This is a genomic window from Streptomyces sp. NBC_00576, from assembly GCF_036345175.1.
GTDB lineage: Bacteria > Actinomycetota > Actinomycetes > Streptomycetales > Streptomycetaceae > Streptomyces.
The window spans coordinates 9,884,217-9,940,660 of record NZ_CP107780.1 but is presented as its reverse complement, the minus strand read 5'-3'; the positions used below and the strand labels follow the sequence as shown (position 1 = coordinate 9,940,660).

The 56,444-nt window shown below is 70.1% G+C and carries 53 protein-coding genes and 2 pseudogenes (2 of these 55 cut by a window edge); 33 read left to right on the top strand and 22 right to left on the bottom strand.

Annotation, left to right across the window (positions count from 1 at the left end; genetic code table 11):
* On the bottom strand, positions 1 to 178 hold the start of the coding sequence (locus tag OG734_RS43220) for an ABC transporter ATP-binding protein (RefSeq protein ID WP_330292837.1). Its footprint begins 935 nt before the window's first position; only the first 178 of its 1,113 coding nucleotides appear in the window; its start codon is at positions 176 to 178; the stop codon falls past the left edge of the window.
* Positions 179 to 314: 136 nt separating this feature from the next.
* Between OG734_RS43220 and OG734_RS43215 the strand changes: the two genes are divergently transcribed.
* From OG734_RS43215 to OG734_RS43205, 3 genes are read left to right on the top strand one after another with little or no spacing between them, the layout of a single operon-like run.
* Positions 315 to 449 (top strand): hypothetical protein, encoded by a 135-nt coding sequence (locus OG734_RS43215; protein WP_330292836.1) that lies wholly within the window; start codon positions 315 to 317, stop codon positions 447 to 449.
* Entirely contained in the window at positions 446 to 2,008 is a 1,563-nt protein-coding gene (locus tag OG734_RS43210) for an HAL/PAL/TAL family ammonia-lyase (protein ID WP_330292835.1), read from the top strand. The genes OG734_RS43215 and OG734_RS43210 overlap by 4 nt, the downstream gene beginning before the upstream one ends.
* Positions 2,005 to 2,925: an amidohydrolase gene (locus OG734_RS43205; protein ID WP_330292834.1), complete on the top strand. Its 921-nt coding sequence runs from the start codon at positions 2,005 to 2,007 to the stop codon at positions 2,923 to 2,925. Before OG734_RS43210 ends, OG734_RS43205 begins: the two co-directional genes overlap by 4 nt.
* A gap of 14 nt (positions 2,926 to 2,939) precedes the next feature.
* Here the strand turns inward: OG734_RS43205 and OG734_RS43200 are convergent, their stop codons facing one another.
* Complete coding sequence (locus OG734_RS43200; RefSeq protein ID WP_330292833.1) at positions 2,940 to 3,704, bottom strand: CoA-transferase subunit beta; 765 nt, start codon at positions 3,702 to 3,704, stop codon at positions 2,940 to 2,942.
* Positions 3,701 to 4,579, bottom strand: a complete 879-nt coding sequence (locus OG734_RS43195; protein WP_330292832.1) for a CoA transferase subunit A — start codon at positions 4,577 to 4,579, stop codon at positions 3,701 to 3,703. The genes OG734_RS43200 and OG734_RS43195 overlap by 4 nt, the downstream gene beginning before the upstream one ends.
* A 147-nt stretch (positions 4,580 to 4,726) precedes the next feature.
* On the opposite strand from OG734_RS43195, the gene OG734_RS43190 reads away from it, so the two are divergent.
* The 6 genes from OG734_RS43190 to OG734_RS43165 are packed head-to-tail and all read left to right on the top strand — an operon-like array spanning position 4,727 to position 9,913.
* A complete protein-coding gene (locus OG734_RS43190; protein WP_330292831.1) occupies positions 4,727 to 5,818 on the top strand; it encodes an NAD(P)H-dependent flavin oxidoreductase in 1,092 nt (363 codons plus the stop codon).
* Between the two features lie 47 nt (positions 5,819 to 5,865).
* Positions 5,866 to 6,630 carry an enoyl-CoA hydratase family protein gene (locus OG734_RS43185; protein ID WP_330292830.1) on the top strand — a complete coding sequence of 255 codons (765 nt, stop codon included), beginning with the start codon at positions 5,866 to 5,868 and terminating at the stop codon, positions 6,628 to 6,630.
* Between the two features lie 3 nt (positions 6,631 to 6,633).
* On the top strand, positions 6,634 to 7,770 hold the full coding sequence (locus OG734_RS43180; RefSeq protein ID WP_330292829.1) for an acyl-CoA dehydrogenase family protein: 1,137 nt from the start codon (positions 6,634 to 6,636) through the stop codon (positions 7,768 to 7,770).
* A gap of 9 nt (positions 7,771 to 7,779) precedes the next feature.
* Positions 7,780 to 8,826 (top strand): acyl-CoA dehydrogenase, encoded by a 1,047-nt coding sequence (locus OG734_RS43175; RefSeq protein WP_330292828.1) that lies wholly within the window; start codon positions 7,780 to 7,782, stop codon positions 8,824 to 8,826.
* Entirely contained in the window at positions 8,823 to 9,035 is a 213-nt protein-coding gene (locus tag OG734_RS43170) for a hypothetical protein (protein ID WP_330292827.1), read from the top strand. The genes OG734_RS43175 and OG734_RS43170 overlap by 4 nt, the downstream gene beginning before the upstream one ends.
* The gene (locus OG734_RS43165) at positions 9,032 to 9,913 is read left to right on the top strand and encodes an SDR family oxidoreductase (protein ID WP_330292826.1); all 882 of its coding nucleotides are present in this window, start codon (positions 9,032 to 9,034) and stop codon (positions 9,911 to 9,913) included. The genes OG734_RS43170 and OG734_RS43165 overlap by 4 nt, the downstream gene beginning before the upstream one ends.
* Positions 9,914 to 10,416: 503 nt before the next feature.
* On the opposite strand, the gene OG734_RS43160 is transcribed toward OG734_RS43165, so the two are convergent.
* Together OG734_RS43160 and OG734_RS43155 are read right to left on the bottom strand one after the other, a co-directional pair.
* A complete protein-coding gene (locus OG734_RS43160) occupies positions 10,417 to 11,817 on the bottom strand; it encodes a cytochrome P450 (RefSeq protein WP_330292825.1) in 1,401 nt (466 codons plus the stop codon).
* Between the two features lie 189 nt (positions 11,818 to 12,006).
* Positions 12,007 to 13,113: an NAD(P)/FAD-dependent oxidoreductase gene (locus tag OG734_RS43155; protein ID WP_330292824.1), complete on the bottom strand. Its 1,107-nt coding sequence runs from the start codon at positions 13,111 to 13,113 to the stop codon at positions 12,007 to 12,009.
* A 312-nt stretch (positions 13,114 to 13,425) separates the two neighbouring features.
* On the opposite strand from OG734_RS43155, the gene OG734_RS43150 reads away from it, so the two are divergent.
* From OG734_RS43150 to OG734_RS43100, 11 genes are all read left to right on the top strand, one after another.
* Positions 13,426 to 14,025: an acyltransferase gene (locus tag OG734_RS43150; protein ID WP_330292823.1), complete on the top strand. Its 600-nt coding sequence runs from the start codon at positions 13,426 to 13,428 to the stop codon at positions 14,023 to 14,025.
* A gap of 278 nt (positions 14,026 to 14,303) precedes the next feature.
* The gene (locus OG734_RS43145; protein WP_330292822.1) at positions 14,304 to 15,464 is read left to right on the top strand and encodes a hypothetical protein; all 1,161 of its coding nucleotides are present in this window, start codon (positions 14,304 to 14,306) and stop codon (positions 15,462 to 15,464) included.
* Positions 15,461 to 16,231, top strand: coding sequence for a WecB/TagA/CpsF family glycosyltransferase (locus OG734_RS43140; RefSeq protein WP_330292821.1), 771 nt, complete (start codon positions 15,461 to 15,463; stop codon positions 16,229 to 16,231). The genes OG734_RS43145 and OG734_RS43140 overlap by 4 nt, the downstream gene beginning before the upstream one ends.
* Complete coding sequence (locus OG734_RS43135; RefSeq protein ID WP_330292820.1) at positions 16,231 to 17,490, top strand: nucleotide sugar dehydrogenase; 1,260 nt, start codon at positions 16,231 to 16,233, stop codon at positions 17,488 to 17,490. Before OG734_RS43140 ends, OG734_RS43135 begins: the two co-directional genes overlap by 1 nt.
* A 3-nt stretch (positions 17,491 to 17,493) precedes the next feature.
* Positions 17,494 to 18,627, top strand: coding sequence for a non-hydrolyzing UDP-N-acetylglucosamine 2-epimerase (gene wecB, locus OG734_RS43130; RefSeq protein ID WP_330292819.1), 1,134 nt, complete (start codon positions 17,494 to 17,496; stop codon positions 18,625 to 18,627).
* A gap of 60 nt (positions 18,628 to 18,687) precedes the next feature.
* Positions 18,688 to 19,572 (top strand): chain length determinant protein, encoded by an 885-nt coding sequence (locus OG734_RS43125; RefSeq protein ID WP_330292818.1) that lies wholly within the window; start codon positions 18,688 to 18,690, stop codon positions 19,570 to 19,572.
* Positions 19,535 to 21,088: a lipopolysaccharide biosynthesis protein gene (locus tag OG734_RS43120; RefSeq protein ID WP_330292817.1), complete on the top strand. Its 1,554-nt coding sequence runs from the start codon at positions 19,535 to 19,537 to the stop codon at positions 21,086 to 21,088. The genes OG734_RS43125 and OG734_RS43120 overlap by 38 nt, the downstream gene beginning before the upstream one ends.
* Positions 21,089 to 21,093: 5 nt before the next feature.
* Positions 21,094 to 22,236: a hypothetical protein gene (locus OG734_RS43115; protein ID WP_330292816.1), complete on the top strand. Its 1,143-nt coding sequence runs from the start codon at positions 21,094 to 21,096 to the stop codon at positions 22,234 to 22,236.
* Positions 22,233 to 23,030 (top strand): glycosyltransferase family 2 protein, encoded by a 798-nt coding sequence (locus tag OG734_RS43110; protein WP_330292815.1) that lies wholly within the window; start codon positions 22,233 to 22,235, stop codon positions 23,028 to 23,030. The genes OG734_RS43115 and OG734_RS43110 overlap by 4 nt, the downstream gene beginning before the upstream one ends.
* Positions 23,031 to 23,101: 71 nt before the next feature.
* On the top strand, positions 23,102 to 23,779 hold the full coding sequence (locus OG734_RS43105) for a class I SAM-dependent methyltransferase (protein WP_330292814.1): 678 nt from the start codon (positions 23,102 to 23,104) through the stop codon (positions 23,777 to 23,779).
* Complete coding sequence (locus tag OG734_RS43100; protein WP_330292813.1) at positions 23,773 to 24,756, top strand: class I SAM-dependent methyltransferase; 984 nt, start codon at positions 23,773 to 23,775, stop codon at positions 24,754 to 24,756. Before OG734_RS43105 ends, OG734_RS43100 begins: the two co-directional genes overlap by 7 nt.
* Positions 24,757 to 24,876: 120 nt before the next feature.
* Here the strand turns inward: OG734_RS43100 and OG734_RS43095 are convergent, their stop codons facing one another.
* Both OG734_RS43095 and OG734_RS43090 read right to left on the bottom strand, forming a co-directional pair.
* Positions 24,877 to 25,776, bottom strand: coding sequence for a glycosyltransferase family 2 protein (locus OG734_RS43095; protein ID WP_330292812.1), 900 nt, complete (start codon positions 25,774 to 25,776; stop codon positions 24,877 to 24,879).
* Positions 25,773 to 27,824: an O-antigen ligase family protein gene (locus tag OG734_RS43090; RefSeq protein ID WP_330292811.1), complete on the bottom strand. Its 2,052-nt coding sequence runs from the start codon at positions 27,822 to 27,824 to the stop codon at positions 25,773 to 25,775. The genes OG734_RS43095 and OG734_RS43090 overlap by 4 nt, the downstream gene beginning before the upstream one ends.
* Positions 27,825 to 27,949: 125 nt before the next feature.
* On the opposite strand from OG734_RS43090, the gene OG734_RS43085 reads away from it, so the two are divergent.
* Positions 27,950 to 28,621 carry a hypothetical protein gene (locus tag OG734_RS43085; protein WP_330292810.1) on the top strand — a complete coding sequence of 224 codons (672 nt, stop codon included), beginning with the start codon at positions 27,950 to 27,952 and terminating at the stop codon, positions 28,619 to 28,621.
* An 89-nt stretch (positions 28,622 to 28,710) separates the two neighbouring features.
* Here OG734_RS43085 and OG734_RS43080 read toward each other — a convergent pair whose 3' ends face one another.
* The 8 genes from OG734_RS43080 to OG734_RS43045 all read right to left on the bottom strand — a co-directional run bounded on the left by OG734_RS43080 (position 28,711) and on the right by OG734_RS43045 (position 40,000).
* Positions 28,711 to 29,757: a glycosyltransferase family 2 protein gene (locus OG734_RS43080; protein ID WP_330292809.1), complete on the bottom strand. Its 1,047-nt coding sequence runs from the start codon at positions 29,755 to 29,757 to the stop codon at positions 28,711 to 28,713.
* Positions 29,758 to 29,831: 74 nt separating this feature from the next.
* On the bottom strand, positions 29,832 to 33,443 hold the full coding sequence (locus OG734_RS43075) for a DUF4082 domain-containing protein (RefSeq protein WP_330292808.1): 3,612 nt from the start codon (positions 33,441 to 33,443) through the stop codon (positions 29,832 to 29,834).
* A 76-nt stretch (positions 33,444 to 33,519) separates the two neighbouring features.
* Complete coding sequence (locus OG734_RS43070; protein WP_330292807.1) at positions 33,520 to 34,638, bottom strand: DegT/DnrJ/EryC1/StrS family aminotransferase; 1,119 nt, start codon at positions 34,636 to 34,638, stop codon at positions 33,520 to 33,522.
* Entirely contained in the window at positions 34,635 to 35,324 is a 690-nt protein-coding gene (locus tag OG734_RS43065) for an acetyltransferase (RefSeq protein WP_330292806.1), read from the bottom strand. Before OG734_RS43065 ends, OG734_RS43070 begins: the two co-directional genes overlap by 4 nt.
* Positions 35,321 to 36,460: a DegT/DnrJ/EryC1/StrS family aminotransferase gene (locus OG734_RS43060; protein ID WP_330292805.1), complete on the bottom strand. Its 1,140-nt coding sequence runs from the start codon at positions 36,458 to 36,460 to the stop codon at positions 35,321 to 35,323. The genes OG734_RS43065 and OG734_RS43060 overlap by 4 nt, the downstream gene beginning before the upstream one ends.
* On the bottom strand, positions 36,457 to 37,452 hold the full coding sequence (locus OG734_RS43055) for an NAD-dependent epimerase/dehydratase family protein (protein WP_330292804.1): 996 nt from the start codon (positions 37,450 to 37,452) through the stop codon (positions 36,457 to 36,459). The genes OG734_RS43060 and OG734_RS43055 overlap by 4 nt, the downstream gene beginning before the upstream one ends.
* A 29-nt stretch (positions 37,453 to 37,481) precedes the next feature.
* Positions 37,482 to 38,537 carry a Gfo/Idh/MocA family protein gene (locus OG734_RS43050; protein WP_330292803.1) on the bottom strand — a complete coding sequence of 352 codons (1,056 nt, stop codon included), beginning with the start codon at positions 38,535 to 38,537 and terminating at the stop codon, positions 37,482 to 37,484.
* Positions 38,538 to 38,560: 23 nt separating this feature from the next.
* A complete protein-coding gene (locus OG734_RS43045) occupies positions 38,561 to 40,000 on the bottom strand; it encodes a sugar transferase (protein WP_330292802.1) in 1,440 nt (479 codons plus the stop codon).
* A gap of 287 nt (positions 40,001 to 40,287) precedes the next feature.
* Between OG734_RS43045 and OG734_RS43040 the strand changes: the two genes are divergently transcribed.
* From OG734_RS43040 to OG734_RS43020, 4 genes and pseudogenes are all read left to right on the top strand, one after another.
* Complete coding sequence (locus OG734_RS43040; protein ID WP_330292801.1) at positions 40,288 to 41,136, top strand: glycosyltransferase; 849 nt, start codon at positions 40,288 to 40,290, stop codon at positions 41,134 to 41,136.
* A gap of 29 nt (positions 41,137 to 41,165) precedes the next feature.
* Complete coding sequence (locus OG734_RS43035; protein ID WP_330292800.1) at positions 41,166 to 42,473, top strand: MFS transporter; 1,308 nt, start codon at positions 41,166 to 41,168, stop codon at positions 42,471 to 42,473.
* On the top strand, positions 42,470 to 43,492 hold the full coding sequence (locus OG734_RS43030) for a TolB-like translocation protein (RefSeq protein WP_330292799.1): 1,023 nt from the start codon (positions 42,470 to 42,472) through the stop codon (positions 43,490 to 43,492). The genes OG734_RS43035 and OG734_RS43030 overlap by 4 nt, the downstream gene beginning before the upstream one ends.
* Before the next feature lie 193 nt (positions 43,493 to 43,685).
* Positions 43,686 to 43,921 (top strand): annotated as a pseudogene (locus tag OG734_RS43020) (DUF5713 family protein); the annotation flags it as partial.
* Positions 43,922 to 43,954: 33 nt separating this feature from the next.
* Here the strand turns inward: OG734_RS43020 and OG734_RS43015 are convergent.
* Positions 43,955 to 44,332, bottom strand: a complete 378-nt coding sequence (locus OG734_RS43015; protein WP_330292798.1) for a VOC family protein — start codon at positions 44,330 to 44,332, stop codon at positions 43,955 to 43,957.
* Positions 44,329 to 45,111 carry an arsenate reductase/protein-tyrosine-phosphatase family protein gene (locus OG734_RS43010; protein WP_330292797.1) on the bottom strand — a complete coding sequence of 261 codons (783 nt, stop codon included), beginning with the start codon at positions 45,109 to 45,111 and terminating at the stop codon, positions 44,329 to 44,331. Before OG734_RS43010 ends, OG734_RS43015 begins: the two co-directional genes overlap by 4 nt.
* A 56-nt stretch (positions 45,112 to 45,167) precedes the next feature.
* On the opposite strand from OG734_RS43010, the gene OG734_RS48190 reads away from it, so the two are divergent.
* Together OG734_RS48190 and OG734_RS43000 are read left to right on the top strand one after the other, a co-directional pair.
* Entirely contained in the window at positions 45,168 to 45,536 is a 369-nt protein-coding gene (locus tag OG734_RS48190) for a hypothetical protein (RefSeq protein WP_443065026.1), read from the top strand.
* A gap of 28 nt (positions 45,537 to 45,564) precedes the next feature.
* Positions 45,565 to 45,795 (top strand): annotated as a pseudogene (locus tag OG734_RS43000) (TetR-like C-terminal domain-containing protein); the annotation flags it as partial.
* 66 nt (positions 45,796 to 45,861) lie between these two features.
* Here the strand turns inward: OG734_RS43000 and OG734_RS42995 are convergent.
* Positions 45,862 to 46,284, bottom strand: coding sequence for a secondary thiamine-phosphate synthase enzyme YjbQ (locus tag OG734_RS42995; protein WP_330292796.1), 423 nt, complete (start codon positions 46,282 to 46,284; stop codon positions 45,862 to 45,864).
* Between the two features lie 122 nt (positions 46,285 to 46,406).
* Between OG734_RS42995 and OG734_RS48185 the strand changes: the two genes are divergently transcribed.
* From OG734_RS48185 to OG734_RS42975, 5 genes are all read left to right on the top strand, one after another.
* Positions 46,407 to 46,490, top strand: a complete 84-nt coding sequence (locus tag OG734_RS48185) for a putative leader peptide (protein WP_351276907.1) — start codon at positions 46,407 to 46,409, stop codon at positions 46,488 to 46,490.
* 136 nt (positions 46,491 to 46,626) lie between these two features.
* A complete protein-coding gene (locus OG734_RS42990; RefSeq protein ID WP_330292795.1) occupies positions 46,627 to 47,517 on the top strand; it encodes an ABC transporter permease in 891 nt (296 codons plus the stop codon).
* The gene (locus tag OG734_RS42985) at positions 47,490 to 48,227 is read left to right on the top strand and encodes an ABC transporter ATP-binding protein (RefSeq protein ID WP_330292794.1); all 738 of its coding nucleotides are present in this window, start codon (positions 47,490 to 47,492) and stop codon (positions 48,225 to 48,227) included. Before OG734_RS42990 ends, OG734_RS42985 begins: the two co-directional genes overlap by 28 nt.
* 81 nt (positions 48,228 to 48,308) lie before the next feature.
* The gene (locus OG734_RS42980) at positions 48,309 to 49,343 is read left to right on the top strand and encodes an ABC transporter substrate-binding protein (RefSeq protein ID WP_330292793.1); all 1,035 of its coding nucleotides are present in this window, start codon (positions 48,309 to 48,311) and stop codon (positions 49,341 to 49,343) included.
* A gap of 143 nt (positions 49,344 to 49,486) precedes the next feature.
* The gene (locus OG734_RS42975) at positions 49,487 to 50,584 is read left to right on the top strand and encodes an NAD(P)-binding domain-containing protein (protein WP_330292792.1); all 1,098 of its coding nucleotides are present in this window, start codon (positions 49,487 to 49,489) and stop codon (positions 50,582 to 50,584) included.
* A gap of 29 nt (positions 50,585 to 50,613) precedes the next feature.
* Here the strand turns inward: OG734_RS42975 and mltG are convergent, their stop codons facing one another.
* Positions 50,614 to 51,492 (bottom strand): endolytic transglycosylase MltG, encoded by an 879-nt coding sequence (mltG, locus tag OG734_RS42970; RefSeq protein ID WP_330292791.1) that lies wholly within the window; start codon positions 51,490 to 51,492, stop codon positions 50,614 to 50,616.
* Positions 51,493 to 51,557: 65 nt separating this feature from the next.
* Positions 51,558 to 53,357, bottom strand: coding sequence for an ABC transporter ATP-binding protein (locus OG734_RS42965; protein WP_330292790.1), 1,800 nt, complete (start codon positions 53,355 to 53,357; stop codon positions 51,558 to 51,560).
* A gap of 97 nt (positions 53,358 to 53,454) precedes the next feature.
* Between OG734_RS42965 and OG734_RS42960 the strand changes: the two genes are divergently transcribed.
* Positions 53,455 to 53,925, top strand: a complete 471-nt coding sequence (locus OG734_RS42960) for a MarR family winged helix-turn-helix transcriptional regulator (RefSeq protein WP_330292789.1) — start codon at positions 53,455 to 53,457, stop codon at positions 53,923 to 53,925.
* A 101-nt stretch (positions 53,926 to 54,026) separates the two neighbouring features.
* Here the strand turns inward: OG734_RS42960 and OG734_RS42955 are convergent, their stop codons facing one another.
* Both OG734_RS42955 and OG734_RS42950 read right to left on the bottom strand, forming a co-directional pair.
* On the bottom strand, positions 54,027 to 55,430 hold the full coding sequence (locus OG734_RS42955) for a cation:dicarboxylate symporter family transporter (RefSeq protein ID WP_330292788.1): 1,404 nt from the start codon (positions 55,428 to 55,430) through the stop codon (positions 54,027 to 54,029).
* A 143-nt stretch (positions 55,431 to 55,573) separates the two neighbouring features.
* Positions 55,574 to 56,444, bottom strand: partial view of a peptide-N4-asparagine amidase gene (locus tag OG734_RS42950; RefSeq protein ID WP_330292787.1) — the 3' portion only. The gene runs 758 nt beyond the window's last position; 871 of the gene's 1,629 nt are visible here — the last part of the coding sequence; its start codon lies off the right edge, out of view; the stop codon is at positions 55,574 to 55,576.

Sequence of the window (56,444 nt, the reverse complement as noted above, 5' to 3'; positions counted from 1 at the left end):
TCACCGTGCCGGCCGTGGGCTCCACCATGCGGTTGACCATGCGCAGGGTCGTGGTCTTGCCGCAGCCGGAGGGCCCGACCAGGACCGTGAGGCCACCCTCGGCCAACTCCAGCGACAGTTCGTCCACCGCTGTCGTCCCGTTTGGATAATTTTTGCTCACCGCATCGAATCTGATCAAAGCTGCCCCTTACCCGACTGCATATCTTCATGCAGAGTTGCCCGTGACTGAATGACAGTCAATGGCCCCCTGTAAACGGCACGTTACAGTCACGCGAAATCAAGCCAAGACGTCCGAAATGTAGGGAGAAACGTTCGTGAAACCGGTCTGGTTCACCATTCTGAAAGGCTCGGACGTCGAAGAGCTGGAGCTGACCGACATCGGGCTGGGCGTCGCTAGGCCGAGGAAGGCCGAAGCACGCGGCCTCGGCCGGAAACTCCGCTTCTCATGACAGACACCGGCAGCGCGAAGGTCGTCGTCGACGGGCGGAGTCTGTCGTACGACGACGTCGTCGCCGTCGCCCACCACGGCGCCCAAGTCGCCCTGGCGGACGAGGTGTTGCCCCGGCTGATGCGTGAACGGGCCATAGTCGAGGACATCATCGACCGCCAGGTACCGACGTACGGCCTGACGACAGGACTCGGCACCCGCTCCTCCTACGCCCTGCCGCGCGCCGAGTTGGAGGCGTTCAGCGTCCGTACGGTACGCGGACGGGCGAACGCGGTCGGCGATCCGCTGCCGGTCCCCGTCGTACGTGCCGCCGTCCTCGCCCGGGTGAACGGCATCGCGGGCGGGGGCAGCGGCGTGCGGCCTCAGGTCCCGCGGTTGCTCGTGGCGATGCTCAACGCGCGGGTGCATCCTGTGATCCCCGAGGTGGGGTCGATCGGCGCCTCCGACCTGTGCCAGCTGGCGCATGTCGGCCTGGTCGTCATCGGTGAGGGCAGCGCCGAGCTCGACGGGGAGGTGCTCGACGGCGCGACGGCACTGCGGCGGGCCGGTCTCGCGCCGGCCGGGCTCGGCCCCAAGGACGGGCATGTGCTGTGCAGTGCGAGCCCGTTGGCGGCCGGACAGGGCGCGCTCGTCCTGCATGAGGCCGCCGCACTTGTCAGGCTGGCCCAGGCGGTCACGGCACTGACCTACGAGGGTTTCCGGGCAAACACGAGCCCGCTCGACCCCCGGGTACTGGGCCTGCGCGCCGCCCCCGGTCAGTCCCGCGCCGCGCGGGAGCTGCTCGCCCTGCTGGACGGCGGTGAGCTGGGCGATCCCCGCAACGCGCGGCGGGTCCAGGACCCCGTCAGTCTGCGCTGCGCCGCCCAGGTGCACGGCGCCGCCTACGCGGCCCTGGACTTCGCCGGCGCCGCCCTGGATCCGGAACTGAACGGCTGCGGCGACAACCCGGTGGTGCTGCCCGACACCGGCGAGATCCTCTCCTCCGGCAACTTCCACACCCCGGCCCTGGCCCTCGCCCTCGACACCCTCGCGCTGGCCCTGACCCAGACCGCGGCGGTGTCCGCCGAGCGCATGCGCCGGCTGCTCGACCCCGCCGTCAGCGGACTGCCCGCGAACCTCTCGACGTACGGACCGGAGCGCTCGGGCTTCGCGCCCCTGACCAAGACCGCGCAGGCGCTCGTCGCCGAGATCCGCATGCTGTCCACACCGGTGTCCACCGATCCCCGCCACGGCGCGGACGCCGTCGAGGACGACTCCACCAACGCGTCGCTCGGAGCACGCCGGCTGGCCATGCTTCTCACAAGACTGCGGCACCTGCTCGCCGTGGAGGCCGTGGTCGCCGCGCAGGCGGTGGACCTGGCGGCGCCGCCCGCCCTGGGCCGGGGACCCCTGCTTCTGCACCGGGCGATCCGGGCGGCCGTACCCCGCCTCGACGACGACCGGCCCTGCGGGGTGGACGTGGAGGCGGTGAGTCACGGCATCCTGGGGTCCGACGACATCCGGGGCGCACTGCGCGCGTTGCTGGGAGAATCGTCACCCCCGGCGGGAGGAACGTCATGACCAGCGTCGACGTACACCAGCATCTGTGGACCCCCGCGCTGGTGGCGGCCCTGCGCGCCCGCCGTGAACCACCGTTCCTGGACGGCTGGACCCTGTACCTGCACGGTGAGCCGCCCTACGAGATACCGCCTGCGGACCACGACATCGCCCGCCGCGCGGAACTCGCCGCCGCCGACGGCCTCGGCCGGGTGCTCGTCTCGCTGTCCGCCCCGATCGGCGTGGAGTGGCTGCCCGCCGCCGAGGCCCGGCCCCTGCTGGACGCGTATCACGAAGGATCGGCCGCTCTTCCGGAACCGTTTCACGCCTGGGCCGCCGCCTGTGTACGGGACATCGACGCGATCGCGACGGCGAAGGACCTCGACCGGGGGTTCGCCGGCCTCCAGCTCCCGGCGAACGCTCTTGCCGACGCCGCCGGTTACGCGCGGTGCGCCCCGCTGCTCGACCTGCTCGAAGAACGCGACCTGCCGCTGTTCGTCCACCCGGGACCGGCGCCCGGCGAGCCGGAGGGTCCGGGCTGGTGGCCGGCGATGGTCCCCTACGTCCAGCAGATGCACGCCGCCTGGTTCGCCTTCCGCGCCTTCGGCCGGCCCCGCCATCCCCAACTGCGCGTGTGCTTCGCCCTGCTGGCCGGGCTCGCCCCGCTGCACGGGGAGCGCTTCGCCGCCCGGGGCGGTGGCTCGGAGATCGACGTGGACCCGGGTGTCTTTGTCGACACGTCGTCCTACGGTCCTCGTGCCGTCGACGCCATGGCCCGGGCCCTCGGCACCGGCGCCGTCGTCCAGGGCTCGGACCGGCCCTACGCGGAGCCGCCGCTGCACCCCGGTTTCGGCCTGGGCGGAGCGGCGGCGTACGCCTTCCGTATCGCCAATCCGCGGCGGCTGCTCACCGGAAGGAATGAGCCGAACACTTCGAAGTGAAAGCCGACCGGGTCCTACGATCGGGTGCCCCGGCTCACCTCGCGGTCGCGCAGGCCGCGCGGGTCGACGACCTCGCGGATGAGCCGCAGTTCGGTCGCGTCGGGCAGCCGGGTCTCGGGGGCGCCGCTCGCGTCGAGCGCGAAGCCGGTGTTCGCGTGGACCTCGTCCGCGGTCACGCCGGGATGCAACGAGCGCACGCGCAGCCGCCCGTCGTCCCCGTAGTCGAGGACGGCGAGGTTGGTGATCACCACGCCCAGGTCGTGGAACCTCAGCCCCTTGGTGCCGCGCGCACGGTCGTTGCCCACGCCGCAGACCACGTCGACCTTCTCGACGAAGACCTTGGGGGTGTGTCGGGCCACCCAGTAGTCGGTGCGGTGGTTGGCCGTGTTGCCCGGGGCGCCCCGTACGCCGATGAGTTGCCGCGTGGGACGACGCCAGTCGCCGATGAGGGAGATGTTCTGGTTGCCGTACCGGTCGATCTGGCTGGCCCCCATCATGCTCTGCCGCCGACCGCCGGCGACGATGTCGAAGACCCGCCGGTACGGCACCCAGCCCTCGACGACGCCCCCCTCGGCCGCTGTCCGGCCGAGCGGCGGCGGGTCGCTCATGAAGTAGGCCTCACCGTCGGTCAGCACCAGGTCCGGGCTGGTCGTCAGACGGGCGAGACGCGCTCCGATCGAGGGCAGCACACCGGCCGTGTGCGCGAGCACCTCCCCGGCACCGCGCCACGCGTCGGCACAGGCGGCAGCGCACACCTCGGCCCGGGTGATCTCCGTCATCGCCCCTCCTCCTGTCCCTCGCGGTTCACGTGGAACTCCGCCACGGCCTGGTGGTACGCCTGCTCGTCGCCGTCAAGGAACGTCTTGCGGAACAGCCGCCAGGCGTCGGCGTCCCGCGCCGCCGACGCATAGTGCGCCTGGAAGGCCTCGTCCCGCCCGTAGTCGGGATCGCAGGAGGTGAAGTGGGCGCCACGAGGTGTCTCGATGACCCCGTTGACGAAGAGACGGCTGATCAGCAGTGACTGCGCGGGCCCGGCGGCGAGCAGGTCCTCCGGGGCGACGATCCGCTCGGTGCTGACATAGCAGCGGTCGGCCGCCATCGCGAACAGATCGTCGAAGTACGGGTCCGGGCCGAGGTATTGGGCGTTGCCCGCCCGGTCGGCGCGGTTGACGTGCACCAGGGCAACGTCGAGACGCAGGGCCTTCATCGCGACGTACTCCTCGTCGGCGTACGGGGAGGCGATCGTCACCAGGTCGGGATTCATCGTGAGGACGTCGGAGCCCAGGCCCGCGCGGGTGGGCAGGAAGGACAGCCGGCTCGCGGCGGCCCGCAGGCCGGTGACGAACATGCCCTCGTCGTACTCGGCGGTCTCCACACCGCCCTGCTCCCGTACCGAGCGGAAGTGCGGGTCGAGGGCGATGCTGTCCAGCGAGACGAAGCCGTAGACGAGCTTGCGCACCCGGCCCGCCGCGCACAGCAGCCCCACGTCCGGGCCGCCGAACGTGACGACGGTCAGGTCACGCACGCCGGCGCGCAGGAGTTGGCGCACGAGGGCCATCGGTTTGCGTCGCGATCCCCACCCGCCGATGCCGATCGTCATCCCCGACTCGACGGTGCCGGCGAAGTCCTCCAGGGACATCGACTTGTCACCCATGGGTTGTTCCTCCCGTGCTCCCACCCGTATGGAGTCTTACCTATCAAACAATTGTTAGGTTACGTTGAGTCGACCGACAACCCCTCGGCAGCCGGGCCCTGAGGATTCGTCCTCGCCCCGGCGAGCGGCGCGAGAAGGAGATTCGGCATGAGCGCCCCCATCGCCCCCGTCCATCCCGCCCTGCACACCGCGCTGTGCGATCTGGTCGGCGTCCGCTACCCGATCGTGCAGACCGGCATGGGGTATGTGTCGGGCGCCGAACTGACGGCTGCCACCGCGGCGGCCGGTGGGCTCGGCATCCTCGCCAGTGCGACGCTCTCCCTCGACGAGACGCGCGACGCCATCCGTGCCGTCCGGGAACGTACCGACGCGCCGTTCGGCGTGAACATGCGCGGCGACTCACCCGACGTCCTGGAGCGCGGCGCCCTCCTCGTGCGCGAGGGCGTGCAGATCGCGTCCTTCGCACTCGCGCCCCACGAGCGCGTCATCCGCCAACTGAAGGACTCCGGACTGGTCGTCATCCCGTCCATCGGCGCCCGTCGCCACGCCGAGAAGGTCCAGGCGTGGGGAGTGGACGCGGTCGTCGTGCAGGGCAGTGAGGGCGGCGGCCACACCGGGGGTGTACCCATATCGATCCTGCTCCCGCAGGTCGTGGACGCCGTCGACATCCCGGTCATCGCGGCCGGCGGGTTCCGCGACGGGCGGGGGCTGGTCGCCGCGCTCGCCCAGGGCGCCGTGGGCATCGCGATGGGCACGCGGTTCCTGCTGACCAGCGACAGCACCGTGCCCGACTCGGTCAAGGCCGAGTACCTCAAGCGGGGCGTCGCCGACACCGTCGTCACCCCGGTCCTCGACGGCATCCCCCAGCGCGTACTGCGCACCGAAGCGGTGGAACGGCTGCTGAGGGAACGGGCGCCCGCGCGCCTGGTCCGTTCGCTGCGCCACGCCGTCGCGTTCCGGAAGGTCTCCGGCACCTCGTGGTCCGACCTGGTCCGCGAGGGCCTCGCCATGCGCCGCAGCCATGAACTGGGCTGGTCCCAGGTCGTGATGGCGGCGAACACCCCGATGATGCTGCGCGCCGCCATGGTCGACGGCCGGACGGACCTGGGCACCCTCGCCTCCGGCCAGGTCGCGGGCGTCCTCGACGACCTGCCCAGCTGCGCCGAACTCGTCGAACGCATCGTCGCGGAGGCCGACACCGTCCTCACCCGTCTGACCACCGCCGGAGCGAAACGGTGACCACGATCGGCGGCCCCTCGACCCGGCCACCCGACACAGGAGAGCCCATGGGCACTGACATCATCAAGGCCACCGTCGACGAGCGCGGCATCGCCGAGGTCGTCGTCGACTGTCCGCCGGTCAACGCCCTGCCGGTGGCGGGCTGGTACCAGCTGGCGGAGACGGTCGAACAGCTCGGCCGCGACCCGGACGTACGGGTGGTGCTGCTGCGTGCCGAGGGCCGCGGTTTCAACGCCGGCGTGGACGTCAAGGAGTTGCAGGCCGACACCGGCCACGCCGCGGTCATCGGCGTGAACCGGGGCTGCTTCGCCGCGTTCGCCGCGGTCTACGACTGTGCGGTGCCGGTCGTCACCGCGGTCCACGGCTTCTGTCTGGGCGGCGGGATCGGTCTGGTCGGCAACTCGGACGTGATCGTCGCGGCCGAGGACGCCTACTTCGGGCTGCCCGAGGTGGACCGGGGCGCGCTGGGCGCCGCGACGCACCTGTCCCGCCTCGTCCCGCAGCACAGGGCCAGGGCGATGATGTACACCTGCGCCAACGCGTCCGCCGCCGAGCTGCACGCCTTCGGGTCGGTGCTCGACGTCGTCCCCGCCGACCGGCTGCGGGACCGGGCCCTGGAGGTCGCCGCCGACATCGCCGGGAAGAACCCGGTGGTGATCCGCGCCGCCAAGGAGGCCTTCAACGGCATCGACCTGTGGGACGTCAAGCGCAGTTACCGCTACGAGCAGGGCTTCACCTTCGAGGTCAACCTGTCGGGCGTCGCCGCCGAGGTCCGGGACACCTTCGACAGCCGTGCGGACGGGGAGGGGTGACGCATGGATCTCACCTGGAGTCCCGAGGAGGAGGCGTTCCGGCAGGAGGCGCGAGAGTGGCTGGCGGCGAACGTGCCGGCGAACCCGCTGCCGTCCGGTGACACCCGCGAGGGGTTCGCCGCCCATCTGGAGTGGGAGCGCGCCCTGTTCGAGGCCCGCTGGTCGGTCGTGTCCTGGCCCGAGGCGTACGGCGGCCGGGACGCGTCGCTGTGGCAGTGGCTGGTCTTCGAGGACGAGTACCACCGGGCCGGGGCGCCCGCCCGGGTCACCCAGAACGGCATCTTCCTGCTGGCCCCGACCGTCTTCGCGTTCGGTACGCAGGAACAGCAGCGGCGCATCCTGCCGAGGATGGCCGCCGCCCAGGACCTGTGGGCGCAGGGCTGGTCCGAGCCCGGCGCGGGCAGCGACCTCGCCGGCATCCGCAGTCGTGCGGTCCGCGACGAGGGGGCCGGTGGCTGGCGGCTGACCGGTCAGAAGACGTGGACGACCCGGGGCGCCTTCTGCACACACCTGTTCGGTCTCTTCCGTACGGACCCGGAGGCGGAGCGGCATCGCGGTCTCACCTATTTCCTCGTTCCGCTGGACGCGCCCGGTGTCACGGTCCGCGGTTTCGAACGCCTCGACGGTGACGAGGGGTTCGCCGAGGTGTTCCTCGACGACGTCCTCGTGTCCGACGGCGATGTGCTCGGCGGGGTCGGGGAGGGCTGGCGGGTGGCGATGGCGACCACCGGGTCCGAGCGCGGGCTGACCCTGCGCTCCCCCGGCCGCTTCCTGCACACCGCCGACCGGCTGCTCGACCTGGCACGGGCGAAGGGGCCGGGGGCGCGTCGGGACCGGGACCGAGTCGTGCAGTCGTGGATCGAGGCCCAGGCCTACGAGTTGTTCACCCTGGAACAGGTCACGTCGATCGTCGAGGGACGGCAGGTAGGTGCCGAATCCAGCCTGAACAAGCTGTTCTGGTCCCAGCTCGACATCGCCCTGCACGAGACGGCCGCCGAACTGCTCGGGCCCGAGGCCGAGGTCGACGGGTCCTGGAGCCGCGGCTTCCTCTTCTCGCTGGCGGGCCCCATCTACGCCGGGACCAACGAGATCCAGCGCAACATCGTCGCCGAGCGGCTGCTCGGCCTGCCGAGGAGGTGACCGGACGCGATGCGCTTCGCCGTAGCCGAACACGACGCCGCTCTCGCCGAGGCCGCCGGTGAGGTGCTGACCAAGCAGGCCGGCGCCGAACAGATCCGGGCCGGGTGGCCGGGTGGCCGCACCGAGGGCGTCGACGCCGTGTGGCGCACGCTGGCCGGGGTCGGAGTCACGGGCGCCCTGGTCCCCGAGAACGCCGACGGCGTCGGCCTGGGCCTCGACGAGAACGCGCTTGCGCCCCTGATGGAAGCCTTCGGACGCAGCGGCCTACCGGTACCCGCCGCCGAGACCGTGGCAGTCGGCGCCCCCCTGCTCGCCGCCGCGGGCGCGCCTCAACTCCCATCCGTACTAAGGGGATCGGCGCTGCTCACGGTGTCCCTCGCCCCCGATGCCCCGGTACCCTTCGCCGCACGCGCCGACCTGATCGCCGTACCGCGTGGCGATGAGCTGCGCCTGTACAGTCGCGACGAAGTGGAGACCGAGCCGGTCGACTCGGTGGACGGCTCCCGGCGGCTGGCCCGGGTCCACGCTCCGGCGGGCGGTGGGCTGTTGCTGGCCGAAGGACCCGCCGAACTGGCCGTCGCCTACCGGCGCGGGGTGCTGGCCACGGCTGCCCTGCTGGTCGGGCTCGGTGAACGGATGCTCGAACTGACCGTGGCCCATGTCCGGGAGCGGCATCAGTTCGGCGTACCGGTCGGCTCGTTCCAGGCGGTCAAGCACGCCTTGGCCGATGTGGAGTTGGCGGTACGGTTCGCCCGGCCGGCGGTCCTCGCGGCAGGCTGGGCGCAGGCGGCCGGCGATCCGGAGACCGCGGTACGGACATCGATGGCCAAGGTGCTCGCCTCCGAGGCGGCCAGGAAGGCGGCCCGTACGGCGATCCAGTGCCATGGCGCCATGGGGTACACCACCGAGTACGACCTCCATCTGTACGCCAAGCGGGCCTGGGCCCTGGCCGGGGACTGGGGTGGGCCCGCGGAACACCGGGAGTTCATCGCGCGGCGGCTCGGCCTGGGGCTCGCCGGGGCGTCCGGCATCGTCAGCGAAGGGACGGGCACGTGAGCGGAATCCGCCGGGATCCGGAGATCGTCGTCACCGGAGCAGGTCAGAGCCCGGGACGCGAACACGCCCTCGCGCTCGCCGCCGAAGAAGCCCACGCCGAAATCAACCACCCGGGCGACACCGCGAAAACGGCGACCGCGGAGAACAACGCAAACGACGGCACGGCCGTGGCCGAACTCGGCATCACCAGGGAAAGGACGGGCACGTGAGCGGAATCTGCCAGGACCGGGTCGTCGTCGTCACCGGAGCGGGCCAGGGCCTGGGACGCGAACACGCCCTCGCGCTCGCCGCCGAGGGGGCCCGGGTCGTGGTCAACGACCTCGGTGAGACCGCGAAAGCCGTGGCCGAGGAGATCGGGGCAGGCGGTGGCATCGCTGTCGCCGACCTGGGTGACGTCAGCGACTGGGGCTACGCGGAGCGGCTGATCGGGCGGGCCGTCGGCGAGTTCGGCGTGCTGCACGGGCTGGTGAACAACGCGGGCATCAATCGCGACCGGATGCTGGTCTCCATGACCGAGGCGGACTGGGATTTGGTCCTGAAGGTCGATCTCAAGGGGCATGCGGCACCGCTGCGGCACGCTGCCGCGTACTGGCGGGAGTTGAGCAAGCAGGGCCGGCCGGTCGACGCCCGGGTCGTCAACACCAGCTCGGGCGCCGGGCTGCAGGGCAGTGTCGGCCAGGGCAACTACGGCGCCGCGAAGGCGGGCATCGCGGCGCTCACCGTGATCGCCGCCGCCGAACTGGCCCGGTACGGCGTCACCGTGAACGCGATCGCCCCCTCCGCCCGCACCCCGATGACCGAGGCTGTCGAGGCGTTCGCCGAGCAGATGCGCGCACCGGGGTCCGGCTTCGACGCGCCGCACCCCGGCAACGTCTCGCCGCTGGTGGTGTGGCTGGCCTCGGCAGAGTCGGGCGACGTCACCGGACGCGTATTCGAGGCCGAGGGCGGCACGATCGGCGTCGCCGACGGCTGGCAGCACGGCCCCCGGCGGGTACGTGACCGCCGCTGGACCCCCGGTGAGATCGGTCCGGCGGTGCGCGGGCTGCTCGCCGAAGCGCCTTCGCCGGCGCCGGTGTACGGCTCCTGAGCGCGGCCTGCAGTTGGGCGGGCCCTGGCGCTTGGCCGCCGGGCCGTCCGTCCGCGTGCGTGCGTGCGAAGGAGCTGGTGCGCGCGGAGAGTTCGGCCCGGCCTTTCCTTCAGTGCCCAGCAGACCCGAACCGGCGCGGCGCCCCGACGCGGTCGACCGCTGGTGGCCGGGTGGCCGAACCACCGGCCCACCGGCCCACCGGCCCACCGGCCCACCGGCCCACCGGCCCACCGGCCCACCGGCCCACCGGCCCACCGGCCCACCGGCCCACCGGCCCACCGGCCCACCGGCCCACCGGCCCACCGGCCCACCGGCCCACCGGCCCACCGGCCCACCGGCCCACCGGCCCACCGGCCCACCGGCCCACCGGCCCACCGGCCCACCGGCCCACCGGCCCACCGGCCCACCGAGCCACCGAGCCACCGAGCCACCGAGCCACCGAGCCAGGGTCGCGCGAATCCTCGGCACACCCAACAGCGCGGCCGGAGGCAGCGGCGGCCATGTCAGCGGCCGGTGCGGATCAGCCCCGTCAGATAGCGCCACAGCGAAGAGCGCTGCCGCGCCGACGGGTCCGACAGCCCTGTCTCGGCCGACGGTGTCGCCGGGTCGTACGCCAACCGTTGCTCGGGCAGCGCAGCGAGTTCGTACCGTACGGGCAACGATCGCAGGCCTCGCATGAACGGCGAGGAGCGCCACGGGAGTTGGTCGACGGGGAGAGCGAGGTCCAGGTGCGAGAACCGCTCGAACAGCCGGCCCACTCCGACCGCCGCGACCGTCGACGCGAGTTCGCGCGCCGGGCACTGGCGTGGGCCCGCGCCCCAGGACAGGTGTGCCCGGGTGCTGACCGTGGTGCTCGGGCACACGTTCTTGGCGAAGAGGGGGTCGGCGTGCGCAGCGGCGGCGGAGACCCACACCGGGTCGCCCTCCCGGATCGTGTAGTTGCCCAGAACAGTGTCCTTGGCCGCGAACCGGGGCACGAAGTTGACCAGCGGAGGCTTCCGCATGACCACCCGGTTCATGGTCTCCTTCACCATCCCGGCGGACAGACTGGCCCGCACGCTGCCTTCGCCCGAGAGGACCTCGACCACCGTGTTGGACACGAGGATGCCGACGTGGTCGGAGGTCATGCCCAGCAGCATGAACAGTTCGCGGGCCAGTTCGTCGAGCGAGAGTCCGGGGTGCGCGGCTATCAGGTACGAGGGGAAGTCGTCACCGGGCGTTTCCAGTTTCACCGCCGCCAGTTCGGCCAGCGTCGCCAGCAGCCGCTCCAGGGCCGGCTCCGCGTCCGGACCCGCGTCCAGTACCCGCCACATGTCCATCAGCGCGTCATCGCCCTGTGAACCGGGGAAGCCGAGCAGGCTACTGGCCACCATCAGCGGCAGGGGCCGGGAGAACTGGGCGGACAGATCCGCCAGGCCCGTGCCGCCGCCCTGGCCCATCAACGTGATCAGTTCGTCGGCATAGGCGGTGACAGCCCTCTTCAGCCGTCGCGCCTGGGGGTGGCCCGGATCCTGGAACGGCTTCAGCGCCACGTCCCACGCGGCCCTCAACGGCCGGTATCCGGGGCCGCCCTGGATCAGCACATGGTTGACCTCCAGGGACGGTCCGAGCGGCCAGTCGGCCGGGACCCTGCCCTCCGAGCGGGCCCGCCACTTCTCCAGGCCCTTCGGCCACCCGTCGTCGTCCTGGAGGACCTGGAGCGACTCCTGGTAGCCGAGGACCAGCCAGGCCGGTACGCCCAGCAGGTCGACCGGTGCGACCGGGCCGTGCTGCTGTCTCAGCCGTTCGTACACGAGCGAGGGGCGCGTCTCGTAGTCCCTGGTCAGCAACGGTTCAGGTGACATCTCCTCCAGCCGTGTGCCGTCCAGGTCCACGGATCCGCCGTCGCCCCACTGGGAATTCATCTTCGCGCCGCCCCTCCAACACTCCCCGTACCGGCCTACGTTCAGCCGGTAGTTGGAAACGGTGGGGACCCTACCGCAGGGGGTACGGCGTAGTAACAACGGGGGCGCGACCGATAGTTGCGAACCTACCGCAGACGCCTTCCACATGACCCCCGCGAGGTCTCCACACAGCCTCCACGCACGGGGGGCTCAGGCCGCCGTGTATCCGAGCTGACGCCTCATGTAGGGGGTCATGAGGGTCTTGGCCTTGGCCAGGGTGGCGGTACGGCCACCGAGGACCGCGGTCTCGCCGCCGGGCACGGGCACCATGGTCACTCCGTCGGCGGGCCCGAACGGCACGACGAGCGGGGCGCGGTGGATCTGCCGGTAGAGACGAGGCTGTTTGCGATGCCTTCCCGGATTCTGGAGGTACGCGCGGATGTTGTGGACGGCGAGGTCCGCCTGGGCGAGCGCGACGGGGGTGATCTTGAGTTCGCTGACGTCGTTCACGTCGCCGACGGCGAACACATCCGGCCATCCCTCGACCCGGAGTGTCCGGTCGACCTTCACATGCCCGGCGGCGTTGAGCCAGTCGCTGTGCCCGGCCATGCGCAGCCAGAACGTGTTGGGGGTGGTGCCCGTGGCCCAGAAGGAGCGGTCGGCGTCGATGATGTTGCCGTGTGCGTCGCGGTAGGTGCCGAAGTCGTTGCCGGGCGACATGAAGGAGTCGAGCCGGACCTCCACATCGTGCGATTCCAGCCAGGTGCGGGCCCTGTTCCCGGCCCGTTCGCTACCCGTGGCGTGGAGCAGCACCGGCCCGGAGTGAGCGAGGGTGACCCGGGCGTCCGGCCGGGCCAGGCGGATTTCGGCGCTGAGTTCGACGCCGGAGGGCCCGCCGCCGACGACGAGGACATGTTCCGCGGCGGCGATGCTCCGCTGGTGCCCGGCGAACGACTGGGCCGCCTCCTCCACGGTGGTGCCGGTGAACCGGGCCGGTTCCGGGTAGTCGGCGCCGGTGGCGATCACGACCACGTCGTACGGGAGGATCTCGCCCGAGGCCAGCACCACCTGCCGCTCGGCGGTGTCGACGCGGACCGCCTTGCCCACGACCACCCGGCCGTTGCGCATCAGCCGGTCGTACGGAATGAACGGAGTGACCGTCCACTCCGGGTGCACGCCGGCGCGCAGGGAGGCAATACGGTGGAAGAAGACCTCCTTGCGATCCACCAGCGTGACACGCGCCGTCTCGTCCAGTCGTTTCGCCAGCCGCACGCCGGCATAGCCGCCGCCGATCACCACTACGTCGCCGTCATGCACACCGAGTCTCCTGTGCCTGTGGGGGGAGCGAGCACCGGGGCGTGTGGGCGCCTTCGGCCACTCGACTGCCGCCGAGCGTAGCGCTTGAAACTTAAATAGCTGATGAACTTCGGTGCGCATTCTGTGAAACGACGACACTGACACCGGCGCCGGGCCGGAAACCACTCCCCGCCAGGGCCGAACGCCAGGCCGCCCGCGACCGGGTACTGGTCACCGTCACCGGCCGATCCGGCATAAGTGCCGATCCGGCATAAGTATGGTGATCCCGTGAAGGCGCTGTTGTTGCCCCGGTGAGCAGAAAGGTTCAACCAGGTGAGCTTCAGGATCCAGCCGACCGCCCAGGTCGACGAAACGGCCACGATCGGTGACGGGACGACGGTCTGGGATCTGGCCCAGATACGAGAGGACGCCCGGCTGGGCAGCGGGTGCATCGTCGGCCGGGGAGCGTATGTCGGCCCGGGCGTACGGATCGGCGACAACGTGAAGCTCCAGAACTACGCGCTGGTCTACGAACCCGCGGTGCTCGGTGACGGGGTGTTCGTCGGCCCGGCGGCGGTTTTCACCAACGACCACTTCCCCCGGTCGGTCGACCCGGAGGGCCGGCTCAAGCGCGGTGGCGACTGGGAGGCCGTGGCGGTGGTGGTGGCCGAGGGGGCGTCCCTGGGGGCCCGTTCGGTGTGCGTGGCGCCGGTGCACGTCGGTCGCTGGGCGCTCGTCGCGGCGGGCGCCGTGGTGACCCGGGACGTGCCGGACTTCGCACTCGTGGCCGGTGTTCCGGCGCGCCGGATCGGCTGGGTCGGCCGGGTCGGCGTCCGGCTGATCGAGCGGGAAGGCGAGTCGGGCGTGTGGGAGTGCCCCGAAACGGGCGCGCTGTACGACGAGAAGGACGGCGAACTCGTCGAGCGCGCATGAGTCCCACATCCCACAAATCGCAAATCTTCGAACATCTACAGGCATAACATGTGTGCGAACTATGCAGACGAAGCACAATGAGCACACGAACCAGTGCCCAGGGGGGGTTACCGGGTGGATACGCCTGTGCCCAGAGCGAGGAGCGACAACCGCTTCGACGCTTGATGTCTGACGCCTGAAGTCCGGCGTCTGTCTTCCGCCGCGTGCCCATCTGTGCCGCGGTGATCACCAGTCTGCTCAAAACACAGGACCCACAGGGGGGTTGGTGTGCCCAAACGATGACCACCACACGTCTGGCAGCGCTCGGTCGTGAGGAACCGTCGCTGCTCGCGCTCGCCCAACGGCTCCTTGCCGTCGCCGAGTCGGGGCTTCCGTCGATGCTCCTTCCCGGTGGCGAAGCCTTCGTCTTCACCATGGCCGGGCGACAGGCACCCGACGGTTCCTGGACCTTGGAGCGGCGCGGCACCAGCACCCGCTACGCGGCGATCACCGTGCTGGGCGCCCGGTTCCTCTCTGAGGACCGCCAGCGTGCGGTGCTCGGCGGGCATACGGCCCAGGAGTTCACGGGTCTGCTGGTCGAGTCGCTGCCCGCGGTGACCAACCTCGGTGACGCGGCGCTCATCGCCTGGGCCGCCGCGGAGACCGACCACCCCAAGCTGTCCGACGCCCTCGCGCGGGTCGAAGCCCTCGACGAGGACGGCAGGCCGCAGTACACCGTCGAGGCGGCGTGGGTGCTCTCCGCCCTCGCTGCCGCTCGCCACGCGGTCGACGTGGAGAGACGTTTCTCCGCTGCTCGCGACCGCCTTCTGCGGGCCCGGATCGGCGACGGCCCGCTGTTCCCGCACGCCACCGGGCCCGGTCTGGTGCCCTGGTACCGGTCGCACGTGAGCTGCTTCGCCGACCAGACGTACCCGCTCCAGGCCCTGGCCCTCGCACACGCCAGCGGCGACGGAGACCCCGAGGCGCTGGCCGCCTCCGAGGCGTGCGCGGCCCGCATCTGTGAGCTGCAGGGCGACGGCGGTCAGTGGTGGTGGCACTACGACGCGCGCACCGGCGGTGTCATCGAGGGCTACCCGGTCTACAGCGTCCACCAGCACGCCATGGCGCCGACCGCCCTGTTCGATCTGGCCGACGCCGGCGGCACCGACTTCGGCGCATCGATCCGCAAGGGCCTGCGCTGGATGACGGACGTACCCGAACTGGCCGCCGGCAACGAGGAGTCGATGATCCTCGACGAGCTCGGCGTCACCTGGCGCAAGGTCTTCCGGGGCGACCCGAAGAAGGCCGTACGCGCCGCCCGAGGACTCGGCACCCGAGTCGCTCCGAACCTCCGGCTGAAGTCCCTGGACCGGGTGTACCGCCCCCTGTCCGTCGACCGCGAATGCCGGCCGTACGAATTCGGCTGGATGCTCCACGCCTGGCAAGGGGGACGAATATGAGTGAGCGCCGGACTCTGTTCGGGGTCGAACTGGACCCGCTGACCATGGACGAGACCGTCGAGCGCTGCCTCGAAGCGGTCCGGGACGGCAGACAGTTGGAGATCGGGGTGGTCAACGCCGCGAAGCTGGTGAACATGCGGCGCGACCAGCGGCTCGCCGACGCCGTGTCCGGCTGTGATCTCGTCGTCGCCGACGGACAGGCCGTGGTCTGGGCCTCCCGGGTGCTGCGCGCCCCGCTGCCGGAACGGGTGGCCGGTATCGACCTGTTCATGCGGCTGCTGGCCGAGGCCGAGACGGCGGGCATGTCCGTGTACTTCCTCGGCGCCAAGAAAGAAGTGCTGGAGGAGATGGAGCGCCGGGTGGCCGACCGCTTCCCCGGCCTGAAGGTGGCCGGCAGCCGCAACGGCTACTTCGACGACTCGCAGCAGGAAGCCATCGCCGGCGCGATCGCCGACAGCGGCGCCCAGATGCTGTTCCTTGGCATGACCTCGCCGAAGAAGGAGATCTTCACCGCCGCCTACGGCGAACGCACCGGTGCCCGCGTCGTGCACGGAGTCGGCGGTTCCTTCGACATCCTGGCCGGGGTCACCAAGCGGGCCCCCGAGTTCTGGCAGCGGTGGGGCGTCGAGTGGCTCTACCGCGCAATGCAGGAGCCGCGCCGCCTCGGCCGGCGCTACCTCACCACCAATGCCGCCTTCCTCCTCATGACGGCGCGGGAGCTCATCCGGCTCACCCCGTCACCCGCTTCCGCCAACAGGAGTCACTGATGCGCGTCATCGTGGTCGGACAGGGATACGTCGGCCTGCCGCTGGCCATCCGCGCCGCCGAGGTCGGACACGAGGTGATCGGCTACGACGTCGACTCACGGCGGGTCAAGACCCTTGCCGCCGGTGAGTCCTTCGTCGAGGACGTCTCCTCCGAGCGGATCCGCGCGGCACTGGACAACGGCTCGTACCGCCCGAGTGAATCGGCCCGTGACTGCGGCGGTTTCGACATCGCCGTGGTGACCGTGCCGACGCCGCTGCACGAGGGCACTCCGGACCTCCGGTACATCAAGGAGTCGGCGGTCACCCTCGCCCGGTATCTGCGCCCCGGGGCCACTGTCATCCTGGAGTCGACGACGTATCCCGGCACCACCCAGGAGTTGTTCGCCCCGATCCTGGAGGACGGCTCGGGCCTCAGCGCGGGCGCCGACTTCCACCTCGGGTACAGCCCGGAGCGGATCGACCCCGGAAACGCCGTCTGGGGCTTCAAGGAGACCCCGAAGGTCGTGTCCGGGGTCAACGAGGCCTCGCTCAAGGCCGTTCAGGACTTCTACGCGCAGCTCGTCGACACCACCGTGCCGGTGAGCTCGCCGAAGGAGGCGGAGCTCGCCAAGCTCCTTGAGAACACCTTCCGGCATGTGAACATCGCGCTGGTCAACGAGATCGCGATGTTCGCCCACCACCTGGACATCGACGTCTGGCAGGCCATCGACGCAGCCTCCACCAAGCCCTTCGGGTTCATGAAGTTCACGCCCGGACCGGGCGTCGGCGGCCACTGCCTGCCGATCGACCCCTCGTACCTGTCCTGGCGGGTGCAGCGCGAACTCGGCCAGAGTTTCCGCTTCGTGGAGCTGGCCAACGACATCAACAACCACATGCCCGAGTACGTGGCGCGCCGCATCAGCGACCTGTTCAACGAGAGACGTCGTTCCGTGAACGGCTCGCGCATCCTGCTGCTCGGTCTGGCGTACAAGAAGAACACCAGCGACGCCCGCGAGTCGCCCGCCCTGCGCATCTCGCAGCTCCTGCTCGACATGGGGGCCCAGGTCAGGGCCGCGGACCCGCACGTGGTCGAGAGTCTGCCGGTGGACAGCCGGCTGGTACGGGTCGAGCCGACCCCGGAGGAGCTCGCGGCCGCCGATGTGGTGGTCCTGCTCACCGACCACGACAGCTTCGACTACGAACTCGTGGCCGAACACGCCCCCTTCGTCCTCGACTGCCGCCGCCGGCTGTCGGCGGGACCCACCATCGAGGTGCTCTGAACCATGCCGCGAATCGTCTGTGTCGCCGGGGCCCGACCCAACTACATGAAGATCAAACCGGTGATGGACGCCCTGGAACGCCGGGGCGCCGAGGTGATCCTCGTCCACACCGGCCAGCACTACGACCCGGCCATGAACGACGTGTTCTTCGCCGATCTCGGCATCCGTCCGCCCGACCGCTTCCTCGGGGTCGGTTCCGGCAGCCACGCCGAGCAGACCGGACGCGTGATGACCGCGTTCGAACCGCTCATCGGCGAGGTGTCGCCGGACATCGTCGTCGTGGTCGGCGACATCAACTCCACCCTGGCCTGCGCCCTGGTGACGGCGAAGGCCGGCCCGCTGCTGGCCCATGTCGAGGCGGGCCTGCGCAGCCGCGACTGGAGCATGCCGGAGGAGGTCAACCGCGTCGCCACCGACCGGGTGAGCGACTATCTGCTGGCCCCCTCCCCCGACGCCGTGGAGAACCTGCGCGCGGAGGGGTACCGGGACGACCAGATCCACCTGGTCGGCAACGTCATGATCGACACGTTGCTGGCCAACCTGGAGCGGGCCAGGGCCTCGGCTGTCCTGGACGAATACGGCCTGACCAAGGGCGAGTACGGCCTCGTCACCCTGCACCGGCCGGCGAACGTGGACGACCCCGAGGTCCTCACCGGGCTGCTGAAGGCCCTGGGCGAGATCGCCGGCCGCCTCCCGCTGGTGCTGCCCGTGCATCCGCGGGCTGCCGAGCGGCTGGCCGCGATCGGGGTGCCGGGCGGCATCCGGCTCGTACCGCCCGCCGGTTACCTGGACTTCATCGCCCTGCAGGACTCCGCCCGCGTCGTGCTGACCGACTCCGGCGGCATCCAGGAGGAGACCACCGCGCTGGGCGTGCCGTGTGTGACCCTGCGGGACAACACCGAGCGGCCCATCACCGTCGAGCAGGGCACCAACGTGCTGGCGGGCCGGGATCCGGCGCGGATCGTATCCACCGTGAACGGGGTGCTGGACGCTCCGCCCGCGCCGCGCAGGCCCGAACTGTGGGACGGGCGAGCGAGCGACCGCATCGCCGATGTGCTGCTGGAGGGGGGCACCGCGAGCACCCGGCAGAGACCGACCGACCAGCCGGGAACCACGGGCGGCACATTCCCCATATGATCCGCTTGAAACACGTGCTCGTAGAACATTTGGCCGCATTGGCCACAAGGGGGGACCACCATGGATCTCGCTGAGATCTTCCGGGTCACGCGCAGGCGCTGGTATGTCCTGCTGCCCGGACTGCTGCTGACCGCCGGCCTGATGGTCGCCGTGGTGCTAATGGTTCCGGTCACGTACCAGTCGCAGAGCACGGTGCTTCTGCTGAACTCCCCGAAGGCCACCGTCGCCTACGACGGCAACCCCTTCCTCAGCACGCAGACCTCGCTCACCGGCATGGCCGACAGCCTGGCCCGCAACCTCAACTCCGACGACTCCATCCGGGAGCTCAAGTCCCGTGGTGCCACCGGTACGTTCGAGGCCAAGCTCGCCGACAACGCCCAGGGGCCGCTCATGTGGCTCACGGTCACCGGCACCGACAGAACAGCCGTGCTGGCCTCGGACCGACTTCTGACCACATACGCCAAGGACCGGCTGGAGAAGTTCCAGGAACAGCAGTCGGTCGCCCCGAACGCCATGATCCAGATGACGAGCATCGTGTCCCCGCAGCCGCCGGTGGCACAGACCAAGACCCGGCTCGAGTACATGATCATGGCAGGCGGCCTGGGCCTGGTGGTGAGCCTGGTCGCCGTCTTCTACGTGGAGGCGCGCCGCCGAACGCGCCCGGCGGCGAACCCGGAGGAACCCGCGCAGCCGGTCGAGGCCGCCGAGCCGGCGCCGGAGGCCGACTCCCGCGTCACCGCTGCCCGGCCGTCGGCCGAGGAGTCGGTCGCGGAACAGACGATCGCTCTGCGCACCCCGCCCGCCTGGGCGCGGTCCGCCGGGAACAGGCCTGCCACGGAGCCGAGAGCGGGGCGGGCCGCCACGGTCGTGGCACCCGCCGCCGAGCCGCTCGACGAGGAGTCGACTCATGGACAGCGTTCGCACACCGGACAGCGAGACCGCTGAGCCCAGCGACACCCCCGCTCCGCCCGCTGCCCCCTCACTGGGCGGGAAGGTCCGTTCGGCGGCCCGCTGGAGCCTGATCAACACGGTCGTCATGCGGCTGGGCAACTTCGCGACCGGCATCCTGCTGGCGCGCTTCGCGCTCGGCCCGGCGGAGTGGGGCGTCTACGGCATCGCCCAGACCGTGCTGCTGGTCCTGCTGTCCGCGAACGAGCTGGGCGTGGGCCTGGCCATCGTGCGCTGGGAGGGCGACGCACGGCGGTTCGCACCGACCGTACTGACCCTCAGTGCCATCTCCAGCGGCCTGCTGTACGTGGCGCTGTTCGCGGCGGCGCCGACGGTGGCGGGACTGCTCGGGTCGCCGGACGCGGCGAACGTGCTGCGGGTGATGTGCCTGTGCGTGGTGATCGACGGGGTGGCCCAGGTGCCCGCCGGCTTCCTCACCCGGGAGTTCGCCCAGGGCAAGCGGATGATCGTCGACGCGCTCAACTTCGTGGTCAGCACCTCGGTGACGCTGCTGCTGGCCTTCGAGGGCTGGGGCGCGATGAGCTTCGCCTGGGGAGCCGTGGCGGGGAACGTCGTGACGCTGATCGGCTGCTCGCTGGCGGCACCGGGCACCCTGAAGTTCGGCTGGGACCCCGATCAGGCCCGAGCCCTGCTCAGGTTCGGTCTTCCGCTGGCTGGGGCGAGCATGCTGGCCCTCGCGGTGGTCAACGTCGACACCATGGTGGTGGGCGCGACGCTGGGCAACGTGGCGCTGGGCTTCTATGTCCTCGCCTTCAACATGTCCGGCTGGCCCGTGCGGATCATCTCCGAGGCCGCGCGCCGGGTCTCCTTCGCCGGCTTCTCCCGCCTGGCCGACTCGCCGCAGGCGCTCGCCCAGGGCTTCAGCCGTGCCCTGGGTGTGGTGATCACCGGCACCGTCCCGCTGTGCGTCCTGCTGGCCTGCCTCGCGGAACCGGCCATCCAGCTGATCTACGGGGACCGATGGGGTCCCGCCGCCGCGGCACTGCCCTGGCTGATGGTTCTCGGCCTGATCCGCATCGGCAGTGAACTCGCGTACGACTGCCTCGTCGCGATCGGACAGCGCCGGTCGCTCTTCCTGGTGCAGGGCCTGTGGCTGGCGGCCCTGGTCCCGGTGCTCCTCGTCGCCGCCCGCACGAACGGCATCGTCGGAGTCTCTCAGGCCCATGTCGTGGTCGCCGGCGTCCTGGTGGTGCCGGTGTTCCTGGTCGCCCTCAGCCGTGGCGGCATCGGCGTCGGCCGGATCGCCACGGCCTGCGCGTGGCCCTTCCTCGGCGGCGCCGTGATGGCCGCGATCATCCTCGGCCTGCAGAGCCTGCTCGGCGACGGCCGGCTCGCCCTCCTCGCCATCAGCACGATCGCCCTGGCCGGCTACACGCTGTGCGTACTGCCCAGCCGCGACTTCCTGCGCGGCGTCGGCGGCGGCGACCGGCCCCACCGCGGCCGGCACCGGTCTTCCACACCGGTCCGGCCCACCCAAAAGGACATGAGGTGAACCTGATGTCACGGCGCATCAGCCGCAACTCCCTCGCGGGACTGCTGCTCGCGGCCCTGCTGGCGGTTCTGGGCGTGGCCTGCTCGGGATCGGACCGGTCCGCGTCGCAGGGCTGCTCGGACGACGGGCCGACCTGCCGTACGAGCAGGTCCTCGCCGTCACCGAGCGCCACTCCGTCGGCCACGGTCGAGGAGGCGACAGGCAGTCCCTCCGCCTCGCCGTCCCCGACACAGAAGCCCACCGCAACGAAGAAGCCCACCCCGACCGGGAAGCCGACCGCGCCGGCAGGCACCAGCAGTGCGTCCGCCGGCCCGGCGGCCAGGGCCAAGTGCGCCTCTCCCGGCGACTGCGGCTTCCCCGACGCCGACACGACGGGTCCGCGAATCGCCCTCAAGCCCCACAAGACCGGGTACTGGGCGATCCGTACCAACGGGCTCGTCATCCGGGGCTGGGACATCACCGGTTCGCTCGACATCTATGCGAACAACGTCACCGTCATCGACACCAAGATCACCTCGGACAGCTGGTGGGGCATCAACCTGCGCCCCGGATACAGCGGCCTGAAGGTCCTGCACTCCACCATCACCGCCGTGCCGGGCAAGGGGCCGGACAACGGCGGCGTGGACTACGCGGTGTCGAACATGGGCGGCAGCTCCATCGAGGTCGGCTGGTGCGACGTCTCGGTGTTCGGCGACGCCCTGTCCATGGGGCAGGGAAACCTGCACGACAACTACGTGCACGACATCGTTCCGTTCATCAACCTGGGCGGCGAGTGGCAGCACACCAACACGGTGATCAGCGGCGGCGGCAACACCGGGCACCTGATCATCCGCCACAACACCCTGCTGAACCCGACCAGCCTCAAGCAGGGTGCCTCGGGCAGCATCGGTCTGTTCGCGGACACCGGGGTGGTCCGCAACGTCACCGTGGACGACAACTGGATAGCCGGCGGCGCGTACGCCCTGTACGGCGGTGACACCGGCGCCACCGGGATCAAGGTCACCGATAACATCTTCTCGACGGAGTACCACCCCGCCTCCGGCGGCTACGGCGTGGTCGCCCACTGGAACGCGGGCGGCGCCGGAAACGTATGGAGCAACAACCGGATGTCCGACGGCCGGCTGATCCAGCCGGAGCCGTCGTCGTGAGCGGCGTCCTGCGCCGGGTCGCACGGGCGCCCTGGACACTGCTCAAGGCGTTGTTCGGCTGGCTGGTGCTCTTCGAGGTCAGGAACAAGATCCTGCTGGCCCCTACCGCGGTGCGGCTGCGCCGGATCGAGGACGCCGAGACCCGACGGCTGGCCGCTGGCCTCCCGTCGCCGCCCTCGGCGCTGGTCGCCACGGTCATCGCCACCCACCGGCGTCCCGAGGCGCTGCGTGCCGCGGTGCGCTCGGCTCTGGACCAGACCGTTCGCGACCAGGTCGTCATCGTGGTCGACGACGGCGCCGGACTGCCCGAACTCCCGGATGATCCAAGGCTGTTCGCCGTTTCACTGGCACGCAACACCGGTGTCGCTGGCGTCGTGCGCAACGTGGGCATCCGCCTCAGCCGCTCGCGGTACGTGGCGTTCCTGGACGACGACAACCTGTGGGAACCCGACCATCTGGAACGGACGTTGGCGGTCCTGGAGTCCCCCGCCGGGCCCGACGGCGTCTACACGGCACTGCGTCGCGTCCTGCCCGACGGAAGCGAACGCGACGTCCTGTCGGTGCCCTTCGACCGGCGCAGGGCCGCCCGCGAGTCCTTCCTGGACACCAACGCCTTTGTCGCCCGCCGTAATCGCTCACTGCACTTCAGCCGGCTGCGCCGGACACCGGAGGTGATGCCCCGTGAGGACTGGGAGCTGATCCGCCGGTACGGCCGCAATCACCGGGTGCTCCATGTGCCGCACCCCACCGTCCGATACCTGATGAACCCTGCCAGCTTCTACACCCAGTGGTGACAGCCGGATGAATCCGCCCTGCTCCGCCGACCGTTGCTCCCCTCTCGTTCCGACCACAGGTGGTTGATCCCATGGCCCGCTCCCGCGCCCTCAGGAACAAGTTCGTCGACGCGCCCGGCTCACTGGGCGAACGCATGCGCATCGCCCGCTGGGAGCGGTTCCGGCGCTGCTTCCCCGGCATCGAGAACATGAGCGTCGTCGACCTGGGCGGGACGGCCGAGATGTGGCTGCGCGCACCGGTGCGCGCCAAGCACGTCCACCTGATCAATCTGGCGGAACATCCCGCCGAACTGCCCGACTGGATCACCGCGGAGGTCGCCGACGTCACGGATGAGGCGGTCGCCGCCGAACTGAGCGCCACCGGCGGCTACGACCTGGTGTTCTCCAACTCGACGATCGAGCACGTGGGCGGCCACAGCCAGCGCCGTAAGTTCGTCTCGGCCGTCCAGTCCCTGGCCCCGCTGCACTGGATCCAGACGCCGTACCGCTACTTCCCCGTCGAGCCCCACTTCGTGGCGCCCGGCTTCCAGTTCCTGCCGCTGGCCGCCAGGGCCCGTCTGGTACGGCGCTGGCCGCTCGTCCACAGTCGCCCCGACAGCCCGGAGTCGGCGATGGACGCGGTGATCAACATCGAGCTGCTGACCCGCACCGAGATGCGCTACCTGTTCCCCGGTTCGGTGCTGCTCAGCGAGCGGGTGCTCGGTGCCCCGAAGTCACTCATAGCCGTCAGAACGGAGCCCGTATGCTGAACAACCTCATCAACAGACATGACGCGGACCGGCTGTTACGCAAGGTACGACGGCTGGAACTCGACCCGGTGCTGGCAAAGCTTCGGGTGCGCGGCGGAGCCCGGGTGGTCCAGCACTGGTCCCAGGTCGATCCGTCGTTAACCGAGTGGTGGGCGATACCGGCGGTCGTGAAGCGGTGGAACCTGCTGATGACCGGCGACGCCGACACGTCTTTTCCCGAGTACGTGGCCGCTGAGCACTTCGCGCCGCGCACCGATCTGCGCGGCCTGTCGCTCGGGTGCGGCACCGGCGGAAACGAGCTGCTCTGGGCGAAGACCGGCGCGTTCGGTCTCCTGGAGGGCGTGGACGTGGCGCAGCAGCGGATCGACTTCGCCACCCGCGCCGCCGCCGAGCACGGCCTCGCCGACGTCCTGCGCTTCCGGGTCAGTGACGTCAACCGGATGACCAGCGACGGGGAACGCTTCGACGTGCTCCTTGGCCTGCAGTCGCTGCACCATTTCGACAACCTCGACGAGACCCTGCCGCGTCTCTCTCAACTGATCGAGCCCGGCGGGACGTTCGTGGTCGACGAGTTCGTCGGCCCCACCCGGTTCCAGTGGACCGACGGCCAGCTGGAGGCGGCGAACGATCTGCTGGCCCAGCTCCCCGAGGAGCGGCGGCGCCTGGCGGACGGCCGGATCAAGCGCCGTGTCGTGCGGCCGAGCAGGCTGTCGATGGTGCTGGACGACCCCTCGGAGGCGGTCGACGCGGCGGCGCTGCTGCCGGGCCTGCGGCGCGGTTTCGACGTCGTCGAGGAACGGCCGTACGGGGGTACGGTGCTGCACATCGCGTTCTCGGGGATCGCGCACAACTTCCGTGACCAGGAGCCTCAGACATTGGCTCTGCTGGAACGGTGCTTTGCCGCGGAGGACGCGGTGCTTTCTGATGTGGGGCACGATTTCGTTGCCATGGTGTGTCGGCCTCGGAGTACTGGCTAAGTACTGGGCTAAGGGGAGTGCCGCGAGGTGTTGTCGGCCTGTTGCGGCTGCGTCGTGGCTGGTCGCGCCCACGCGGCGGGGCCGCATATAGATACAGCCCCGCGCCCCTTTAGGGGCGCTTCACGGGCCCGGTGTTTTGCGCAGGGCGCCCGGTCTTGCCAGCGCGGCTGCCGCCGAGCGGGCGGCCGGGCGGCCGAGCGCCGCGCGGGAGGTCTCCCGGAGGAGGACAGCCGTACGGAAAGCGGCCGTGGCAAGGGCGCCGTGGCGCTTGCCGTACAGGCGGACGCGGTTGAGGGTGAGGAGGGTCCAGAGGCGGGGCGACACCTGGGAGTCGCCTCCCAGGTGTACGGCCTCGGCTGTCGGTTCCAGCTGGGTGGCGTATCCACGGTCCCGCGCGCGCAGGCAGTACTCGGTCTCCTCCGAGTAGAGGAAGAAGGACTCGTCCCACAGGCCGCAGGCGGCCAGGCAGTCCCCCGAGATGGCCATGAGCGCGCCGGTCGCCCAGTCCGCGCGTGTGGGCCGCTGATACGCGGCGGGGTCGGTGACGAGCTCGCTCAGGAGTGGGAAGCGTCCGGCCCGGGTGTTTCCTATGAGGGCCTCGCCGAGCGCCCGGGGCACACTCGACTCGCGGCGCAGCGAGTGGTGGGGCGTGTCCCTGCCTTCCTCGTACAGGAGGGGTACGGCGATCCCGACACCCTCGCCGAGACTGTCGACGAGGCGCTTGGCGCAGCCCTCCCGCATCCTGATGTCGGGGTTGCAGATGAGAGCGGTCCCGTACTCACCGGCCGCCCCCAGCGCCGCGTTGACCCCGGCCGCGTACCCGGCGTTGCGGCCGGTCTGGACGACCGTGGCGTCGGGGGCCAGCGTCCGGAGAACCTCTACGGTGTCGTCGGCGGAGTCGTTGTCGGCGACGACCAGCCGCCAGTCGAGGCCGGCCATGCCGTCGGGGAGCGCGGCGAGGAAGCCGGGGAGTACCGAGGCGCTGTTCCAGGTGACGACGATGACGGCGACGGGGCTCATCGGGACTCCACGAGTTGGGGGAGCTTGGCTTCGGATGCCTCGCGGGGAGCGGGGACCGCTCCAGCTGTTGAGGCCGCGGCCTCGGCTTCGGCGGCCTCCCGGCGGATGAAGCCGAGGTAGCTGCCGCCGGCGCCCAGGGTCAGGAAGAACATCCCGGCGTACATGGGGAAGCTGAGGGCGTCGAAGGTGGCGCTGATGACCAGGGCGACCAGCGCCGAGGCGAGGAACGCCTGTCCGAGTTCCCGGTCCGAGTCGGTGCGGGCGAGCCGTCGGACGGCGCCGCCGGTGTGTATCCCGGTGACGAACAGGGCGAGCAGCGCGACGAGCCCCACGAACCCCATCTCGGCCAGGGTCAGCATGTACTGGTTGTCCGTGAAGAAGTACAGGTCGGGGGTGAAGGTGCCGAATCCCCTTCCGAACCAGGGGTGTTCGTTGAGATAGGGGACGATCGCGCTGTACTTCACGGTGCGTGCCTGGGTGCTGCTGTCGGAGCCTGCCAGAAAGGTGGCGAACAGGTTGGTGATGGTGCCGATCAGCCCGGGAATGATCACCTTGAAGCCGGCCACCGAACCCAGGATGATCCCGAGCGCGGCCCAGCGGCGCTGCGGCTTCCAGCGGGGCACCATCACCAGGATCACGATGGCGGCGCCGATGATGGACGTCCTGGACACCGTCAGCGGAAGCGCACCCGCCATGATCGCCACCGGCCCCCAGCGGCGCAGCGCGCCGGCGTGACGGCGTACCGGATCGAACGCCTGGTGGACGGCGAAGGGGACCAGGATGGCCAGCATCCCCCCGAACTCCAACGGGTGGGCCGTGGTGGAGCGCGGCCGGGTGAACGAGCCGCGGTCCATGGCGCTGATCCCGGCGGTGCTCGACTGCAGGCCGGGGATGTGGATGGAGTCGGCGATGTTGGTCGCCGCGAAGAAGTCGTAGTAGCCGATCAGGGCAACCACCGTGCCCAGTACGACGAGCCGGCGCATCAGGGTCTCCAGGCGGCTGCGCTCCTGGATGCCGGCCGACGCCAGCACCACCAGCGCCACCCACACCCCGAGTCCGATGAGCCCCCGGTCGGCGCCGAGGACCTCCTCGTGCGAGCTGTCCCGGGTCGCGTCCGCGAGGTACGACAGGAGCACCGCCACGGCGAGCACGCACATCGCCACGCGTGGCAGCCTGGTGCGCTCGGCGGGACGGATGCGGCCGCCGAGCCAGGTCGCGAGGTACCAGAGAAGTCCCAGCAGGGCGAAGACGTTGGCCGGGGTACCGACGCCGCCCAGCGCGGGCAGGGTGAGGTTCGACGGGACGAAGAAGGCCAGCACCAGATAGCCGGTGAGGATCGTCGTGGCGTCCAGCCTCCGCACCAGCAGGCCCCTGGGCTCCCGTTCGAGGGGCAGGGCGCGATGGCGCCGGGAAACGTATGTGGCCTGGGCGCGTCCCCGGCGGCGGACCACCGCGACACCTTCGGCCAGGATGGACAGCAGGAACGCGCTGACGATCCCGACGATGAGGACCGACGCGATGTTCTGGTAGCGGGCCTTCGACTGCGAGACCGGTATCTGCGGCAGCACGACCGGCGTGGCCTGCACGGAGTACTTCGCCGGCACCTTGGAGGCGGCCTGCAGAGCCTTCAGCTGCTCCCCGGTGAACTTGGTGAGGGTGGTGGTTTCCCGCAGCACCTTCGCCCGGTCGGTTCCGGTGACGCTCAGGGTGAGCAACGGGCTGTCGGCCTCCGGCGCGAAACCGGCCGTGTAGCGGTCCGTGACGCCGCGGGAGTGCAGTTCCTTGGCCGAGTCGCTCGACTGGAGCGTCCTGATCAGCACGTCCGCCGTGACGACCAGCGAACCGCCCGCGTTCGAGATGGGGTTGCCGAAGGTCGGCGCCAGATCGGCAACGGCCGTGGAGTCGAGCAGTGTGACGGAGCTCTGCGACTCGTAGGACACCGGGATGGTCCGGTACAGATACCCGCCCGCGAAAAGGCTGAGCAGGGTGAGGGGCACCATGAAGTACCAACGCCTGCACATGATCGCCCAGATGTCGCCCAGGCTCATGAATTCTCCCCCCGGCCCGGTGCCGCGTGACCGGACGTCCGGGCTCTGGCCCAGCATAGGCCTCGTGATCTGGTGGCGATCCGCCCCCGCGCCTGCGAGGATCGGTGCCGACGGAAGGAATCCCTGTGTCGCCCCGTGACGTCGCCGAAGCGCTGCTCCGCCGCTGGTACGTGCTCGTGCTCGCGCTCCTGCTGACGGCCGTCGGCGCCTATCCGGTGATCCGCCCCGCTCCGCAGTACCTGAGTTCGGCGGTGGTCGTCCTCAAGCCGCCGGTCACGGGGAACCAGCCGAACCAGCTGACGAATCTCCAACCGCCGCTCGCCACCCTCTCGTACGGGGTCATCCAGCAGCTCGCGTCGCCCGCCGGGCGCAAGGAGTTGAACTCCGTCGGCGTCCATGGCAGGTACCAGCTGATCCCGCGCAACAGCGGCACCAGCGCGACGCCCGCCTATCTGATTCCCTCGTTGCAGGTTCAGGCGCGGGCGGCCGGCCCGGTCGAGGCCGACACGGCGGTCCGCCGGATCATCGATGTCTACTCCCGGCATGTGTCCGGCCTCCAGGAGGCACAGGGGGTCTCGGCGGGGGCGCGGATCAACGCCTCCGTCCTGGTCGCCCCGAGCGCCGCCCAGGTGCAGGGCAACAAGAGCCGGGCGGTGGCCGGTACGGCTCTGCTGGGCGCGACCGCCGCGCTTCTGAGCGCGCTGTGGTTCGACCAGTACGCGCTGCGCCGCAGGAACAGGAAGGGCACCTCGCCGGACCCGCGTCACCACTCCGGCGGGATTCCGGTGGCCGGCTGAGCCCCGTAGCGGGGGCGAGGCCGCCACATGCGCGGCTCCGCCGCGTGGGCTCCACCGGCCGGTCGCGGTCATCGGGTTGAGCATGGCCATCAGATGCCGCGGCGCTTCCACGACTCCCACCACAGCCACTCCCGCCCGCGTTCGGCCACGGCCGACCACACCAGCGGCTGCAGATACGGCATCGCCTTCGCTCCGATCCGCTGCCGGAGCCGCAGCGCCCGGTACTCGGGCAGCGCCTCGTAGCCCGGCAGGCACTCCCCCGCGAAGGCCACGAGTTCGTCGACCGGGACGACGTCGGTGCGCCCCCGGTCGTACGCGCGATAGGCGCGCCGCAGCGCGAAGCGGGCCAGGCGGGTGTGCACCGCGCCGGCCAGTCGGTCGGCTTGCGGCAGCAGGTCGGAGCATTTGCCGAGGACGGAGTCGTAGGCGACGAGGCGCTGGCGGAGGTCGTCGAGCTGGCCGCCGAAGTCGGTGGTGGACATGTTGTTGCCGTGGACGCGGTAGAAGGCCTGGTCGGCCCCGCGTACGTAGCCGACGTCGGCGCGGGCGGCGAGCCGCATCCACATCTCGATGTCGCCGGCGTGCGGAAGTTCGGGGTCGTAGCCGCCCACCTCGCGCTGCAGGCTGGTGCGGACGACGACTTCGGGCGAGGTGATGCAGCCGGTGCCTTCGCGGAACCGGCGCTCCAGCCACCAGTGCCCGGGATAGACGACCGAACCGGTACCGCTCGTACGGGCCTTGGGCAGCGGGCCACCATGCTGGAAGCGCAGCGGGCGGCCGTAGGCGAACCCTGCCTCCGGATGGGCGTCCAGCAGCGCGGCGGCGCGCACCAGTGCGCCGGGGACCAGTCGGTCGTCGGCGGAGAGGAGTGCGACGTAGTCGCCGTCGGCCCACTCGAGGAGGCCCTCGTTGTAGGTGGCGATGTGGCCCTTGTTGGTTTCGTGGACCCGGACCTGGATGCGCGAGTCGGCGGCTGCCAGCTTGAGCGCGGTCTCCGCCGAGTCGTCGGGTGAGGCGTCGTCGATGATGAGTACCCGGACGTCAACGCCGTCCTGCTCGTCCAGGACGCTGCTCACGCAGTCGGCGAGGAAATGGCCGTACATGTAGCAGGGGATGACAACACTGACGCTACTCATCGATGGGAAAACCAATCCCCGACGGTGGCCTCCCGCGAGGGTGCGGGAGGCCACCGTCAGTGGGTTGTAATCGGTCAGTTCTTCTTACGGACGGTCTTGCTGGTCAAGGTCCAGACCCGGGACGCCGCAGTGTGGTTCTGCTTGTCCCGGGCCGTGACCGTGATCCTGAACCGCGTGCCGTCCGGCAGCGGGGTGGACAGGTGGACGGACACCTTGTGGGTGGCCCGGTTGTAGGAGAGGACGGCCTTGACCTTGAGCTTCCCGGCGGCCGCGGCCTTCGCGCCCGGCAGGATGGTCACCATCGCCTTCACCGTCGACAGCTTGGCCGAACTGGGCAGCGCTGTGACCAGGGCGTTCGCCGCGTCGGCAGTGTGCGCCAGCGAGGAGGTGGTCACCTCCGAGGAGGTGCCCGGCTGCGTCAGCGACGCGGCCGGGTCGTCAGCGGTGAAGACCGGACCGACCCAGTAGTTCGCGGATCCGTAGGAGCCGTTGGGGAAGGCCACGTCACTGCCGTACCGGTACAGCCCGTTGTGGGCCGTGCTGATGTCGGCGGTGGCGGTCAGCGGATACGACTTGTGGGCCGACGCGAAGTAGCCGCCGTCCACCGCGTAGTTGCCGTTCGGCGCGTGGTAGGAGACGACGTACGCCGTGTCGGCGCTGATCGCCACCGGGGTGGCGAAGGTCATCGTCTGCCAGCCGGAGGCGGACTCGGTGGTGAAGGTGCCGGAGGCGAGGAGCGTGCCGTCGGCGGACCAGAGGCTGCCGGTGTGGGTACCGGTGTTGCTGGCGCCCTTGTAGAAGGTGACACCGGTGACCCAGCCGCTCGCCGACGACTGGAACCTGGTGCCCAGTTCGAGGGAGTTGGGGTCGTCGGTGACGGCGGTCCTGGCCGGCACGGTGCCGGCACTCCACAGCGTGCAGGGGCAGGTGACCGCGGGCGGAGTGGAGCTGGTGGTGAACGTCCACGTCACCGGGTTCGCCATGGCGTTGCCCCACAGGTCCTCCGCCTGGACGGAGGCGGTGTACGTGGTGTGCAGCTCCAGTTCCGTCGACGGAGTGAAGGTCGCCTTGTTCGACGCGGGGAGCGTCTTGGTGCCCGGCACGGTGTTGCCGTTCGGGTCCTTGAGCGTGAACGTCAGCGTGTCGGAGTCGATGGCGTGGTCGAAGACCGCGGACACCGGTGCCGTGATCGACGCGCCGGTCGCCCCGGACGTCGGGGACGTCGAGGTGACGACGGGCGGGGTCGTACTGGCCGTCGCGGTGTCCAGCACCACGTCCACCCAGTAGTTGCTGCCCGAGGACGCCGAGGACGGGAAGGCGCTGGTCGAGCTGTAGCGGTAGACGCCGTTGCCGCCGTCGGTGCCGGACTGGAGTGCCGTGAGCGGGGCCAGTCCTGCGGCGCTGCCCGAGAAGTAGCCGCCGTCGTAGGAGTATCCGCCGTTGGGGGCGAAGTACGAGGCGACGTAGGTGGTGTTGGCCTTGACGGTCACCGGGGTGGCGAAGTTCAGCTGCTGCCAGCCGGAGGCCGTCTCGTTGGTGAAGGTGCCGGTGGCCAGGCGGGTGCCGGAGGCGCTCCACAGGCTGCCGGTGTGGGTGCCGGTGTTGACGGGAGACTTGTAGAAGCGGACGCCGGTGATCGAACCGGCCACCGTGGTACGGACCTTGACGCCGAGTTCCAGCGGACCGCCGTCGCCCCCGTTGATGGTGCCGGGCACGGTGGTGGCGGGCCAGATGGTGCACGGGCAGGCCTGCGGGCCGACGGTCACCGGGATGGTGGTGACGGCGCCGATGTTGACGCTGTCGTCCACCGCACGGACCTTGATGGACGCGGCGCCCGGGGCCGTCGGCGTCCAGCTGTAGGTCCAGGACGTCAGTCCGGTGGCGGCGTTCCAGGTGGCTCCGCCGTCGGTGGACACCTCCGTGCGGGCCACCACTCCGCCGCCGGAGTCGGTGGCGGTGCCGGTGATGGTGACCGGCTTCAGTGCCGGGACGGTGACACCGGAGGCCGGGCTCGTCACGGTGACGGCCGGTCCGGTGGTGTCGGTGGTGGCCGTGGCGGCGACGAGGTTGCTCTGCCGGGTCAGCGGCTGGACGCCCATGTCGGCGAGGACGTTCACCGTCGCCTGCTGCATACGGGAGTCCTCGGTGACGACCACGTCATCGGGGTCGTACGTGGGGAGGTTGGTGAGGCCCCACGACCACTGGACGGTCCCCGCTCCGAACACCAGGGCTCCGGAGTCCTGGTCGCGGAACTCGACGAGATTGTGCGTCGCGGTGCCGTTGCCGTACATGTTGCCCCAGTCGAGGCGGTACTTGCCGTCGTCGATGTCCACTGTCGTGGACGACAGGTGGATCGCTCCGGCAGGTCTGGTGCTGTTGGTGAGGTCGCTGTCCCACTCGTAGCCGAGGGTGCCGGTCGGGAAGGTGGCGGTCTGACTCGACGTGAGGTTCGCGATGGAGGTGTTGCGCCAGATCCGGTTCTTGCCGTACGAGCCGGGGACCGTGATCGCGTCGGCGCGGTAGCCGTTCACCGTGAACATGGAGCCGGTGAGGATGTTCGGCGGCTGGTAGGTCTGGCCGTAGTTGGTACTCGTCGGGTCCATCCAGGTGCCGGTCCAGGTGCCGCTGGGGTCGGCGATCCCGTTGCCCTGCACCATCTTGGTCATCTTGTAGCAGACCAGGGTCCGGTTCGCCGTGCTCGTGCCGTCGTTGCTCGGGGCGAGCCGGGTCTTCCAGAAGACCTCGTTGCCGCTGAAGTAGCCCTGCCGGACGCCGGCCTTCCTCGCCGCCAGGACGTTGGAGTACTGGCTCTGCGTCCAGTACTCGTCATGGCCGGAGGACACGTACACCTTGTGGTTCTTCAGCAGGGTGGCGCCATTGGCCGACGACACGTCCACGCCGGACAGATAGCTGACGTCGTAGCCGTTGCGCTCCAGCCAGGACAGCATCATGAACTCGGAGCCGTAGATGCCGTTGTCACCGCCGATGTCCAGCGGCCGGTTGTAGCTGACCTCGTAGGCGCGGCCGTCCGGCGCGGGTCCCGCGCCGCCGTAGAAGTCCTGGCCGCCGTAGTCGTTGTAGGCCTGCCAGGTCTGGTCACTGGTCTGCACGACGATGTTCGAGGTACTGGAGTCCTTGCGCACGACGAACGGGTACGGCATCAGGCCGTCGCCGTCGTTCTGCGTCAGGTTCGCGATGTACAGGCCGGACACCGCGTCGCTGGGCACCGTCCAGTTCACCGTCACGGGCCAGTTGCCGCAGTCGACCAGGCCGGTGCTGCTCTTGGTGGTGCAACTGGCGGGGTTGGAGCCGTAGTTTGCCGGATAGTTCACGGCCACCTGGGCCGCGGTCGATATCAGGCGCGCCCCGTCGCCGCCGTACCAGCCCAGGCGGTAGATCTCCACGTGGTACGCGACCGGCGACTGGATCTTGAACTGGACGGTGTCACCGGTCTGAACGCTCTCCTTGGTGGTGAAGCCCTTGATGCCACCGTAGGAGTTGGGCGAGTACCAGTCGGACATGGGGCTGCCCGCCTTGGAGTTCTCGCAGACGACCGGGTTCGAACCCGTTCCGCACGGATCGGATACCGCCGCCTGCGCGGGCAGGGCTTGCGGGAGCACCGCCCATATCAATGCTGCCACGACGGCGAGGCGCCCGCCCCGGATCCGTCTGCTCCATCTGTTCATGTGTACCTCTCAGCGGTGCTGTGCACTATGCAGGGCCGACCGTGGAGTCGGGGTGGAGCGTGAATGTGGGGGCCGATCAGCTTTGGAGCGCCTTGGCGAGCGTGTCCACGACGCGCTGTTGCTGATCGGGGCTTATTTGGGGGAAGAGCGGCAGCGACAGGATCCGGTCCGCCGCCTTCTCGGCGTGGGGGAAGTCGCCCCGGGCGTGGCCGAGATGTCGGTATGCCTCGGTGAGATGGACGGGGGCGGGGTAGTGCACCCCCGCGCCGATGCCTTCCGCGTTGAGCTTGCCGACGATGTCGTCGCGCTCCGCGCCGGCGACCTGGACGACGTAGAGGTGCCATACGTGGACGTTGGCGGCGTCGGTCGTCGGGAGCACGACCCGTCCGGCGGACGCGAGGTCGGCGAGCAGCGTGTCGTAGCGGGCCGCCGCCGCCCGCCGGGCCGCGTTGCCGTCCGCCAGCCGCGCCAACTTCGCCCGCAGGACGACGGCCTGCAGCCCGTCCAGCCGGCTGTTGAACCCGGGCACGTCGTGGCGGTACTTGGCGACGCCGCCGTGGTTGGCGATCGCGCGGACCAGACCGGCCAGCTCCTCGTCGTCGGTGAGAACCGCGCCCGCGTCGCCGTAGGCGCCCAGGTTCTTGCCCGGGTAGAAGCTGGTCGCCGCGATCCCGCCGCTGCCCGGCGACCGGCCGTCGCGGGTGGCGCCCTGACACTGGGCGGCGTCCTCGACGACCCTTACACGGTCGGGCAGTTGACCGGTCAGTTGCGTCACTTCGGCCATCTGCCCGTACAGGTGCACCGGTACGACCGCGCGGGTGGCCGGGCCGACCGCGTCCAGGGCGGCCTGCGGGTCGAGCAGGTAGGTGTCGGGCAGGCAGTCCGCCAGGACGGGCCGGGCACCGATCCGGGCCACGGCGCCCGCGGTGGCGATGAAGGTGTTGGCGGGTATGACTACCTCGTCGCCGGGCCCGACCCCGACCCCGCGCAGGGCGAGTTCGACGGCGTCGGTGCCGTTGGCGACACCCACGCAGTGCGCGACGCCGCCGAAGTCGGCGTACTCGCGCTCGAACGCCCGCACCTCTTCGCCGCCGATGAACGCGGTGTTGGCCAGGATCCGTTCGAATCCGGCCCGTACCTCGTCGGCGACCTCTTCGTGGGCCGCCTTGAGGTCCACCAGCGGAATCTGGTTCATGCGACTGGTCCCCCCAGTTGCTCCGTCAACAGTTCGTCGAGCGCGGGCGCCGCCGCCTCGCGCAGCCGCCGGGCCGGGCTCCCCACCCAGACCTCGCCCGGCGGTACATCACCGAGCACGGCGCTTCCCATCCCGATCAGCGACCAGGCGCCGACCACCGTGCCCTCCCTGACCAGGGCCCCGGAGCCCACATAGGCGCCCCGCTCCAGCCGCGCTCCGCCGCCCAGCCGGACACCTGAGGCGATCGTGGCGAAGTCCTCGACCACATCGTCATGGGTGAGAACGGCCTGCGGCATCACCGCGACATGCGCACCCACCCGCACAGCGGCGGTCAGGACGCAGCCCGCGAGCAGCACCGAGCCGGGGCCGACTTCCGAGGTCGCCGACACGGACGCCGTCGGGTGGATCACGGTCGCGTAGCGGTCCGCGGGCAGGCCCAGCCTGCGGACCAGCCGGGCGCGGGCCGCGTAGTCCCCGGGGTTGCCGACGCAGATCACCACGCGGGCCTCGGGCAGGTCGTGGACCAGGTCGCAGCCGCCGAGGACGGGCACGCCGTCCACCTCGGTGCCGTGCAGGTCGGCGTTGTCGTCGAGGTGCCCGAGCAGCTCGACGTCACCCGCGTCCCGTACGGCCTGTGCGGTCTCCCGGGCGAAGCCGCCCGCGCCGATGATCAGCAGTCCGCTCATCTTCGTGCCTGTTCTCGCAGCGCCACCACGACGCGGTCCTGCTGGGCCTCGGTCAGCGTGTGGAACAGCGGCAGTATCAGCGAGTCGCGGCTGATCCGCTCGGTGACCGGCAGCGGCACGCCGGGGTGGCCCTCGTAGGCGGGTTCGAGGTGCGAGGCCATGATCCCGCGCCGGGCGGAGACACCGGCCTCGGCGAGCGCGGCGAGCAGATCGTCCCGGCCGACGGGGAAGTCCTCGTCCAGCAGCACCCAGTAGGACTGGAAGTTGCTCTGCCCGTGCTCGGGGTCGCGTACCGGGGTGAGCCCGGGAACGTCCCGAAGCAACGCGTCGTAACGGGCCGCCAGTTCGCGGCGGCGGGCGATCATCGCGTCGAGTTTGCCGAGCTGGACCAGACCGATCGCGGCCTGGACGTCCGTCATCCGGTAGTTGTAGCCGACCTCGAGGTAGCTCTCCAGGACCGGCTTGTTGCTCGAATGGCGTTCGGCCGCCGAGGCGTTCATCCCGTGCTCGCGGAGCCTGCGCAGGCGTGCCGCCCATTCGGCGTCGTCGGTGGTGATCATGCCGCCCTCGCCGGTGGTGACGAGCTTGCGGGGGTGGAAGGACCAGGCGGCGATCAGCGCGCCCTGTCCGACGGGCTTGCCGCCGACGGTCGAGCCGATGGCGCAGGCCGCGTCCTCGACGAGAGGCAGGTCCCACTCGGCGCAGGCGGCGCGCAGGCTGTGCACATCGGCCGGTACGCCGCCCTGGTGGACGGCGAGGACCGCCTTGGTGCGGGGGAAGCGGACCGCGTCCACGGTGGCCGCCGTCAGGTTGCCGGTGGCGAGGTCGACGTCGGCGAAGACGGGCTCGGCGCCGACGTACCGTACGGCGTTGGCGGTGGCGATGAACGACAGCGACGGGACCACGACCTCGTCGCCGGGCCCGATACCGAGCGCGACGAGCGCCAGGTGCAGGGCGGTGGTGCAGGAGCTGACGGCGATGCCGTGCTCGGCGCCCACCCGTTCGGCGAAGGCCCGCTCGAAGGCGGCGACCCGGGGCCCCTGGGCGACCCACCCGGACAGCACCGCGTCGGAGGCGGCCTCGGCCTCCTCCTCGCCGAGCCAGGGGATCATCACCGGGATGCGGTCGGTGCTCACTTGGACGCCTCCGCAGCGGCGGCGTCGGCGACGCGCTCGGCACGCCACCACTCCACCAGGTCCTTGAGCCCGGTACGCATGTCGATCCGTGCGGTGAAGCCGAGCCGCTCGGCGGCCTGGGTGGTGTCCGCGAGCCGTCGGACCACCCCGTTCACCGCGCGGGCGGGCCCGTGCTCCGGCTCCAGGTCGGAGGCGCCCATGGCCTCCAGCAGGCCGTCGGCGAGTTCGCGCAGCGAGGTCTCCGTACCGCTGGCGACGTTGAACACCTCGTCGGTGAGGTCCGACTCGGCGGCCAGCACATTGGCTCTGGCGATGTCCCGGACGTCGACGAAGTCCATGGTCTGCGTGCCGTCGCCGAGGATCAGCGGCGGCTCGCCCGCCTCGATGCGTTCCATCCAGCGGATGAGCACCTCGGTGTAGAGGCCGTGGATGTCCATCCGGGGGCCATAGACGTTGAAGTAGCGCAGCGCCACGTAGTCCAGTCCGTACATGGCGTGGAAGCTGCGCAGTTGGCCCTCGTTGAAGGCCTTGGCCGCGCCGTAGAACGTGTCGTTGTTGTACGCGTGGTGGCGTTCGGTCGTCGGGAACGTCTCGGCCATGCCGTAGACGGACGCCGAGGACGAGGCGATCACCTTGCCCACTCCGGCCTCGGCCGCCGCCTCCAGGACGTTGAAGGTGCCGTCGACCATGACCTCGTTGGCCAGCCGGGGCTCCTGCGCGCACTGGGTGATGCGGATCGCGGCGAGGTGGAACACCAGATCGGCGCCCTCGGTGACCTTCCGTACGGTGGCGGCGTCCCGGATGTCACCCTCGACGATCTCGACGACGCCGCTGGGCATGGCCTTGGCGAGATTGGCCCTGCGACCCCGGACGAAGTTGTCCAGCACCACGATCTCGCGGGCGCCGCCCTCGGCCAGGAGGTCGACCAGATTGGAGCCGATGGTGCCCGCTCCCCCGGTGACCAGGATCTTCTTGCCTCGTACGCTGCTCAACTGCCCTGCCCTCTCAGTGAATGGGAACGTCAACGTCCGGCACGCAGGCCGACGACCGCGCCCTTGAATTCCAGGCTTCGGGACGCCGCCTCGAGAATGTCCAGCACCCGCAGCCCCGCTCTGCCGTCGGTCAGGGGCGCCCGGCGTTCCCTGATCGAGTCGCCGAACTCGTCGACCATGCTGCGCAGCGCTTCCTTCTCGACGAGGGCGGGCGCGACCATGTCTCCGGAGCGGTACGAGACGAGCATGTCCCGGCGCTCGTCCGCACCGATCTCCTGGGGTGCGGCCAGGTCCACGCCTCGGTCGAAGATGGCCACGCGTTGGGCGGGATTGAGGTCGTCCCAGATCAGAGTGCGTTTGGCACCGCCCACCATGGTGGTCCGCACCTTGGTCGGGGACAGCCAGTTGACGTGCACGTGGGCGATGGCCCCCGTGTTGAGCTGGAGCGTCAGATAGGCCACGCAGGCCTGTCCGGCACCGATCGGGTCCGCCCCGTGGGCGGCGACGGCGACCGGCTCGACGTTGTCGGGGAGGATGAAGTCCAGGATCGACAGGTCGTGCGGGGCCAGGTCCCACATGACGTCGATGTCCTTCTGGACGAGCCCCAGGTTGATCCGCACCGAGTCGACGAAGTGGATGTCGCCGAGTTCCCCGGAGCGGACCAGTTCCCGGATGCGGCCCACGGCGGGCGTGTAGCAGTAGGTGTGGTCGCACATCAGGGTGAGACCGCGCTCTTCCGCCTCGGTCACCAGACGCATCCCGTCGGCGTAGGTCGCCGCGAGCGGCTTCTCCACGAGGACGTGCTTTCCGGCGCGCAGGGCGGCCAGGGCGATGTCGAGGTGGGTGCCGGCGGGCGTGGCCACGGCGACGGCGTGGACCGACGGGTCGGCGAGGACGGCCGCGTAGTCCGCGGTGGCCTGGACCGTCGAGTAGCCGCCGAGGACCCGCTGGGCGCGGTCCACGTCGAGGTCGCACAGCCAGCGCAGCCGGAACTGCTCGCTGGCCTGGAAGTTGCGTACGAGATTGGGACCCCAGTAGCCCGCCCCGACGACCGCGACGCCCAACGGCTCGGTGGTCTGCGTCACTTGGTTCCTCTTCCCTCGGTCCATCAGTAGGCCCCCGTTCCACGCACCACCGCGGACCCGGTGCGCGCCAGAATCTCCAGGTCGAGGCCCATCGACCAGTTGTCCACGTATCCGAGATCGAGCCGGACCGCCTCGTCCCAGGGCAGGTCCGAGCGGCCGCTGACCTGCCACAGACCGGTGAGGCCGGGCTTCACGAGCAGTCGGCGCTTGACCTCCGGCGTGTACTCCTCGACCTCCTCGGGCAGCGGCGGGCGGGGGCCGACGAGCGACATGTGGCCGCTGATCACGTTGATCAGCTGCGGTAGTTCGTCGAGCGACGTGCGGCGCAGCACCGAGCCGACCCGGGTGATCCGTGGGTCGCCCTTCACCTTGAACAGCAGGCCGTCGCTGTTCTCGTTGAGGTGCTCCAGTTCCGCCCGCAGAGCTTCCGAGTCCGGCCGCATGGTGCGGAACTTGAACATGGTGAAGTGGTCGCCGTACCGGCCCACACGCTGCTGCCTGAACAACGTCGGCCCGGAGCTGTCCAAGCGGACGATCAGGGCGATCAGCAGCATGGGCAGCGCGAGGAGTGCCAGGAGCACCGCCGCGAGCGACCGGTCGAGGAGTTCCTTGGGCAGCCGGGAGAGCCGGGTGAGATTCGGTGCCTGTATCCGCACCAGCGGCACCCCGTTGGTGGGGCGTACCGCCAGCCGCGACGCGGACACGTCGGTCAGCACGGGGGCCAGCAGGAACTCGACGCCCTGTACGGCCGTCGTCCAGGACATCCGGCGCAGGGCGGAGCCGTCGGAGTCGGGAACCGGCAGTACCACCACGGTGCTGATGCCCATGACCCGGACCACGTCGTCCATGTCGCCGATGCCGCCGAGGACGGGAAGCCCCAGCTTGTGGATCTCCGCCCGGTTCTTGGGATCGCTCAGGCACACGCCGGCGACGTGCAGTTCCTGTGGGCCGCCGCGGCGCAGTACTGCGACCAGCTCCACGATGCCGCGAGAGGGCCCGACCAGGAGCGTCGCACTCCGATCCCGGCCCCGCGCCCATCTTCGGTGGAGGTGACGGCGGAGCGCGTAACGGCCCGGCAGGGCGATCACGACGGCGGGCACCGCGGCCATGACCATGTCATGGAGTAGTCCCTCGTCATGCACGAACAAGTAGTGCGCAACCGCGGCCAGCGCCGGCAGCGCGAGCGCGCCGCGGAGCACCCGTCGGTACTCCTCGGTTCCCAGACCCAGGGCGGTGCGATCGTAGGAGTGATGAACGAGCATGGCCACGATCCACGTCGGAGGCAGCACCAGAGCCACTGCCCAGCGGCCGTACATGGCGTGGATCAGGAAGGCTGCGGCAACGGCCGCGAAGCCGTCCGCGACCAGCAGGGCGAATCGATACTTCTGTTCCCAGCGTCTTCGGCGAGCTTCCGGAGTCTTGCGTTCCACAACCCGTTGCTCATGCGTGACCTCAATGGCCATGCTCCCCCCACCACATGCGCGGCTACCCCCCGATCGAAGTGCCCTCCACACAGCGACACTGGAAAGCAAGGGGGCTGCAGCGGTTCCCCAACCGCGTCACGCCCCCCGGCATGGATTTTCCTGAAAGTTCAAATCCGTGCAAAATGCCGCACCATGACACGTAGTCAAGGACAAGTTCCCCACCCAAACCGGTCCGGCGGCACTCAATCTAGACCACCGAACGCAATCACGGGAACGGTTGAACGAAACACACATCGCATTAGTGACACTGACGGCATACTGCCCACGTGACGAGCATCGTGATTCCGGCCCACAATGAGGGGCAAGTCATCGGCCGACTCCTCGATTCGCTGCTGGCCGGTCCCGCCGAGGACGAGACCGACATCGTGGTCGTGTGCAACGGCTGCACGGACGACACCGCGCAGATCGCGGCCGCTCGCGGACCGCGCGTCCGGGTGGTCGACATACCCACCCCCTCGAAGCACGCCGCCCTGCGGGCGGGAGACGACCACGCACGCGGCTTCCCTCGCGTCTACGTGGACGCCGACGTCGTGATCACGGGCGCCGACGTACGGGCACTGACCGAACCCCTGAACGACGACACCTCGGACATCCTCGCCACCGCCCCCGAGCGGCGGATCCCGCTGGCCGACTGCGCCTGGCGGGTTCGCGCCTACTACCGGGTGTGGCAGCAACTCCCCGCCGTACGCGCGGGGCTGTTCGGCCGAGGCGTCATCGCGGTCTCCAAGGCCGGGCACGCCCGGATCGCCGCACTCCCGCCGCTGATGGCGGACGACCTGGCGGCGTCCCTGGCGTTCACCCCCGAGGAGCGGCTCGTGGTCGGCGAGGCCAGTGTCGTCGTCCACCCGCCGCGCACCTGGCGGGACTTGATGAAACGGCGCGTCCGGGCCGCGGTGTCCACCGCCCAGGTCGAACAGCATCAGCCACCGGAAGAGGCCTCGGCGCGCACGAGCACGGCGGATCTGAAAGCCCTGCTCCGCAGGGATCCGAAGCTCTTCACGAGTGTCGTAGTCTTCGTCGCGGCAGCGGTCGCCGCCCGGCGGAGGGCCAGGAAGGCCATCCGGGCACAGGACTTCGGCACCTGGCTACGGGACGAGAGCAGCCGGCAGAACTGATCGCACCGCACCTGGAGTTCAACTCGATCATGTATCTCACCGACCGTTCCGCCCCCGCGCAGGCGGACAGCGAACAAGGCCGAAGACGCGGCCCGGGGCACAAGATCGCCCCCGTCGTGCTCGTGCTGGGCTCGGTCAGCCTGATAACCGACATCTCCTCGGAGATGGTCACCGCCGTTCTGCCGCTCTACCTCGTCTCCACACTCGGTTTCACCCCGCTGGTGTTCGGCACCCTCGACGGCGTCTACAACGGCGTCAGCGCACTGGTGCAGCTCACCGGCGGTCACCTCGCCGACCGGGTGCGCAACCACAAGCTGATGGCCGGGCTCGGGTACGGCCTGTCCGCGCTGTGCAAGCCGCTGCTCCTACTCGTGAGCAGCATCGGCGCACTCGGAACCGTTCTCGCCCTGGACCGGACCGGCAAGGGCCTGCGCACCGCCCCGCGCGACGCGATGATCTCCCTGTCCACACCCTCCGAGAAACAGGGCCGCGCCTTCGGCGTGCACCGGGCGATGGACACCACCGGCGCGATGCTCGGCCCGCTGGCCGCCTTCTTCATCCTGCGCGCGGCGGCCGACGGCTACGACGCCGTGTTCGGTGTCAGCGCGTGTGTCGCCGTACTCGGTGTGCTCGTGCTGGTGCTGTTCGTACCCGGCAAGCGGCGGGGCGCGCAGCCGGACGACGCGGGTACGGACGACGGCAAGCCGCCCGTGCGCGTACGCGAAGCGCTGGCGCTGCTGCGTCTGCCGCGCCTGCGGGCGCTCGCCGGCTGCGCCGCGCTGCTCGGCCTGACAACGGTCAGTGACGCCTTCGTCTATCTGCTCCTGCAACGGCGCGCGGGAATCGGCGACGCGTGGTTCCCGCTGCTGCCGCTGGGCAGCGCCGCGGTGTTCCTGCTGCTGGCCGTGCCCCTCGGCGCCCTGGCCGACCGGGTCGGGCGACACACCGTGTTCGTCGCCGGGCACATCAGTCTGCTCACCGGCTACGCCCTCCTGCTGTGGGCCCCGGCCACCCCGGCCCTGCCCTTCCTCGTGCTCGCCCTGCACGGCATGTTCTACGCGGCGACCGACGGCGTGCTTCCGGCGGCCCTCGCCGACATCGTGCCCGAGCAGTTGCGCGCCAGCGGCCTCGCCATCGTCGGGACCAGCCAGGCGCTGGCCCGGTTCTGCTGCTCGCTGGCCTTCGGCGCCGCCTGGACGGTGTGGGGCGACGGCCCGGCACTGGCCGCATCGGCGATCGGTCTGCTGTGCTGCGCGGCCGTCGCGGCCGTGGTGCTGCGGCCGACCGGCCGGGACCCGATGACCACCACAGCCACAGAGCCACAAGGATCCAGATGACATCGCTGCGCCGCCGCCTGCTGATACTCGTCACTGGGGTGCTGCTCCTCGCGGGACTGGCAACCGGCGTGGTCCTGCACGCCGCCGACCGCGCGGACCGGGCGAACCAGCCGGAGCCGGGCGGCCCCGCCGTCAGTACGGGCAAGTTGACGCTCGACCAGAAGAGCCGTCTGACGTTCGTCAACGCGGCCGCCGGCCCGCACCGCACCGCGGTCGCCTCGGTCCCGTCCACCGACCCCGGGGCAGGCCGGACCGCGTCCGACCTGAAGTGCGCCCGCTTCTACGCGGCGGCCGGCACAGGCGTCTGCCTCCAGTCCGTCCCCGGTGTCCTGAAACAGAGCAACCGTGCGCTGCTCCTGGACGAGAACCTCCGCACCCTGCGCACCTACCCGCTCGCGGGCACCCCCAGCCGGGCCCGGGTCTCGCCCGACGGCCGCTTCGTCGCCTGGACCGTGTTCGTCTCCGGCGAGTCCTATGCGTCCGCCTTCTTCTCCACCCGGACGTCGATCCTGGACACCCGCACCATGCGGCTGACGCCCAGCCTGGAGACGTTCTCCATCACCTTGGACGGCAAGCCCTACCGCGCCTCGGACGTCAACTTCTGGGGCGTCACCTTCGCTTCCGACGACGACACCTTCTACGCCACCCTCAACACCGCCAACAAGACCTACCTGGTCCGCGGTTCCCTCGCCGAACGCAAGGTCACCACCCTGATCGAGAACGTGGAGTGCCCCTCGCTCTCCCCCGACGGGACCCGCGTCGCCTTCAAGAAGCGGGTCCTGTCCCGCACCGCCCTCTGGCACGTGTACGTCCTCGACCTGAGCACCCTGAAGGAGACGGCGCTCGCCGAACGCCACAGCGTCGACGACCAGGCCACCTGGCTCGACAACAGCACCGTCGCCTACGCCCTCCCCGCCAACGGCGAGGTCGGCAGCAGCGACCTGTGGACCGTGCCCGCGAACGGCACGGGCAGCCCGCGCCTGCTGATCCCGGGGGCTTCTTCGCCGGCGCCGCTGTAGACGGCGGCGGACGGATCCCGGCGCCGCTGTACTCGTCCGGGTCAGAGGGCTACGCGATTGCAGGAGAGGTCTGGCGTCCGCACCGCGTCGGTCATCGCCTGCATGCCGGTGTCGTTGTCGTTGGGGTGCAGGTGATCACCGTTGTCGAAGAACGCCAGGATCCGCTCATGGTCGTAGGGGCTGCGCAGGATGCCTGCTTCGGCTGTGCGAGCGGATCGAGGCTGAGCAGCCGTCGGATCTGGCGGCCCTGTATGTGCTCACACAGGCCGCGACGGAGGAGTTCAACCTGCTGGAGGCGGAGTTCGAGGCGGCCGGGAGTGAGATCGAGACGGTAGCGCGCGAGGAGATCGAGACTTCGGGTTTGTTGCGTCGGCCTACGGCTTCACGGATGCGGACGTGGAGGAGCTGATCGCCACCCGGGACTGGTGAGCGACGACCCGGCTGCGAGCTTGTCCTGTTCGACTAACGGGCAGGTTCGAACACTTCGATGAGGTTGCCTGCGGGGTCGGTGAGCAGGATCTGACGCCCGCCGGGACCGGAGACCACATCGCTCGCGAAGGCCAGTCCGGCGTCGCGGAGCCGTTCGATCTCGGTGTCGAGGTCGTCCACGATCAGGTGGATGCGGTTGCGTCCGGCATCCATGCCGCTGGGGGTGGCGCGGGCACCGGAACTGGCCGGGCCGGACAGCAGTAGCCGCAGCGGCCCGCGCACGACGTCGGCGAAGGCCGGGGCGGCGCTGAACCGGAGGGTGAAACCCAGGTGGGTGGTGTAGAAGTCGACGGCCGCCTGGACATCGTCGACGAGGTACCGGACGCTGGCGAACTGGTCTGACGTAGTCATGGCTTGACCTCCTGTGGCGTGCGGGCGAGCAGCGGCAGCAGGTAGCGGATGCGGGTGTCGATCTCTGCCACCGTGCGGACGAAGGCGGGGTAGCCGGCTGTTTCATCGCCGCCGGCCGTGGCGGGGTCGGGGATGCTCCAGTGCACAGGCCGCGGATGGTCGCCGAAGTCGGGGCAGACCTCGCGGACCTTGTCGCACAGGCTGATCACGTAGTCGAAGCGGCGGCCGACCAGGGTGTCCAGGTGTTGCGGACGTCGACTCGAGATGTCGATGCCGTGGTGCTCACGCAGGGCCCGCACCGCGTCGGGGTGGATGCGCTGTTTGGGGTGGCTGCCGGCGCTGGTCACCTCGACCTGCCCGTTGGTGCGGTGCCGCAACAGCGCCTCGGCGATCGGCGACCGGGCGCTGTTGCCGGTGCAGGCGAACAGCACAGCGGACCTCGCGGACGGCGTTATGACTGACGGCGGTGAGGAGGTGGCCTCGAATCCCAGCGCCGGATGCAGGGCCGTACCGGCACCGGTGAGCGCGTGCGCGCAACGCCCCACGTCGAGGTGGTAGTAGCTGTCACGACCGTCGAAGCTGCTGCGCCGGGCGGTGACCAGCCCGCCGCCGCGCAGCAGCCGCAGATGGTAGGAGACCAGGTTCTGCGGCTGACCGACCCGCTCCACCAGCTCACGGACCCGGTAGTCGCTTGTGGCCAGCTCGGTCAGCAGCCGCCACCGCAGCGGGTGAGCGGCCAGATACACGAACGCCGGAGCAGCGTGTCCCGAGGACGCCATGGAACAAGAATACATCAAACAGAATTGATGCAATTCTTTCGCGATGCCCCGACGGGATGTGGTTCCGGACGCGGACCGGCAGACCGGGGCGGGATCTGCCCAAACGCTACGGGCTGCGGGAAACGGTGTACGGGCTGTTCCGCCATCGCCAGGTCGAACACCCCGGCGGCCTCGGCGTCACTCTCGAAGTGCGCGAACAGTGGGATGCCGACGACCTTCCGGAACCCCGACCCACCCGCCGGGACGGTGTGCAGCAGGACACCGAAGGAGTCGTCGTAGGTCTCGGCGAACAGCATGACGGCGCGCCGGAGGAAGAGCGGAAGAACGCGGCCACCGGCGCGCCTGCGGTGACGACGGAGAACTGTGGTCGCGCCATCGTGACGGCCGCCGCCAAACCCGGGGGCGGCCCGTTGACCCGCTCTTGAGTGACTCCCCGCACGATTCCGCAGTCCGGAGGTGGCGGGCTATCTGCGAGGACAGTTCTTCGGCGCGGAAACGATCATGACCATCCTGGAACGCGCCGACCGGCGCGGCGAGATACAGCTCGACCGCATCACGCCGCGGGTCGCTTCCCTGCCCGTGGACCTGGTCCGCCACGAACTCTTTCGCACCCAGGCACCCGTCCCCGAAGCCATCCTGGAGGAGATCGTCGACGACGTGTTCCTCCCCCTCCTGCACTACTGATCAGACCCGGCCACAACGACCCCCAAGATATGTAGCGGGGTATCGACGCCCCCAGGACGATCTCCCTCATCCCAGGAAACTCAACCGCACGTGACGGTTGGCATTGGAGATATTGGTGTCCACCAGGCACACCGACTGCCACGTCCCCAACTCGAGCCGCCCGCCCAGCACCGGCAGCGTGGCATGCGGCGGGACGAGGGCCGGGAGTACGTGATCGCGGCCGTGACCGGGGGTGCCGTGGCGGTGCTGCCAGCGGTCGTCGGAGGGGAGCAGGGTGTGCAGCGCGGCCAGCAGGTCGTGGTCGCTTCCGGCGCCCGTTTCGATAATGGCGATTCCGGCGGTGGCGTGCGGGACGAAGATGTTGAGAAGACCGTCCCGGCCGCCCGCCACCTCCCTCAGGAAGGTCTCGCAGTCACGGGTGAGGTCGACAACCGTCTCCTCGCTGCCGGAGGCGACGTTCAGGACGCGGGTGGTGAAGGCATCGGACATGTCCCCATCCTCACCCAACCGCCGGGAGCCGCGCCCGCCCGGGCCTCCGCCCCTTGATACGGAAGGTCCACTCCGCGAGACACCATTGACCGTGGTCACGACATCTGGCTACTTTCAGCGGCATGTTGCGTTCAGCCATGCTCACCACGCGCGGTCACATCGACCTGCTGCGGGTGGCCTCCGCCGCGTGTCGCCGCGGCTGCTGACGCCCCTTTCCTCTCTCCTCCCGCCCGTCTGGGCGCCGCCCAACCCGCACGTCCGGGATCTCCCCTGATCCGCTTCGGACGCGGCGGTGTCGAGGCACACCTCCTCCCCGGTCGCTCTCCTCCTCGTGGAGCACTCATGAGCATCAGCCATGCCCCACCCGGCTCCCCAAAGCCCGATATATCAGCTGAATCAGGTCCTTCCGGTGACACCGAGCACGCCCTCCCCGACCTCGAACCCATCGTCCCCAGCTCCACCCGCCGCACCCGCGTCCCCCGCTGGCTGCGCCGCACTTCGGGCCCGCTGCTGCTCCTGGCTCTCTGGCAACTCCTCAGCAGTACGGGCGTGTTGACTGCCGACATCCTCGCCTCACCCGAGCGGATCGCCGAGGTCGGCAGTGATCTGATCACCGACGGTTCACTGGGCAACGCGATGGGCACCTCGCTCCAGCGGGTCGCGCTCGGACTGCTTTTCGGTACCGTCATCGGCACCGGACTCGCCCTCGTCTCGGGCCTGTTCCGGGTCGGCGAGGACCTCGTCGACGCGCCTGTCCAGATGCTGCGGACCGTGCCCTTCGTCGGCCTGATCCCGCTCTTCATCATCTGGTTCGGCATCGGTGAGACCCCGAAGGTAGCGATCATCACCCTCGGTGTGACCTTCCCGCTCTACCTCAACGTCTACGCCGGAATCCGCGGCGTGGACGCCCAGTTGATCGAGGCCGGGGAGTCGCTGGGGCTGTCCCGGTGGGGGCTGGTCCGGCATGTCGTGCTGCCGGGCGCACTGCCCGGGGCGATGACCGGGCTGCGCTACTCGCTCGGCATCGCCTGGCTCGCGCTCGTCTTCGCCGAGCAGATCAACGCGGACGCCGGTATCGGCTTCCTCATGGTGCAGGCGCGGGACTTCCTGCGGACCGACGTGATCGTGGTCTGCCTCATCGTCTACGCGTTCCTCGGCCTGCTGGCCGACTTCGTCGTCCGCTCCCTCGAAAGGCTGCTGCTGCAATGGCGACCGACGTTCACCGGACGGTGACCTCACCGGCCGTACGGGTCGACGGGCTGACCCGTTCCTTCGACGGCCGTACCGTCATCGACAACCTTCAACTCGACGTCCGACCGGGCGAGTTCGTGGCCCTGCTCGGCCGCAGCGGCTGCGGAAAGTCCACGCTGCTGCGCATCCTCGCCGGCCTCGACCGCGACATCGCGGGCACCGTCCTCGTACCGCGACGCAAGGCCGTCGCCTTCCAGGCGCCGCGGCTGATGCCGTGGAAGAAGGTGTGGCGCAACGTCCTGCTCGGGCTTCCCGGCAAGCCCGGACGCGAGGTCGCCGAGCAGGCGCTCACCGAGGTCGGCCTCAGCCACCGTTCTGACGCCTGGCCCAAGACGCTGTCCGGCGGTGAGGCCCAACGCGCTTCGCTGGCCCGGGCGTTGGTGCGCGAGCCCGATCTCCTGCTGCTCGACGAGCCGTTCGGCGCGCTGGACGCGCTCACCCGTATCAAGGCGCAGCGGCTGGTCGGCGAACTCTGGCAACGGCGGGGCTGTGCCGTCCTGTTGGTGACGCACGACGTCGAGGAGGCGGTCCTGCTCGCCGACCGCGTCCTCGTGATGGACGAGGGCGTCATCGCGTACGAGACGACGGTCGACCTGGACCGCCCGCGCGACATCACCGACCCGCGATTCGCCGAACTGCGCGCCCGACTCCTGGAACGCCTGGGCGTCGACACCGCCGCCGAAGCCGCCTGAGCCCTCGCAACCCCTCGCAACCGCCCTCCCGCTCCCCTGTTTCCCCCCTCAGCTGCACAGAAACGATCGGAACGAACGACCATGCGACGACACCTCGTCCCCGCCGCGCTGCTCCTCCCTCTCACCCTTCTCGCCTCGGCCTGCGACGGAAGCTCGGCCGCCTCTTCCATCGGCTCCGGCAGCGGTACCGACGGCAAGGGGTCCCTCACGCTCAACGTCGGTGACCAGAAGGGTGGTTCGGAGGCCGTACTGCGGGCCGCCGGGGAACTCAAGAACCTGGACTACAAGATCAAGTGGTCCACCTTCACCTCCGGACCGCCCCTCCTCGAAGCCGTCAACGCCAAGGCCGTCGACATCGGCAGCGTCGGCAACACCCCGCCGGTCTTCGCGGCCGGCGCCGGTTCCAAAATCACCGTGGTGGGTGCTCTGCGCGGTGGTTCCCAAGGCGAGGCCGTCCTTGTCCCCAAGGACTCGAAGCTCAGGAAGGCCGCCGACCTCAAGGGCAAGTCCGTTGCCGTGGCGCAGGGTTCGTCCGCGCACTACCAGCTGATCGCCTCCCTCAAGCAGGCCGGGCTCACCCTCGACGACATCAAGGTCAAGTACCTCCAGCCGGCCGACGCGCTGGCCGCGTACACCAGCGGCAGCGTCGACGCGTGGGCGGTGTGGGACCCGTACACCTCTCAGGTGCTCAAGGGCGGGCAGGGGCGCGTCCTGGCCGACGGCGAGGGGGTGGTCAATGGGCTCAACTTCCAGGTGTCGGCGCCCTCCGCGCTGAGGGACAGCAAGAAGGCGGCGGCCATCAAGGACTTCGTGGAGCGGCTGCGGCGCGCCCAGGACTGGGTGTACGCGCACCCCGACGCGTGGGCCAAGGTGTGGGCGAAGGACACCGGGCTGCCGTACGACGTGGCGCTCGCGTCGGTGAACAGGTCCAACGCGACCCGTATCCCGGTGGCGATCGACGACGCGCTTGTCGCGTCCGAGCAGGAGATCGCGGACACGTTCACCAGCCTGAAGCTCATCCCGAACAAGGTCGACTTCGCGAAGTACGTGGACCGGCGCTTCAACGACGACCTGCCCCCGTCCACCACGGCCCCGCGCCCCAGCAAGGAGTCGTGACCCCGCGATGACCGTCCATCTCCACTGGTTCCCTACTGGATTCGGTCGCCGACCGAGCGCGATGGGCGGACGGTCCGGTCCGGGGTCCGGCGGCGCAGGGCCGTCGCGGGAAGATCCTCGCCCCTCCCCCGGTTAGTAGAAGCGTGAACGATACCGGGATACGCGATGGCGTACGAGAAGTCGATGTCGTCGTGATAGGCGCTGGTCAGGCCGGTCTGTCCAGCGCCTATCACCTGCAGCGCACCAGCTTCGTGCCGGAGCGGGACTTCGTCGTTCTCGACCACGCCCCGCATCCCGGCGGCGCCTGGCAGTTCCGCTGGCCGTCGCTCACCTACGGCAAGGTGCACGGGATGCACGCCCTGCCCGGCATGGAACTGACGGGCGCCGACCCGGCGCGGCCGTCCGCCGAGGTCATCGGCGAGTACTTCGACACCTACGAGCGCGCCTTCGATCTGAAGGTGCGCCGTCCGGTGGAGGTACGTGCCGTGCGCGAGGGCGACGGAGACGGGCGGTTGCTCGTCGAGACCTCGGACGGAGTCTGGTCGGCACGTGCGCTGATCAACGCCACCGGCACCTGGGACCGGCCGTTCTGGCCGCGCTATCCGGGCCAGGAGACCTTCCGGGGGCGGCAGTTGCACACCGCGCAGTACCCCGGGCCCGAGGAGTTCGCCGGGCAACGGGTGGTCGTCGTGGGCGGAGGGGCGTCCGGTACCCAGCATCTGATGGAGATCGCTCCGTACGCCGCCGCGACCACGTGGGTGACCCGGCGTCCGCCGGTCTTCCGCGAGGGGCCCTTCACCGAGGAGTTCGGGCGGGAGGCAGTCGCCCTCGTCGAGGAGCGGGTACGCCAGGGGCTGCCGCCGAAGAGTGTCGTGTCGGTCACCGGGCTGCCCCTCAACGACGCGATCAGGCAGGCGCTCGCCGACGGCGTCCTCGACCGGCGGCCCATGTTCGACCGGATCACCCCGGACGGGGTCGAATGGGCCGACGGACAGCGTGTCGACGCCGACGTGATCCTCTGGGCGACCGGATTCCGGGCCGCGATCGACCATCTGGCGCCGCTCAGGCTGCGCGAGCCCGGCGGCGGCATCCGCGTCGAGGGGACGCGCGCGGTCGCCGATCCGCGCGTCCATCTGGTCGGATACGGCCCGTCGGCGAGCACGATCGGCGCCAACCGGGCCGGGCGGGCGGCCGTACGGGACATCAGGCGGCTGCTCGACCAGGAGCCGGCCGCTGTCTGACGTCCCGTTCGGTCCCGCGACCCGTCAGGTCACTTGGCGGACTGCCCGCTCTGCTGCCCCTGGCTCGGGCCCTTCTGGTGCTTCTGGTTCTTTTGGCTCTGGTTGAACTCGGCGACGTTGCGCTGGTGTTCGGCGTAGTCGGCCGTGAAGCGGGTGTCACCGGGCTTGACGGTGACGAAGTACAGCCAGTCACCCGGCGTCGGGTTGATGGCGGCGCGCATCGCCTCCTCGCCGGGGTTGGCGATCGGCGTGGGCGGCAGACCCATGCGCTGGTAGGAGTTGTACGGGCTGTTCAGGCGGGTGTCGCCGGCCGTCGTCTTCAGCGTGGACCTGTTCAGCGCGTAGTTGATCGTGGAGTCCATCTGGAGCGGCATCCCGCGTTCGAGCCGGTTGAAGACGACCCGGGCCACCTTCCCCATGTCCTGCTTGCCGGCTGCCTCGGCCTGGACGATGCTCGCGATGGTGACGGCCTGGTAGACGTTCATGGCGTTGCGCTGCGCCCCGGCGGTGACCGGCGGACCACCGAACCTCTGGTTGGCGGTGTCGACCATGACCGACAGCAGGGATTCCGGGGTGGCCTTCTCCTTCAGCGGATAGGTCGCCGGGAAGAGATAGCCCTCGGGGTTGCCCTCGGCGTCGGTCGGGAGTTTCAGCCGGGCCCTGCCGAGCGACTTCTTCGTGCTCCCGGCCGGGAGGGCGAGTGCCTTGTCGACCGCCTCGTACACCTGGATGGAGCGCCAGCCCTCCGGGATGAGGAGGGCGGTCGGCCGGGGGTCCCCTTCGCTGTCGACGCTCAGCAGCGGCACCGCCACGGCGGTGGCCGCGACGACGGCTCCGGTCGCGATGAGGACGGCCCGGCCACGGCGCGTCAGGCGAGTAGTGCTCCGTGACGGAGTGTTCATCTGCATGCGGGCACGGTAACCCGCAAATCGTCACAAATCCGGCATATGTTCATCTTGTCCGACCATGTACGTCACCCGGTCGGCTCCAGCTCGGCATCCCGGCGTACGAGGGCCGCGTACCGCCCGTCCTGGCGCAGGAGTTCCTCGTGCGTGCCCCGTTCGACGGCACGCCCGGAGTCCAGGACCACGATCTGGTCGGCGCCCCGGATGGTGGACAGGCGGTGCGCGATGGTGAGCGTGGTGCGGTTGGCCGACAGGGCGTCGATGGCCTCCTGAACGGCGTGTTCGGTGCGCGTGTCCAGGGCGCTGGTCGCCTCGTCCAGGATGAGAACGGGCGGGTCGCGCAGGATCGTACGGGCGATGGCGAGGCGCTGTTTCTCGCCGCCGGAGAAGCGGTGGCCGCGTTCGCCGACGACCGTGTCGTACCCGTCGGGCAGGGAGGAGATGTGGTCGTGGATCTGGGCCGCGCCGGCCGCCGCGTGCAGTTCCTCGTCGGTGGCGTCCGGTTTGGCGAAGCGCAGGTTGTCTGCGACCGTGGCGTGGAAGAGGTACGTCTCCTGGGAGACGACGCCGACCGCGCGGGCGAGCGTGTCGAAGTCGAGGTCGCGGACATCGACGCCGTCGATGGTGACCCGGCCGCCCGTCACGTCGTACAGCCGGGGCACGAGGTGGCCCAGCGTGGACTTGCCGGCGCCGGTCGGGCCGACGACGGCCAGACTGCCGCCCGCAGGGACGTGGATGTCGACGCCGTCGAGGATCGGGCGGCTCTTGTCGTCGTAGCGGAACTCGACGTTCTCCAGCCGGACTTCGCCCTTGACCGTGTCGAGGTGGACCGGGTTCTTGGGCTCGGTGATGTCGATGGGCAGGTCGAGGTACTCGAAGATGCGCTGGAAGAGCGCGAGCGAGGCCTGGATCTGGACGCCGGTGCTCAGCAGGCTGACGGCGGGCCGGAACAGGCCCTGTTGGAGCGAGACGAAGGCGACGAGCGTGCCGATCGAGACGGACGGGCCGCCGAACTGGAGGGCAAGGCCCGCGGTCCAGTAGATGACGGCCGGCATGGCCGACATGACGATGCCGATGACGGCCATCCGCCAGCGGCCGGCCATGCTGGAGCGCACTTCGAGGTCGACCAGACCGTCGGACTCCTCGGCAAAGGCCCTGGTGAGGGAATCGGAGCGGCCCATCGTGCGGCCGAGCAGGATGCCGCTGACGGACAGCGACTCGGTGACCGTGGCGGCCATCGCGGCCATCTGCTTCTGACGCTGGGTGGTGATCCGCTTGCGTTCGTTGCCGACGCGGCGGCTGATCCAGACGAACACCGGCAGCAGGAGCAGCGAGACGACGGTCAGGCGCCAGTCGAGGGCGACCATCGCGACGATCGTGGCGACGACGCTGGTGAAGTTGGAGACCAGGGAGGTCGCGGTGGAGGTGACGGTGGCCTGCATACCGCCGATGTCGTTGGCGATGCGGGACTGGACCTCCCCCGTGCGGGTGCGGGTGAAGAAGGCGAGCGACATGCTCTGCAGGCGGCCGTAGACGGCGGTGCGCAGGTCGTGCATGACGCGCTGGCCGACGGTCGTGGAGATCAGGGTCTGCAGCACGCCGAGGACGCCGCCGAGGACTGCGCTGACGATCATGCCGAGCGCGAGCAGGCTGAGCAGTCCGGTGCGGCCCTCGGGGATCGCGACGTCGAGGGTCTCCTTCAGCAGGAAGGGGGTGGCGACGGAGACGAGGGACGCTGCGGCTACCAGCAGGCCGACGACGGCGAGCCGGCCGCGGTACGGGCGGAAGAGTTTCAGGATGCGGCGGGCCTGGAGCGGCTGGTCCGCCGAGTCGGCGGACGGGGTCCAGGCGGGTTGTTCGGGTTTCATGGGCTCCTTCGGGAGGACCGGTGATGATGACGACTGGCGGAGCATAGCTCATTGTTACCTATGCTCACAATGAACTGCATCCTGATATTGTTCCCGTATGAGTTCCCCCGACGCCGACGGTCCGCTCGCCGACCAGTTGCTGAGTCTGACCCGCCGTCTGCACCGCATCCACAAGCACCAGCTGGAACAGCGCGGAGTCGGCATCACCCCGGCCCAGTCGCGGCTGCTGCGCACCCTTTCGCACCACCTACAGCACCAAGGCTCCCCACCACGGATGGCCGATCTGGCGGAGCACCTGGAGGTGGTGCCCCGGGCGGTGACGACACTCGTGGACGCACTGGAGGCGAGCGGCAAGGTGCGCCGGGTGCCCGATCCCGACAGCCGCCGGGTCATCCGGATCGAACTCACGGACGACGGTCGCAAGGCACTGAGCGAGCTGCGCGGAGCCCGCAGGGCCGCGGCGGAGGAGATTCTCGCGCCGCTGACGGACGAGCAGCGCACGGTGCTGGGCGGGCTGCTGGACACGCTGGTGGACGGGGTCGGCGCGCCACCCGAGCGGCGCTGCTGAGGCCGGGACAACACCGTCCACACAGAGGAACGGGCCGTGGGTCCGCCTCCAGGACTGCTGGAGGCGGACCCACGGCCCGTTCGACTAGCGGGTTCCGCAGGTCAGCTCGCAGGCTCCTTGGCGTCCGACACCTGGGCCGGGACCGCCGCCTTCGCAGGTTCCTCCACCTCGGCTTCGTCGGCCGCGCCGTCGTCGTCTTCGTCGTCGGAGATCACGATCTCCCGGTCCAACACCTTCTTCGCGCGCTCCAGGTCCAGCGCACCCTCCCAGCGAGAGACCGCAAAGACGGCGACGCAGTTGCCGAGCAGGTTCGTGACGACGCGCATCGAGTCCATGATGCGGTCGACGCCCAGCAGCAGCGCGACGGCCCCGGCCGGGATCGCCCCGAGTGAGGAGGCGGTCGCGGACAGGGCGAGGAAGGCCGAACCGGGGATGCCGGCCATGCCCTTGCTGGTGAGCATGAGCACCAGGACCACGGTGATCTGCTGGCCGAGGCTGAGGTCCACGCCCACCGCCTGGGCGATGAACAGAGTGCCGATGGAGAGATAGAGCGACGCGCCGTCGAGGTTGAAGGAGTACCCCGTGGGCAGCACCAGACCCACGGCGTCGTCGCGGGCGCCGGCCTTGCGCAGCTTCAGCATCACGCGCGGCATCACGGACTCGGTGGAGGCGGTGCCGAGCGCGAGGAGCATCTCCTCACGGATGTAGCGGAGGAACTTCCAGAGGCTGAGCCCGGTGACCATCTTGAGAGCGACGGCGAGCAGTGCGACGAAGAGCGCGGCAGCCGCGTAGCAGAGGATGATCAGCTTGGCGTACGTCTCGATCACGCCGAGTCCGTACTGGCCGATCAGGACGGCCATCGCGCCGAAGACCGCGATCGGGGCGAGTCGCATGATGAAGCCGACGACCGCGAAGATGATCTCCTGGGCCTGCTCGATGGCGGGCAGCACCTTCGGCACCTTGGTGTGGCCGAGGTGGAGCAGCGCGGCGCCCACCAGGCAGGCCAGGATCAGCACCTGGAGGAGTTCGTTCTCGGCGAAGGCGCCGATGAAACTGGTGGGAATCGCGTTGACGATGAACTCGGTCGTCGAGGGCAGCGAGCCGCCGCCCGTCTTCGCGTCGATCGCCGAGGTGTCGAGCGTGGACGGGTCGACGTTCATGCCCGAGCCGGGCTGGACGATGTTGGCGGCGAGGAGCCCGATGACCAGGGCGAGCGTGCTCGCCACCTCGAACCAGATCAGGGCCTTGAGCCCGATCCGGCCGAACGCCTTGAGATCTCCGGCCTTGGCGATGCCGACGACGACCACACAGAACACGAGCGGCGAGATGATCGTCTTGATGAGCCGGGTGAAACCGTCGCCGAGCGGCTTGAGATCTATGGCCACGTCGGGCCACAGTTTGCCGACGACGATGCCGAGGACCAGCGCGACGGCAACCTGCGCGAACAGTGAGGTACGCAGTATGCGTACGCCGCGTCGCGGCAGGGACGGTACGGACTGCGGCACGAGCACTCCTCCAAGGGTTTCTGGGATGCGGAAAAGCGCTTCCGCGTCGCACACACTATTGAGGAGCTGTTCGCCCCGTCTGCAACTTGCGTATAACGGCCGCGTAAATCATCGACCGCCCCCACAGTCCGCTCACAGCACCGTCAGCAGCGGCTCCGGTCCTCCGTGAGCAACCCCTGCACGGTCACCAGCGAACGGTCATGGCATCCGGCCGAGCCGTACAGCCGGTAGCGCTCGCTCGACGTCCCGACGGCGTGGCGCTGGTCGCGCGGCACGTTCGCCGTATACGTCGCGTCGCCCGCGTACGCGTCGTCGAGCCACGACCACGCCGTACGACGGCCCGCGGACGTCTCGGTGACGGCCTCCCGGTCGCCGAGTGTCAGCACGGTCCGCAGCCGGTCGCCCGCGCCGAGGGTGGTCGTGCCGTCCATCGTGTACGTCCGCCCCGTGCGGGTCGTCCTGGCCGGCCCGCGCCCGTCGACGGTCACGTTCTCGGCGTCCGTCCAGGTGGCGGTGAGCCCGTCGGTGTTCTCGCCGTCGGTCCAGCCGTGCACGGAGGTGCCCGCGAGGGCGCGGCTGACGGTGGTGACGACCCGGCCGTGCGAGGTGTCGACATACCCGGCGACGGTCAGCCGGTGAGCGCCGTCGGTGTCGAGGCGGTGCTGTTCGTCGGCCGAACCGGGCGTGTACGTCGAGGAGTTGGCGAGGTCGCTCGCGTGGTGGGCGGTGAGCCTGCCGGTGACCCGCGCGCGCTCGGCGTCCTGCCAGACCAGGACGTTGACGGGGGTGCTCCAGCCCGCCTGCCCTTCCGGGACGCCGACGACGGAGACCTCCACGTCATGCGGGCGGCCGTCGTTGAGAAGCCCGGCGAAGGGGGTCAGATCGTATTCGATCGGTTTGATGTCGAAGGCGCGCGGCCCCGGAATCACGTACCAGAGAAAGGGGTTGGACCAGCCGCCGGTCCACACGGTCGGGAAGGGTGCGGCGATTCCGGCCAGTTGTCCGTCGATCTTG

Coding starts and splice junctions, on each gene's coding strand:
- OG734_RS43210 (WP_330292835.1), top strand. CDS start 446: ATGACAGACACCGGCAGCGCGAAGGTCGTCGTCGACGGGCGGAGTCTG.
- OG734_RS43205 (WP_330292834.1), top strand. CDS start 2,005: ATGACCAGCGTCGACGTACACCAGCATCTGTGGACCCCCGCGCTGGTG.
- OG734_RS43200 (WP_330292833.1), bottom strand. CDS start 3,704: ATGACGGAGATCACCCGGGCCGAGGTGTGCGCTGCCGCCTGTGCCGAC.
- OG734_RS43195 (WP_330292832.1), bottom strand. CDS start 4,579: ATGGGTGACAAGTCGATGTCCCTGGAGGACTTCGCCGGCACCGTCGAG.
- OG734_RS43190 (WP_330292831.1), top strand. CDS start 4,727: ATGAGCGCCCCCATCGCCCCCGTCCATCCCGCCCTGCACACCGCGCTG.
- OG734_RS43185 (WP_330292830.1), top strand. CDS start 5,866: ATGGGCACTGACATCATCAAGGCCACCGTCGACGAGCGCGGCATCGCC.
- OG734_RS43180 (WP_330292829.1), top strand. CDS start 6,634: ATGGATCTCACCTGGAGTCCCGAGGAGGAGGCGTTCCGGCAGGAGGCG.
- OG734_RS43175 (WP_330292828.1), top strand. CDS start 7,780: ATGCGCTTCGCCGTAGCCGAACACGACGCCGCTCTCGCCGAGGCCGCC.
- OG734_RS43160 (WP_330292825.1), bottom strand. CDS start 11,817: ATGAATTCCCAGTGGGGCGACGGCGGATCCGTGGACCTGGACGGCACA.
- OG734_RS43145 (WP_330292822.1), top strand. CDS start 14,304: ATGACCACCACACGTCTGGCAGCGCTCGGTCGTGAGGAACCGTCGCTG.
- OG734_RS43140 (WP_330292821.1), top strand. CDS start 15,461: ATGAGTGAGCGCCGGACTCTGTTCGGGGTCGAACTGGACCCGCTGACC.
- OG734_RS43135 (WP_330292820.1), top strand. CDS start 16,231: ATGCGCGTCATCGTGGTCGGACAGGGATACGTCGGCCTGCCGCTGGCC.
- wecB (WP_330292819.1), top strand. CDS start 17,494: ATGCCGCGAATCGTCTGTGTCGCCGGGGCCCGACCCAACTACATGAAG.
- OG734_RS43125 (WP_330292818.1), top strand. CDS start 18,688: ATGGATCTCGCTGAGATCTTCCGGGTCACGCGCAGGCGCTGGTATGTC.
- OG734_RS43120 (WP_330292817.1), top strand. CDS start 19,535: ATGGACAGCGTTCGCACACCGGACAGCGAGACCGCTGAGCCCAGCGAC.
- OG734_RS43115 (WP_330292816.1), top strand. CDS start 21,094: ATGTCACGGCGCATCAGCCGCAACTCCCTCGCGGGACTGCTGCTCGCG.
- OG734_RS43105 (WP_330292814.1), top strand. CDS start 23,102: ATGGCCCGCTCCCGCGCCCTCAGGAACAAGTTCGTCGACGCGCCCGGC.
- OG734_RS43100 (WP_330292813.1), top strand. CDS start 23,773: ATGCTGAACAACCTCATCAACAGACATGACGCGGACCGGCTGTTACGC.
- OG734_RS43095 (WP_330292812.1), bottom strand. CDS start 25,776: ATGAGCCCCGTCGCCGTCATCGTCGTCACCTGGAACAGCGCCTCGGTA.
- OG734_RS43090 (WP_330292811.1), bottom strand. CDS start 27,824: ATGAGCCTGGGCGACATCTGGGCGATCATGTGCAGGCGTTGGTACTTC.
- OG734_RS43080 (WP_330292809.1), bottom strand. CDS start 29,757: ATGAGTAGCGTCAGTGTTGTCATCCCCTGCTACATGTACGGCCATTTC.
- OG734_RS43075 (WP_330292808.1), bottom strand. CDS start 33,443: ATGAACAGATGGAGCAGACGGATCCGGGGCGGGCGCCTCGCCGTCGTG.
- OG734_RS43070 (WP_330292807.1), bottom strand. CDS start 34,638: ATGAACCAGATTCCGCTGGTGGACCTCAAGGCGGCCCACGAAGAGGTC.
- OG734_RS43065 (WP_330292806.1), bottom strand. CDS start 35,324: ATGAGCGGACTGCTGATCATCGGCGCGGGCGGCTTCGCCCGGGAGACC.
- OG734_RS43045 (WP_330292802.1), bottom strand. CDS start 40,000: ATGGCCATTGAGGTCACGCATGAGCAACGGGTTGTGGAACGCAAGACT.
- OG734_RS43035 (WP_330292800.1), top strand. CDS start 41,166: ATGTATCTCACCGACCGTTCCGCCCCCGCGCAGGCGGACAGCGAACAA.
- OG734_RS43030 (WP_330292799.1), top strand. CDS start 42,470: ATGACATCGCTGCGCCGCCGCCTGCTGATACTCGTCACTGGGGTGCTG.
- OG734_RS43015 (WP_330292798.1), bottom strand. CDS start 44,332: ATGACTACGTCAGACCAGTTCGCCAGCGTCCGGTACCTCGTCGACGAT.
- OG734_RS43010 (WP_330292797.1), bottom strand. CDS start 45,111: ATGGCGTCCTCGGGACACGCTGCTCCGGCGTTCGTGTATCTGGCCGCT.
- OG734_RS48190 (WP_443065026.1), top strand. CDS start 45,168: ATGTGGTTCCGGACGCGGACCGGCAGACCGGGGCGGGATCTGCCCAAA.
- OG734_RS42995 (WP_330292796.1), bottom strand. CDS start 46,284: ATGTCCGATGCCTTCACCACCCGCGTCCTGAACGTCGCCTCCGGCAGC.
- OG734_RS48185 (WP_351276907.1), top strand. CDS start 46,407: ATGTTGCGTTCAGCCATGCTCACCACGCGCGGTCACATCGACCTGCTG.
- OG734_RS42990 (WP_330292795.1), top strand. CDS start 46,627: ATGAGCATCAGCCATGCCCCACCCGGCTCCCCAAAGCCCGATATATCA.
- OG734_RS42985 (WP_330292794.1), top strand. CDS start 47,490: ATGGCGACCGACGTTCACCGGACGGTGACCTCACCGGCCGTACGGGTC.
- OG734_RS42980 (WP_330292793.1), top strand. CDS start 48,309: ATGCGACGACACCTCGTCCCCGCCGCGCTGCTCCTCCCTCTCACCCTT.
- mltG (WP_330292791.1), bottom strand. CDS start 51,492: ATGCAGATGAACACTCCGTCACGGAGCACTACTCGCCTGACGCGCCGT.
- OG734_RS42965 (WP_330292790.1), bottom strand. CDS start 53,357: ATGAAACCCGAACAACCCGCCTGGACCCCGTCCGCCGACTCGGCGGAC.
- OG734_RS42960 (WP_330292789.1), top strand. CDS start 53,455: ATGAGTTCCCCCGACGCCGACGGTCCGCTCGCCGACCAGTTGCTGAGT.